Genomic DNA, 57671 nt, shown 5'->3' with positions numbered 1-57671 from the left:
GGGTTTCTCACCCTTTTAGCCCGGGATCGCCGGGTCGTTGGGGCTGTCAACCGGCTGCTTTTCGATACTGAGGAACTGATGCGCTGGCGAGCGGTTACAGCCATGGGCTGGGTGGCCCGGGAGGATCCTTTTTTGTTGGAGAAAGTTATTGCCCGGCTGATCTGGACGATCAATGACGATTCTGGCAGCATCGGCTGGTCCGCGCCCGAAGCCTTGGGCGAAATTTGCGTAAATGACCCGGACCTGGTGGAGGACTTTTTCCCGATCGTGATTTCAAAAATTGAGAAGGAAGTCTTCCGGAGAGGCTCACTCTGGGCCATCGCGCGGGTCACCCCGGTTCGTCCCGACCTGGTCGAGGAGGCCGGTGATTTGGTGCTTGATTGTCTGAACGATCCTGATTCTGGCGCGCGGGGCCTGGCCTGCTGGTGCCTGGGCCGCATGACGTGGGTTGAGGCTGAGGATGATCTTAAGGGCTTGGTCGAGGATCAGGGACGCTTCTTGCTTTATGAGGGTAAAAGGCTCGAGACCAGGATTGTCGGGGATCTGGCTCAAGCGGCCCTCGAAGCCCGGCAGGCCGATTGAAAGAGGCCGGTCCGGGCTGGGCTTGAAGGCCTTGCGTTTAAACAAGATGGCCCCCCGGAGCTTTTTTCGGGTTGACGTATTTAAAGGTATATGATATCAATGCCGCTGAGTGCGACCGCTGTTTATTCCCGGCCAGCGGGGAGTGCGCGGCTTGAAACAGATGAGTCGTGGGGCAGTGGTATCTTTTTTCAAACCCCATAGGAAATTTTTCACATGGACCTAGAAAACCTTTTAGCGGAAAAACGGTCTGGCATAATTAAAAAGTGGTTTGCCTTGATCGCGGATACGTATTCGGTTGAGATGTCCAAATTCATGAAAAAGAAGAAAAACCGCTTTGCCGACCCGGTAGGGTATACGGCTTCGACGCAAATAGAAGCCATATTTGACGCGCTTCACAGGCAGGCCGAGCCTGATGAGCTCTCCGCCTGTCTTGACAAGATTATTAGGATCAGGGCTGTTCAGGACTTTTCACCTTCTGCGGCCCTTGACTTCATCTTCCTGCTCAAACAGGTAATCAGGGCGGAGCTGGATGAAGAGGTCCAGGATAAGCGGATCTCTGAGGAGTTGCTTGAACTTGAATCCCGAATTGACGATTTAGCCCTGCTCGCCTTTGACGTGTATATGTCCTGTCGTGAGAAAGTTCACAAGATCAAGATAAAAGAGCTTCAAATGAACAGGCTAGACTTGATCACGGGGCATGGCCCGAGGCGCGGGACAATGTCAAAAAAGCCGGGAGCTGGCGGGAGTTAGCCTGAAAGCCTTACATAATAATGAGGTAACAAAGTATGAACGTCGCTTTTTCACTTTTCGCGGTTGTTGTCATCGGTTTGATTCCCTGGATCGGAACGACGGCGGTGAACCTCAAATATCTTTTTGGGATTATCATCCCGTACGCTGCTGTCATTATTTTTATCTTAGGTATCGTTTACCGGATGGTAATATGGGGCAAGTCTGCCGTGCCGTTTCGCATCCCCACTACCAGCGGCCAGCAGAAGTCTCTTCCCTGGATCAAGCGGAACAGAATTGAAAATCCCAGCAATCTCTTGGAAGTAATCATCCGCATGGCGCTGGAGGTTTTAGTTTTCCGGTCGCTGTTCAAGCTGACCAGGTCTGAATTGAAAGAGGGCCCGAGGCTTGCTTATGGTGGGTTTCCATGGCTCTGGCTAGCGGGCCTGGTTTTTCATTATGCTTTTTTGACCGTGATTATAAGGCACTTAAGGTTTTTCTTAGATCCGGTGCCTTTTTTTATTCCCTGGCTCGAGACCGTGGACGGGCTTATGGAAGTGGGGCTGCCCGTATGGATGATGAGCGGTGTTGCCTTGATTGCAGCCATAAGCTATCTCTTTGTGCGCCGGGTCGTGGTGCCGCAGCTCAGGTACATCTCTCTCGCCTCAGATTATTTTCCTCTCTTTCTGATCTTTTGCATCGCGGGTAGCGGCATTCTGATGAGGTATTTCTTCAAGGTAGATGTCATCAGCGTCAGAGAGCTGGCCGTCAGCCTGGCCGGCCTGCATCCCAAGCTGCCTGAAAACGGTATCAGCGGGGTGAGCTATCTATTTTACATCCACCTGTTTTATGTCAGTGTTTTAATTGCCTATTTCCCATTCAGTAAGCTGATGCACAGCGGAGGGATTTTCTTGAGTCCCACCAGGAACCTGGCAAATACTAACCGGGCCATCAGGCATATCAATCCCTGGAATTACCCGGTTAAGGTCCATACCTACCAGGAGTATGAGGACGATTTTAGAGAGCTAATGAAAGAGGCTGACATACCAGTAGAAAAGGATTGAACAAAATGGCAGATGAAATTCCTGCACCAGAAGAACTAGCCAAGATAGACTATACACCTCCACGCACGGGATGGATGGATACGCCTGCGGAATTCAAAACAGGCAGTTTTTGCTATCCTACCAAGCCCCAGTCCCTGGAAATCCTTGATCTCCCGAATCCAAGGGAATGGTCGCCCACCGATGAGGACTGGAAGCTTCCGGACAACTGGAAAGAGATCATCCTCGACGGTTTTGAAGACCGATTGGGTAAATTTCGGACCCTAAGGCTTTTTATGGATATTTGCGTCAGGTGCGGCGCCTGCGCGGACAAATGCCAGTTCTTTCTCGGCTCCGGCGATCCTAAAAATATGCCTGTCCTCAGGGGTGAGCTTCTCAGGTCGGTCTATAAATACCATTTCACCAAATCGGGCAAAGTACTAGGGAAGCTGGTCGGCGCCAGGGAGCTCACCATGGACGTGGTCAAGGAGTGGTTCGATTACTTCTACCAGTGCACCGAATGCCGGCGTTGTTCGGTCTTCTGCCCCTATGGCATTGATACGGCGGAAATCACCATCCTGGGCCGGGAACTCCTGACCGAGGTCGGCTGCAATATCAACTGGATCCTCGAACCGGTTGCGAACTGCTTTTTGACCGGGAATCACCTCGGGCTCAAGCCGCACACCTTCAAAGACAATATCATGTATATGGTTGAGGATATCGAAGAGGTCACCGGCCTCAAGATTGAGCCGACCTTCAATCGCAAAGGCGCTGAGATTCTTTTCATCACGCCCTCCGGAGATGTCTTCGCAGATCCGGGCATCTACACCCTTATGGGTTACATCATGCTCTTCGAGTATCTCGGGCTTGATTACACCTGGAGCACCTATGCCTCGGAAGGCGGAAACTTCGGCCTGTTCACCTCGCATGAGGCCATGAAAAGGTTAAACGCCAAGATGTATGCTGAAGCCGAGAGACTGGGGGTCAAATGGATTCTCGGCGGTGAATGCGGCCACATGTGGCGCGTCGTCAACCAGTACATGGATACCATGAACGGCCCGGCAGATTTCTTAGAGGTGCCGGTTTCCCCGATTACTGGAACGAGGTTCGACAACACCGCTTCAACCAAGATGGTTCATATCACTGAATTTACAGCCGATCTGATCAAGCACAACCGGCTGGAACTGGACCCGAGCCGCAATGACCACCTGAAGGTCACCTTCCATGACTCCTGCAATCCTGCCAGGGCCATGGGGCTTCTTGAGGAGCCGCGATACATAATCAAAAATATCTGCAATAATTTTTATGAAATGCCAGAAAACACCATCAAGGAGCAGACATTCTGCTGTGGAGGCGGGGCCGGTCTGAATACAGAGGAATACATGGAGATGAGATTGCGGGCCGGTTTCCCCAGGGCCAATGCCGTGGACTATGTCCATCAAAAATACGGCGTGAATATGCTAGCCTGCATTTGCGCCATTGACAGAGTGACTCTCCCACCCTTGATGGAATACTGGGTTCCTGAGGTCGGTGTCTGCGGCATTCACGAACTGTTGGGCAACGCGCTCATAATGAAGGGCGAAAAGAAGAGAGAACTTGATCTCAGGCGCGAACCCCTTGGAGAGATGGAGGATGAAGAGGATGTATGATGGAGGCAAGATTACGGCCGGGCTCGTTATCTTTCTCATCCTGATAACGTTTCCGTTCTGGTATAACCGGGGGAAGGCCTCGACTACACCGGAGCGCCCCTACCCCAAGGACCAGAAAGCGTGCGTGGAGGCGACGAATTATATGAAGGCTTCCCACATGCAGCTTTTGAATAATTGGAGAGACAACGTCGTCCGTGTTGCCAACCGAATCTATACCAATAAAAATGGCAAGACGTTTAAAATGAGTCTGACCGATACCTGTTTGGACTGCCATACCAGCAAGGCTGATTTTTGTGACAAGTGTCACAACTATCTGGGGGTCTTACCTTATTGCTGGGATTGCCATTTGACGGAAAAGGGGAAAACGTGATGGAAAGCAGCAGAAGAAAATTCCTGAAAATAGCCGGGCTGTCCGTGCTGGGAGTGGGTGCCAAGCCTGTTTTAGATTCACTCGTCCAGGCAGGTGAGCCAACCTACGCCACGGATCAGGAGGCCCTGGAAGGGACACACTGGGCCATGGTCGTTGATATGAAGAAGTGCAGAGACGACTGTCGTGACTGCATTACTGCCTGCCACCGCGGTCACAATGTCCCGGAAATAAATAATGCTAAGCATGAGATAAAATGGATCTGGAACGAAGACTTCAAACATGCCTTCCCGACCCAGGAGCATGAACATTTGGCCGAGCGTTTAGAGCGCCAGCCTTTTATGGTGCTCTGCAACCACTGCGACAATCCTCCTTGTGTCAGGGTTTGCCCGACACAGGCGACATTTAAGCGGAAAGAGGACGGGGTTGTCATGATGGACTTCCATCGCTGCATTGGATGCCGTTTTTGTATGGCCGCCTGTCCCTATGGTTCAAGGAGCTTCAACTGGTTTAATCCGCGGAACTATCTGGATGATACTAATCCAGATTTCCCGACCAGGGCCAAGGGTGTGGTGGAGAAATGCAATTTCTGCGCCGAAAGACTTGCTATCGGTAAGATTCCATTATGTGTGGAGGCATGTAAGGAGAAGGCCCTGGTCTTTGGTGACCTGGACGACCCCAACTCCGAGGTCAGAAAAATCCTGAGGGAGCGGTTCTCGATTCGGCGCAAACCAGGTCTTGGAACCGGACCAAATATTTTTTATGTAATATGAGGTCGCTATGCTAGAAAAACCTTTGTTCGGAAGCAAAAAATATTACGGGTGGATGACCGCTTTAATAGCCTTAATCGGAGTGGGAGTTATCTGCTTTCTCTACCAGCTTTATGTTGGCTTAGGTACTACTGGCATGAGCCGGGACGTTTCCTGGGGGATTTACATCGCCCAGCTCATCTTCCTGGTGGGCGTGGCCGCCTCGGCGGTCATGGTCGTCCTGCCTTACTACCTGCATAATTACAAGGAGTTCGGCCGCATAACCATCCTGGGCGAATTCCTGGCTGTCTCCGCGATCTTGATGTGCATGCTGTTCGTCTTCGTGGACCTGGGCCGGCCTTTCAGGCTTTTAAATATCTTCCTCTATCCCACGCTCAATTCTATCATGTTCTGGGATGTCATGGTCCTGAATGGATATCTCCTGCTCAATATCGTAATCGGCTGGATTACACTATCCGCTGAGCGGAAAGGGATTCGGCCCCCGCGCTGGATTAAACCGCTTATTTATCTCTCAATTCCCTGGGCCATCAGCATCCATACTGTAACCGCTTTTCTCTTCGCCGGCCTCCCCGGGCGAGGTTACTGGCTCACAGCCATCATGGCGCCCCGCTTTCTAGCCTCCGCCTTTGCCGGCGGGCCGGCCCTTCTCATCATCCTGTCACTTATCATCAGAAGGTTTACCAAGTTCGACCCAGGCACCAAAGCCATTCAAATGCTGGCCAGGATCGTGACCTACGCCGCCATTGTAAACGTCTTTTTCTTTTTCCTTGAAGTTTTTACCGTGTTCTACAGCCAGATACCGGAGCACATGGACCATTTTAAATACCTCTTCTTCGGCCTCGAGGGCCACGGTATCCTCAGGCCGTACATGTGGGCCTCCATGTCGCTCGCCTTCGTGGCCATCCTGCTCCTCATTCTTCAGCAGGTGCGCCATAATGAAAGGTTATTAGGCCTGGCCTGCGTAATGATCTTTATCTCCATCTGGATTGATAAGGGACTCGGGATTATCTCGGGCGGTTTTGTTCCCAATCCCATGCACCAAGTGACCGAGTACTCTCCCACGGTTCCTGAGCTTTTCATCACCCTGGGAGTGTATGCCATTGGTTTTACGGTTTTAACCGTGCTTTACAAGATAGCCGTGGCAGTCAAGGAGGAGGTCAGGGCCTAGGGTTCAGCTTCTCAACGATCACTCCAAAGGGCTTGTTTCACCGGAGACAAGCTCTTTTTCCTGTTAAAATATTTATAATATCAACCAGATGAGTTATTTAATCGAGGAACTTTTTTGTCCTTGACAATCTCAATTCTCCTGTTGTAAAAGTCATGAGTCAACTTTGACCTGCATTCAGGCTTGGAAGTCTTGAGAATTCTCGGTCTGAATGAAGCTTGAAGTTGATACCCGGCTGAATTGTCAGATGATAGGGCCAAGGTTTGAGTTCAAGTCAATTAGACCAATGCCTTAAAGGATTTGCGAGTTCACCTGCAAGGAGGCTGTCGAAAGGATCCTGGTCTGGCTAGTACATTTATTAACTTGTAAGGAGGTAAATTGAATATGGCTTGGCAAGTAGAAGTGGATAAAGAAAAATGTGTCGGATGTGAGGAATGTGTGGAAGTATGCCCGGTGGACGTCCTTGAATTGGTAGATGGAAAGGCTGAGCCGGTCAACGTGGACGAGTGTTTAGGGTGTGATTCCTGTGTGGAGGTCTGTGAGGAAGACGCCATTACGGTGACTGAAACCTAATCCGCTCATCATATACCCCAAATCCTCAGGGCGCCAATCTGAATCGGGTTAGCGCCTTTTTTTTGTTTTTCCGGCGCCTTGATCGCCATCACAGGCCTTTGGCCTTTGCCTCCTCCCATATCTGGTCCATCTCGGCCAGGGTTGCCTCTTCAAGCCTTTGTTTTCGGGCGGCCAGCTTCTCTTCTATGTAATCAAAACGTTTTTGAAAACGGTTGTTGGCAGCCTGCAGGGCCTGCTCGGCGTTAACTTTCAGGTGACGGGTCAGATTGGTCAGTGTGAAGAGAACGTCTCCCAGTTCCGCTGACACCCGGCTCTGATCCTGTGCGCTGACTGCCTCTTTCAGCTCGACAATTTCCTTTTCCAGGGTCTCAAGGACCTGAGCAGGTTGGCTCCAGTCGAAACCGACCCGGCCGGCCCGTTCACTCAAGCGATGGGCCCGCATTAGGGCTGGGAGGTTTTGAGGGACGCTGGACAAGTACGGGCCAGGCCGTTTTTGTGCCTGTTTCAGTTCATGCCATTTTCTCTTGACTTCACTCGCCCGGTTCAGGGTCTCGGCTTCGCCAAAAACATGCGGGTGACGCTGAACGATCTTATCGGCCGCCGCATTCAGGACCTCCTCCAGATCAAACTGTTCCGCGGCCTCATAAAGACGGCTCATAAAAGCAAGCAGAAAGAGACAGTCTCCCAGTTCCTCTTTGATAGCCGGAATGTCTCCTTGCTCAATCGCGGCCAGGAGCTCATAAGTTTCTTCGAGCAGGTACGATTTCAGTGTAGCTGGTGTTTGTTCCCTGTCCCAGGGACACCCCTGCTTCGGATCGAGAAGGCTCTCAAGGATCCTGCTGATCCGTTTCAGGGGAGGCATGGCGCTAGTCATGTTTCTCTGGTTCAATTCTTTAAGGACGCCGGGCTGGTACCTTTTTTGGTAATTTCAGGCCGCCTTTCGATTTGGTAAGATCAATAAGATCGCCTTCCAGCTTCTGAGGCAGCTTCTTTTTCTCAAGATCCAAATACTTTTCCAGGTCGGCTGGAATCAGTTTTAGCATGCTAGTCGTAACGAAGCGAAGGTAGGGCCGTGTCAGAGATTCGCGCAGGATGGTTGAATTTGATTCGATAAAGCCGGATACAACGAGTAATAAAAGAGAGGCCAGGATGATGCCTTTGGCAAAGCCCACCACTCCGCCGAGCAGGATGTTGATGGGTTTTGCCATTGTGACTTTGACGAACCTGTCCAGGATTAAAGCCAGGACTATAATGATAATATAAACGGCCAGGAAGAGGGAAAGGAAGCTTAAGACCAGGAGGTTCCGGTAAGAGAGGTTTTGGAAAAATTGTTCGAGCAAGTCGGCTGTCTGAGGATAATACAGGATAGCCAGAAAAAAGGCGATCAGAAGGCCCACGATGGTAAAAATTTCTTTAATAAACCCTCGAATGAGACCTTTGAGAAAAAAGAAACAAAGGATGACCAGAATGGCGATGTCAATGCCGTTCATTTTTATCTGCCTGCCGAGGAGAGGTTATTTGATAATAACCAGATCCAGACGGCCCGTCAAGATGTTTCGACCCGGGCCTGGCAAACTCGAAACATAGGTCCAGAGCGCTTTTTTGGCGGTGAAAGAATGGGCTTGCACTTGGACAGAAGAATGTGCTAAAGAGACCGCCTATAGAGGTGGTTGGCGAAGATGCAGGCCAAAAGTTATGAACTGCTTTTAAAAACCTCAGCCCGGACCGACATTATTGATTTGACCGGTCAGGTTCAGGAGAAACTGGCCGAAAGTGAGATAACCAGCGGGATTCTGGTGGTCTTTGTTCCGGGTTCGACAGCTTCTGTAACGACCATTGAGTACGAAAGCGGCGTTCTCAACGACCTGGCCCGGACCATTGAGCGGCTGGCTCCTGAAGGCATGGATTACGAGCATGACCTGCGCTGGGGTGATGGGAACGGGTATTCCCATGTTCGGGCCGCCTTGCTCAAGCCTTCATTATCCATCCCCGTGACTGAAGGAAGTTTGGCCCTCGGTACCTGGCAGCAGATCGTGCTGCTTGATTTTGATAACCGCCCGCGAGAACGGCGCGTCTTGATCCAGATCCTGGGCGAAGGTGTTTAACGTTGAATTTACACATGAGTGAAGGCCCCACCGATCCTCCCGATAAACTTACTTTCCCGGATACGCTTCTGGCCAGGGCTTTATTTGGTGAACATGAAAAGCACCTCAAGTTTATAGAGGCTGAGGTCGGCCTTAAGATTCACACCCGGGGAAGCACGGTGTACCTGGAGGGCGACCCGATTGAGGTCGGCCTGGCGCGCAGAATTCTAAGTGAACTCTACGAACTGCTCAAGGACGGCTACCCGCTCTACCCTCAGGACGTGGATTACGCTGTCCGCATCCTGATGAGCGGGGAGAAAGTCAGCCTGAAGGAGATATTTCTGGACACCGTCTTTATCGCGGTCAACAAAAGCGTCATCACCCCCAAGAGCCTGACTCAAAAACATTACACCGAGGCTATTCGGAAGCAGGACATCGTCTTCGGTATCGGCCCGGCCGGCACAGGTAAGACCTACCTTGCCATGGCCATGGCTGTGGCGGAGCTGACCGCGGGCTCTATTCACCGCATCATCCTGGCCAGGCCCGCGGTGGAGGCGGGCGAAAAGCTGGGCTTCCTGCCAGGTGACCTTTACGAGAAGGTTAATCCCTACCTGAGACCGCTTTACGATGCCCTGCACGACATGATGGACTTTGAACAGGCCTCGCGCCTTATTTCCAAAGGAGCGATCGAGGTGGCGCCGCTGGCCTTCATGCGAGGCCGCACCTTGAACGATTCATTTGTCATCCTCGACGAGGCGCAGAATACGACCAGTGAACAGATGAAGATGTTCCTGACCCGCCTCGGTTTTACCTCAAAAGCGGTCATTACCGGAGATATAACCCAGATAGACCTGCCCGAAGGCAAGGCCTCCGGACTCATCGAGGCCGCTCAGATTCTATCTGGTATCGGAGGTATCGCCTTTATATATTTTTCCGAAAAGGACGTGGTCAGGCATCGCCTCGTTAGAGATATAATCAAGGCTTATGATAACTTTGAATAAAACAGCCCCCAGACCGTCAGGAAAGGACAGGCTGAAAAAGAATAATCACGCAGCGGTTGAGAGGGAGGGAAAGGTGAGCCGTCTCCTGCTGCATGTCCCGGGCCTCCAGATCAAGGGAACCGCCCGGCGGAACAAAGCTAAGCAAGGGCCTCTGGTCAACCCGGTCCTGCTGCGCCTCTGCCTCATGCTTTTACTGGCGCTGTTTTTAGCCCTCCTGGCCTTCCCGGGGCTTTCTCCGCGAGAGATAGAGATGCAAGTCGGAGACGTCGCCGACCGGGACATCAAGGCCGATCAGGACCTGATGATTCTGGATCAGGCCTCGACCGTGGCCAAAAGAGCGGCGGTCAGTCGTAATTCCTTACCGATCTTCGATTTGGATGATCAGGCCGCTTCCCGTGCTCGTGAACTGGTAAGCAGCGTCTTTACCCAGGGTCGTTACCTCTACCAGTCCTTTTCTGCGGATGCCCCTCCGGCGCCCGGTGACATTACGGCCAAGCCTGATGCCCAGACATTGAGTCTGTTTAAAAAGCGATTCAATGCCGCCTTTGGCTTGGACCCTAAAAGTAAAGCCTTTAACTCCTTTTCCCAGATAAAATTCTCTCTTCAGTCTGAAAAGGCTGTTATCCAATTGGTGACTGAACTTCTGGAGCGAGGCATTGTGGCTGACCAGGACCTGCTTGCGGCCCCGGAAGATAAAGGGGTCATCGTCCGTCATATTTTCTCGAAGCGGGAAAAGACGTATTCAAGTCTGAGTTCCTTCCTGAGCTTAAGACAGGCTCAGCAAATGGTTATGGCCCGGGCTCTTCTGTACCGGGATGATTTCAAGCCCGGCCAGATCAAGGCCATGGTTGCCTTAGCCCGCTCGATTCTCCAGCCCAATATGAGGCCGAACCAGGCGGAAACAGCGAAACGCCGACTGGAAGCGGTTCGTGAGGCCGCGCCGGTCTTTTTCCAGGTCAAGCGCGGCGAGATGATCATCCGCGAAGGAGAGAGGGTTGATTTACTGGCCAGACAGAAGCTTAAGGCCCTTTCCCGCGCCAGCGCCGAGTTTGACGGGTTTTTCCGCCTTGGCGGTGTTTTCCTTCTAGCCCTGATCTTTTTAGCTGTGATCTATACTGCCAGCTTCAAGAGCTTCACCGGGACACGCCTGAAGGACAAAGACCTTATTTTTCTGACCTTCCTTCTGGCGGTCAGTCTGGTCCTGGCCGAAGCGGCTTCCATGGTTGGTACGGCTCTGGTCAGGGGAGGTGTCGGACTCGGAGAGAATACGCTCCTTTACCTGATGCCGCTGGCGGCCGGAGGAATGGTGGCGGCCATTTTTCTGCGGCCGTTTTTAGCCGTTCTTTATGCCATTGCCATCTCCACATTAACCGGGCTTTTATCAGGCAGCTTTGTTCTGTCCTTTTATTATCTTGTCGGGGCAATCGTGGGGCTGGCCTCGGTGGGCCGCGTTCATGAACGCGGGGCGATTGTCCAGTCAGGAATCCTGGTCGGCCTGGTTAACGCCGGGATCCTGCTCGGTCTGAGTTTATATAATGAAACTTCTCTATCATCCCAAATGCTGATTGATATGGGGGCAGGGCTGCTGAATGGGCTTTTAGCCGGCATTATCGTCACCGGCCTGACCCCCCTTATTGAGATGATTTTCCGTTACACCACGGACATCAAGCTCATGGAACTGGCTAATCTGGACCGCCCTATCCTCAGAGACTTGATGGTTCAGGCTCCGGGGACATACCATCACTCTATTATCGTTGGGGTCATGGTCGAAGCGGCGGCGGAGACTATCGGGGCCAATCCTCTTCTGGCCAAAGCCAGCGCCCATTACCATGACATCGGGAAGTTGAAAAAACCCCTTTATTTCGTGGAAAACCAGGTTTCCGGGCATAATAAACATGAGAAACTGGCGCCATCCATGTCCAGCCTGATCCTTATTTCTCACATCAAGGACGGGGTGGAGCTGGCCAGGCGGAACAGGCTCGGCCAGGATATCATTGACATTATCCAGCAGCACCATGGCACCAGCCTCATCACCTACTTCTACCAGAAGGCCCGGGACGGTCAGAGTGAGGCTCACCCTCAAATCGAGGTCGAGGACTACCGTTATCCCGGACCCAAACCTCAAACAAAGGAAGCTGGCCTGGTTCTTTTGGCAGATAACGTGGAGGCTGCCTGCCGAACTCTGGTAGAGCCTGCGCCGGCTCGTATTCAAGGCATGGTCCAAAAGATCATCAACAACGTCTTTTCTGACGGTCAGCTTGATGAGTGCGAGCTGACGCTCAAGGATTTACATCTTATCGCCAACATCTTCAACAAGATCCTGACAGGTATTTTCCACCGCCGGATCGAGTACCCCGAACTAGCGGCTCAAGAGATGCCTCAACAGCCCAGGGCGGCCAATGGCTATAGATATAAGCAATCGCCAAAAGATTCTCCCGATAAAGATCAAACGATTAACGGCGCAGGCCAGGAAGATCTTAGACGCCTTGGGATATTCTGAGGCTGAGCTTTCCCTTGTCCTGGTGGATGACGCCGAGATCAGCCGGCTCAATAAAGAATATCTCAACCGTGAAGGCCCGACGAATGTCATCTCCTTTGCCATGAAAGAAGGATCTTTCAGCCAGATTAATCCCGAGCTCCTCGGGGATGTGGTCATGTCCGTGGAAACAGCCGCCGCTGAGGCGGAGAAGGGAAGATTGACTCTGGAAGAGATGTTGGATTTCTACCTGATTCATGGTATTCTGCATCTAGTCGGCTATGATCATGAGGGGTCGCCAAAGGAGGCCGCTCGGATGGAGGCCAAGAGCAAAGAAATGTGGCGGACATTAGGCTACTAGAGCGGTTGCCTTCGGCCCGCTTATTATCCCGAAGCACTTGGCCTTTCAAGGCACCAGGTGCATTTTTTTGGAAAGAGAGGAAAAAGCAGTGGCTTTATTATCGGTAAATGTGGATCATGTGGCTACCCTTCGACAGGCCAGAGGGATTGATGAACCCGACCCTGTCGCCGCCGCCGCTCTGGCCGAGCTGGCCGGGGCTGACGGGATTATCGTTCATCTGCGGGAAGACCGGCGGCACATTCAGGATCGTGATGTCAATCTGCTCCGGCAGACCGTCAAGACAAAACTCAACCTGGAGATGGCTGCCACTGAAGAGATGATCAGGATCGCCGCGGAGATTAAGCCGGAGATGTCCACCCTGGTTCCGGAAAAGAGAGAAGAACTGACAACTGAAGGCGGCCTCGATGTAGCGGGCCGTGAAAAAGAGATGGCCCGGGCCGTGACGGCCTTGCAGGAGGCGGGCATTCTGGTCAGCCTTTTCATTGACGCCGATTCGAAGCAGGTCGAAGCAGCCAAGGCCGCGGGCGCCAATTTCGTAGAGATCCACACCGGTCATTACGCCGACGCCAGGAACGAGGCAGAGGCGACTCGTTTTTTTTCCAGCGTCGCCGAGGCAATCAAGCTGTCCGTTGCCTTGGGTCTGAGGGTTAACACCGGTCATGGTCTTAATTACACTAATATAAAAAGGTTTGTTGGCCTGGAAACCAAGGCTGAGGAGTACTCCATCGGTCATAGCATCATCTCGCGGGCCGTTCTGGTTGGCATTGAACGGGCGGTCCGTGAAATGGTGGAGCTGGTTCGGCCTCTCTAGACTCAGCAGGAGAAATGCAAAATTAAGAGACCATTGAAAAGGACATGCCCCGGGTTCACCTTTGAACGGAGCTTAATTTCAGCTGCTTTTTTTCGGGTTTAAAATGATTTATGGAATTGGAGTGGATTTAATCGAAATCGAAAGGATTGCTCGGGCCTGGGGGCGCTGGGGGGTGCGTTTTGAGAAGCGGCTCTTTACTCCGGCCGAAATTGAGGCCTGCCGTTCGCGTCCCCGCTCGGCTGCATGTCTGGCCATGCGCTTTGCAGCCAAGGAAGCCTTTTCCAAGGCCGTGGGCCTGGGCTTAAGGAGCAGTGAACTCCTGTGGCGCGATATCGAGGTTCAGCATAACGCCCGAGGCAAACCTTTTCTGGCCCTGTCCGGCACCGCCGCTCAGGTCGCCCGCAAGGTCAAACTCAAAGCCAGCCATCTTTCCCTGACTGATGAGGCAGGCCTGGCCCAGGCTTTCGTGGTAATCGAGGTTTGAGATGCAGTTTGTCACCGCCGCAGAGATGAGACGTATTGATGAAAAGACGATCAAGGAGTGCGGTTTGCCTGGCGCGGTGTTGATGGAGAACGCCGGACGGGGCGCGGCCGTTCTGGCGCAGGAGCATTTTGGCCGGCTGGCGGGACGCGAGGTGGCCGTGATCTCCGGGAGAGGCAATAACGGCGGAGATGGATTCGTTATGGCCCGCGTCTTCCACGGCTGGGGGGCCCGGGTTCGAGTTTACCTTCTCGGCCGTCGAGATCAGGTCACAGGTGAGGCGCAGACAAACCTGGAGATCGTCTTCAGGATGAACCTGGAGGTCATTGAAGTCCAGGAGGAGTCTGACCTGGATCGTATTGATTTATCAGGCGTTGATTTAATCGTGGACGCTATTTTGGGAACCGGGTTGAATGCGGAAGTCAGGGGTATTTACCGGGAGGTCATTCATCGCATCAACGGCGCCGGTCGGACCGTGGTGGCGGTGGACGTGCCTTCGGGTTTGGATTCGGATACAGGCGGCATCTGGGGCGCAGGGGTGCGGGCCGATCTGACCGTGACCTTCGGCCTGCCCAAGGCTGGCCTTTTTTTACCTCCAGGCGAAGAATTCGTCGGGCAGTTAGAAGTGGTAGATATCGGAATTCCGCCGCATGTCCTGGCTGAGATCGGCCCGGCCTCAGAGCTTCTGCTTGAGGATACTCTGAAAGGGCTGCTTAAGCCCAGGGCCCGGGATGGACATAAGGGGCATTACGGTCATGTCCTGATCGTGGCCGGTTCCACCGGCAAGACCGGGGCCGCGGCCATGGCTGGCCTGGCGGCGGCTCGCAGCGGAGCCGGTTTGACTACCCTGGCCGTGCCTCAGAGCCTCAACGCTATTCTGGAACAAAAGGTGACAGAGGTGATGACCGAACCGCTGCCCGAGGCTGAACCGGGATTCCTGGCCCCCCAGGCCCTGGATCGTGTTCTGGAATTAGCCGAAGGCAAGTCTGCCTTAGCGCTGGGGCCGGGGTTGTCCGCGCGGCCCGGCGCGATTGAAGTGGTCAGAGGCCTGGTCGAACATTGTGAGCTACCGCTGGTTATAGACGCTGATGGGCTGAACGCTTTAACCGGGGCCGTGAATCTGTTGAAAAAGGCCAGACGTGAAGTCACGCTCACGCCGCACCCCGGTGAGATGTCTCGTTTGGCAGGGCTGTCCGTGAGCCAAATCCAGGCCAGCCGCCTCAAAACAGCCGTGGATTTTAGTAAAACCCACGGGGTCATCCTGGTACTAAAGGGCTACCGCACCGTTATCGGGGCGCCTGACGGCCGGGTCTTCCTGAATACCACCGGCGGGCCGCATATGGCCTCCGGAGGCATGGGAGATATCCTGACCGGTATAGTGGTCGGCCTGATTTCCCAGGGGTTGTCCGTGCTGGATGCTTCACGCCTGGGTGTCTTTGTTCACGGCCTGGCTGCAGATGAGGCCGCGGCCGCCAAAGGCTCGGTCGGACTGCTGGCCTCGGACCTGCTGGCCTGGCTGCCCGGGTTATGGAGCAGGTTTATCGCTTGACCTGAACATAAACTTGCAGAGATTCTGTCACCCGGCTGGGCTTGAAAGTGGAAGCAACATTTTTCTTGGCCTCACCAGAAGAGACCCGACGTCTGGGTTATCTTCTGGGAAGGCGCCTCGGTCCAGATTCAGTCGTGGCGCTGGTAGGTGACCTCGGGGCTGGCAAAACCTGCCTGATCCAGGGTCTGGCTCAGGGCCTGGAAGTGCCTGAGGATTACGTGGTGGCCAGCCCCAGTTTTACCCTGGCCCATGAGTATCCCGGGCGTGTGCCTTTTTACCACCTGGATGTCTACCGGCTGGAAGGCTTTGATTTTTATGAGACCGGGCTTGATGAATATTTCACGCGCCAGGGGGTGGTCGCGGTAGAATGGGCGGATAAAATAAAAAACACACTCCCTCGGCCTTACCTGGAGGTAGAGCTTCACCTTGTCGAATCTGGAGGCAGGCGGGCCGTTTTGCGCGGTCAGGGCGAAGATTACAGGCAAATCATCAAGAAGATCAAGGAACAGTGGAACTAAGAAACCAAGGATAAGATCATGGCCTTAATTGTTCAGAAATTTGGCGGAACTTCGGTGGCGGACCTTGATTTGATTCGCAAGGTGGCTCAGCGGGTTATTCATACCAAAAAAAATGAAGGCCACCAGGTCGTCGTTGTTCTTTCCGCCATGGCCGGAGAAACCGACCGTCTGCTGGATATGGCCGGCGATATTTCCACAAAGCCTGATGCCCGGGAGGTGGATGTTCTTATCTCCACGGGCGAGCAGGTCTCGGTGTCTCTTTTTTGCATGGCCGTCCGCGACCTGGGCTATAAGGCCCGGTCGCTCTTGGGTTTCCAGGCCAGGATCATGACCAATGACCTGTACGGCCAGGCTAGAATTCAGGACATTGATGTCAGCCGCATACGCGATCTGCTGGACCGAGGCTATATCGTGGCGGTGGCTGGCTTTCAGGGACTCGATGAACGCGGCAACATTACCACCCTGGGCCGGGGAGGCTCGGACACCACAGCCGTGGCCCTGGCGGCAGCGCTTAAGGCTGATATCTGTGAAATCTTCACCGATGTGAACGGAGTGTACACCACCGATCCCAATATCTGCGCGGAGGCGCGCAAGCTGGACCGCGTATCTTACGAGGAGATGCTGGAGATGTCCAGCCTCGGGGCCAAAGTCATTGAAATTCGCTCCGTCGAGTTTGCAATGAAGTTCTGCGTGCCCCTCCACATCCGACACTCCCAGATAGACGAGCCAGGAACTCTAATCGTCAAGGAGGATGAGACCATGGAAAAAATAACCATTTCGGGCGTGGTTTATAATCGCAATGAGGCTCGGATTACCGTAACTAGGGTTCCTGACAAGCCCGGTATGGCGGCCGCCCTTCTAACCCCTGTCTCTGACGCGGGTATCGTGGTTGACATGATCATCCAGAACACCAGCATCGAAGCCGAAGGCGCCACAGATTTTTCTTTTTCCGTCCCTAAAAACGATTTTGAGCGGTCAATGAGCCTGGTGCGGGACGTGGCCAAAGAAATAGGAGCTGAAAAAGTCCTGGGGGACGATTCCATCGCCAAGATATCCCTGGTCGGCGTCGGTATGCGGAATCACACCGGCGTGGCGACAAAGATGTTCGAGGCCCTGGCCAGGGAAGGCATCAATATCCTGATGATCAACACGTCTGAGATAAAGATCTCCTGCGTTATTTCCGAGAAGTACATCGAGTTGGCAGTGCGGGCGGTTCATGCCGCCTTTGGATTGGATAAAGAATAAATGAAAAGAATAGAGATATACGACACGACCCTCCGGGACGGCGCGCAGGCAGAGACCGTAACCTTTACCCTGGAAGACAAGGTCCGCATCACCGAGCGCCTGGATCACTTCGGCGTGGACTATGTGGAAGGCGGCTGGCCGGGCTCCAACCCCAAAGACATGGCTTTCTTCAAAGAAATGAAGAAGCGGACTTTAAAACATACCAAGGTTGTAGCCTTTGGGAGCACACACAACCCTAAAGGCAGCCCGGAAAAAGACACCAATTTAAAGGCATTGATCAGGGCCGGGACCGAGGTGATGACCATTGTCGGTAAGTCCTGGGATGTGCACGTTAAGGACGCCCTGCGCATCAACCTCAAGCGCAATCTCGAAATCATCGAACATTCCCTGAGTTTTCTCCGTCCCAAGGCCGGGCTTCTTTTTTTTGACGCCGAGCATTTTTTTGACGGCTGCAAGTACAATCAGGAGTATGCTTTCAAGACCCTCGAAGCCGCCCGGGCCGGCGGAGCCGACTACTTTATTTTGTGCGACACCAACGGCGGGGCCTTGCCCGGTGAGATAGAAGGCATAGTCAAGGAAGCGCGGCGAAAATACCCCGGGATTCCGCTGGGGATCCATGCACATAACGACGCCGAACTGGCCGTGGCCAATTCACTGGCCGCGATCGAGGCCGGGGCGATTCAAGTTCAAGGAACGATTAACGGATTAGGAGAACGCTGCGGCAATGCCAACCTGTGCTCCATCATCCCGGCCCTGACCCTCAAGATGGGCTTGAACTGCCTGGTTGAAGGCGGTCTGCCTCAACTCCATGATGTCAGTCGTTTGGTCAGCGAACTGGCGAACATCCAGCCTAACTCTTTTCAGCCGTATGTCGGCCGGAGCGCCTTTGCCCATAAGGGAGGCATTCATATCAGCGCCGTGAAGCGCAACCCGGAGACCTATGAACATATATCCCCGAATGCGGTTGGAAATGTCCAGCGCATTCTGGTCTCCGATCTGTCGGGCAAGAGCACCATCTTGCACAAGGCCATGCAGTACGGACTGGATATAAATTCAAAAGACCCCGTGGTTCTTCAAATTCTTAAAGAGCTTAAAGAATTGGAAGCCCAGGGATTCCAGTTCGAAGGGGCCGAAGGATCGTTCGAGCTGCTCATGAACCGGGCCCTGGGCGCCCACAAAAAATATTTCGAACTGCTGGGATTCAGAGTCATTATCCAGAAAATAAAAGAAGAGGAGCCCACCCAGGCCGAAGCGACCATTATGGTCAAAGTCGGGGGTAAGATCGAACATACCGCAGCAGTGGGCAACGGCCCGGTGAACGCCCTGGACAACGCCATCCGCAAAGCGCTGGAAACATTCTATCCTGAGTTGTCCCGCATGAGTCTCGAAGACTACAAGGTTCGGGTTCTGCCAGCATTGGGACGAGGCACAGGAGCCAAAGTCCGGGTCCTGATCGAATCCGGAGACCGGCACGAAAAATGGGGAACAGTTGGGGTCTCCCACGACATTATTGAAGCCAGTTGGCAGGCCCTGGTTGACAGTGTCAACTACAAACTCCACCGCGATGAAAAAAGGGGAAAGTAGTTTCCCTCGCCAGGAAATGAACTATAACCAGGTTCGGGCGTTAATGCTGTTGGCCCTTGGGCTCATTATCTTGGGTTGGGCCTTTGACTGGTGGGGGCAGCCGCAAATAGGCGCGCTTCCCTTTGAAAAAGATTCCGTCTGGATAGAGGTGGTCGGCCCGCAAACGAACTCCCGGGTTCTGGGTTTCCCGGCCTCCCCTTCTTTGGGTCAGGTGCTTGAAGCGGCCGGACTTCCATCCGGCCCGGATATCCCGAATCCAACGCTTGAGAACAAGACCAAGGTCTTGATAGTCAGGCAGGGTCCAGACGATTTCAAGATTGTCTTGCAGCCCATGTCCTCCGCAACTCTTCTGGGCCTGGGCCAGAAGCTGAACATTAACCAGGCTGCCTGGCGCGACCTGACCTTACTGCCCGGGATCGGAAAGGTCGCAGCCGCTCGCATTCACGCCGCGCGTCAAAAACACGGCTCCTTAACCGGGTTTGATGATCTCATGCACATCAAAGGCATTGGGCCTGAAACGGTCAGGAAACTCAGGTTATATGTCGCCTTTGAGGATTAGGCCTTGGAATTAGGCCTTGGAAATCTGTTTTTTATTCGGCGGCCGGAGTATGATTGTTCAAACTTTTTTCTAAATGAAGAGGTGAGGATATGCCTAATAGAGGAATAACCGTGACTCAGCATCTCCTGCTGACTCAAACCGAGGTATCAGGCGCAACCGGAGCTTTTACCCGTCTGCTCAACGAACTGATCGTGGCGGCGAAATTGATCTCGCGGGAGGTGAATAAGGCCGGGCTGGTTGATATCCTGGGCTTTACCGGCCGGGAGAATGTCCAGGGCGAAGCCGTTCGCAAGCTGGATGACTTTTCCAACGAAACCATTATTCGCCGCCTCGAATCCACGGGCATTCTTTGCGCCATGTCTTCGGAGGAGGTGGCTGACATCATCGAGATCCCGCGCCACTTTCCCATGGGCAATTATGTGCTCATCTTCGATCCCCTGGACGGGAGTTCCAATATTGACGTGAATATCAGCGTCGGAACGATTTTTTCCATCCTGCACCGGGTGACAGACAAAGATGATCAACCCACGCTGGAAGACGTTCTTCAACCGGGATTCAAACAGGTTGCAGCCGGTTATTTCGTTTACGGCTCTTCAACCATCATGGTTTACTGCGCCGGTAACGGGGTTCACGGCTTCACCCTCGATCCTTCGGTCGGTGAGTTCCTCCTGTCACACGAAAATATAAGCATCCCTGAAAAAGGCAACACCTTTTCCGTCAATGAAGGAAATTATCATTACTGGAGCGCAGAAGTTCAGCAGTATATTGATTATCTGAAGAACCCCGCAGCCGACCATCATGGGTACACCTCCCGGTACATTGGTTCGCTCGTGGCAGACTTCCACCGGAACCTGCTTCACGGCGGCATCTTTCTCTATCCGGCGGACAGTAAAGATCCGCGCAAACCGCATGGCAAGTTAAGATTGATGTGCGAGGCCAATCCCCTGGCGTTCGTGGTGGAACATGCCGGCGGCGCAGCCAGCACAGGCACACAGAGGATCATGGATCTCGAGCCCGAAGAACTGCACCAGCGGGTGCCTCTGATCATCGGGAGCAAGGAGGAGGTCCGCGTCGCTGAGGAGTTCATTCAGGGGAAGAGATGATATTTCCGGCCTGAAACTTAAAACATAACTGATTCCTCGCGATCTCTTTGGATGGCGGGGATTTTATATTTCAAACACTGTATGAAAATTTTAGGCATCGAAACATCCTGTGACGAAACAGCAGCAGCCGTGGTCGAGGATGGGCGGCTGATTCGGTCAAACGTCGTCCGCACCCAGTTTGATCTCCATGGACGATACGGGGGAGTGGTTCCGGAGCTGGCGTCGCGGCGTCATGTGGAAGTGATCCTGCCCGTGATTGAAGAGGCCCTGAGCCAGGCCGGACTCAGGCTGGACCAGCTTGACGGGCTGGCCGTAACTCAGGGCCCGGGACTGGTAGGCTCGTTATTGGTCGGCCTTAACCTGGCCAAGGCCCTGGCCCTGGTGACCGGTCTTCCCCTGGTCGGAGTCAATCATCTTGAAGGGCACATTGCCGCGGGATTTTTAATGGGAAATCTGCCAGGTTTTCCTCTGGCCGCCCTGGTCGTCTCCGGCGGCCACACCAACCTTTACCTGGTTCAGGGACGCATGAAGTTTGAACTTTACGGTCAGACCAGGGATGACGCGGCCGGGGAGGCCTTTGACAAGGTGGCCAAGCTCCTCGGTTTGGGTTATCCAGGCGGGGTGGCTATCCAAGCACGTGCTGCCAAAGGCGACGGGCGGCGTTTTAATCTTCCGCGCCCGATGCAGGGACTGGGTTTGGATTTTTCCTTTGCCGGTCTGAAGACAGCGGTTTTGAGTCTGGTTAATCGCCAGTTCAAGGGAGCCGAGATCGGGTCAAGGGACCTGGCTGACCTGGCCGCCTCGTTTCAAGCCGCGGTGGTGGATGTTTTGACCGCTAAGGTTTCAGCCCTTTTGAATCAGGTCAAGGTTAAGGGTTTGATTTTGGCTGGAGGAGTGGCGGCGAACCAGAGCCTCAGGAGGGAAATGGCTGAGGTGGCGGCAAGGCACGGTGTCCCGTTCATCCTGCCGCCCATCGAATTGTGCACCGATAACGCCGCCATGATTGCGGCCATGGGCTATCACCTTCTGACTGCGGGCAGCACTTTGAGTCTTTCGGCCGACGCCTTTTCCAGATGGTCGGCTGAAAAGGATGCCTCTAAAGAAAAAGGATGACCTCTCCACGTAAACTCCTGGCCGCGCGTAAGCTCATGGCCAAGAAGGGCCGGGGCCAGCATTTCCTCATGGACCCCGGGGTCGTCCGGGCCATTCTGGACAGGGCCGGCCTGAACCCGGAGATACCGGTCCTGGAAATCGGTCCCGGCCTGGGCGCTCTAACCAGGCCTCTCCTGGAAAAGGGTTTCCACGTCGTGGCCGTCGAGGTGGACCAGGGGCTGGTCCGCTTCCTGGAGGATGAGGTCCGGCCCCTGGCGCCGGAAAGACTGACGATCATCTTCGGAGATATCCTGAAGCTGGACCTGGGTGATGTGGCGGCTAAGTTTGGCGGGCCGCTCTTGGTGCTGGGAAACCTGCCTTACCAGATATCCTCACCGCTTCTCTTTAAGCTGCTTGAGTTCCGTTCAGCCGTGACACAGGCGGTATTGATGTTCCAGCGGGAGGTGGCGGATCGGCTCACGGCAAAGCCGGGAGGCAGGAATTACGGACGGCTAAGCGTTATCTATGCCTATTTTGCGCAGGTGGTTCGCCTGCTGGACGTGGGGCCGGACGTCTTCTACCCCCGGCCAAAGGTCGGCTCGACCATGCTCAAAATCACCTTCAAGAGCTTAACGGAGCCTCCGCTTCATTCCGAGCACCTCTTCAGCCGGGTGGTTAAAGCAGGTTTTGCCCAACGGCGCAAGACCCTGAGGAACGCCCTCCTTTCAGCGTTTGAACCGGAGAAAGTCGAAGCTGCCTTGAAACTGGCTGAGATTGAACCGGGCCGACGGGCCGAGACCTTGAGCCCGTTCGAGTTTGCCGCTCTAGCTAACGCCATGTCCGCTCTAGCTTGAGCGCATTGCAGCACTTGACAAAATCACCTATAATGTTTAAGACATCTTTGGCGTGAGACACCGGCCTGGTATGCATGGGTTCGGCAAATCAGGACGTGAGTGACGGCCTGGAGCGTATCATGGAGTTGATTAAAGAAACAAAAAAAATGCAGGTTTGGTCTCGCGAGAAGCGGGCCAAAGGCGCCAAATTAGGTTTCGTCCCCACCATGGGCTTTCTTCATCAGGGGCATCTGAGCCTGATGGAATACGCCCGATCCCACTGCGACCTGCTTATCGTCAGCATCTTTGTCAATCCCACGCAGTTCGGTCCGGCCGAAGACTTCAAGACATATCCACAGGATTTTAATCGCGACCTCGAATTGATGCGGTCCATCCCGGTGGACACGGTCTTTCATCCGGCGCCGGAGGAGATATATGCAGCCGGCTTTCAGACGTACGTTGAAGTCACGGAACTAACCCAGGGGCTGTGCGGAGTCAACCGGCCGACGCACTTTAAGGGAGTGACCACCGTCGTGGCCAAGCTGTTTAATATCGTGCAGCCGCATCTGGCTGTCTTTGGCCAAAAAGACTACCAGCAGCTGATCGTTATCCAGCGCATGGTTAAAGACCTTCATTTGGAGGTGGAGGTCGTCGGCTGTCCGACCGTCAGGGAGGAAGACGGCCTGGCCATGAGTTCGCGCAACGTTCACCTTTCGCCTGAAGAGCGGAAGAGCGCCCGGGCCTTGTCCGAATCGCTGAAACTGGCACAGGAGATGGCCGATCAGGGAAAGCGAGCCGCGGCGGAGATTCTTGCTGCGGTTCGAAAACACATCGAAGACCAGCCTCACGCCCGGCTTCACTATGCCGTCCTGGTTGATCCTGAGACCCTGGAGGACGTCGAAAGCATCGAGGGTCAGGCCCTCCTGGCTCTGGCCGCGGTCGTGGGTAAGCCCCGGCTGATTGACAACGCCATCATCACGGCCGATTGAAGGCTGAAAATATCTATAACGTAAAGACCGATGCTCAAATCAAAGGTTCACCGCGCCAGGATGACCGAGGCAAACCTCGATTACCAAGGCAGCCTAACCCTGGATAAGGAACTCATGGACGCAGCCAACCTGCTCCCTTTCGAGAATATGCAGATCTTAAACGTGACCAACGGCGAGCGCTTCAAGACTTATGTCATTAAAGGCCAGCCCCGAGTCAAGTGTACCAAAGCGGGGATTCCTGTCAAGTCACAGCTGATCTTCTCATGATACGCCCAGTACCAGGAGTGTACCAAAGCGGGATTCCTGTCAAGTCACAGCAACTTATAGCCCACCATTATCCATATTTACCTTGACAGTTTCTAGCCTGGTGGAGTTATATTTATAAAGTTGCATGGTTCGATTTAAAAAGAGGAGGAAGTGACTTTATGAGTCCGAGTTATCTATTCACATCAGAATCAGTTACCGAAGGTCACCCGGACAAGGTGGCCGATCAAATATCGGACGCTATTTTAGATTCGATCCTGGCCCAGGATAAAAAAGGCCGTGTGGCCTGTGAGACCCTGGTGACCACGGGCATGGCCGTTATCGCCGGCGAGATCACCACGGAGTGCTGGGTGAACATGCCGGCCGTGGTCCGGGAAACGATCAAGGAAATTGGATATACTGACGGCTCCATGGGGTTCAACTGGGAGACCTGCGCCGTAATTACATCTATTGACAAGCAGTCTCCAGACATCGCCCAGGGCGTCAATGGCGCGGAACAGGGCGCCGGTGACCAGGGGCTCATGTTCGGGTATGCCTGTGATGAGACTGAATCATTGATGCCCATGCCCATTTATTACGCCCATAAGCTGACTCAAAGGCTGGCCCAGGTCCGCAAGCACGGGGTCCTGGACTTCCTGCGGCCCGATGGCAAATCGCAGGTGACCATCGAGTATGATCATGGCAAACCCAAGCGGGTCGAGGCAATCGTCATCGCAGCTCAGCACTCGCCAGAGGCAGCCGAAAGCGATGTCAGGGAAGCGGTTACTAAAGAGGTCATCAAGCGGGTCATCCCGGCCGAATTACTTGATGGGGACACTAAAATCTTTATAAACGCTACGGGCAAGTTCGTGCTGGGCGGACCCATGGCCGACTGCGGCTTGACCGGCCGCAAGATCATCGTGGACACTTACGGCGGTCAGGGCAGTCATGGCGGCGGCTGCTTTTCTGGCAAGGACCCCTCCAAGGTTGACCGCAGCGCCTCATACATGGCGCGACACGTGGCCAAGAATATCGTGGCCGCCGATCTAGCCCGGCGGTGCGAGGTGCAGCTGGCTTATGCCATTGGGGTTGCCGAGCCGGTATCTTTAATGGTGGATACCTTTGGCACCGGTAAAGTCAAAGATGAGAAAATCGCTCAGGCCTTGCCTCGGGTCTTCCCCTTTAAGCCGGCTGACATGATCGCTTACCTTGATCTCTTGAGGCCCATTTACAAAAAAACCGCCTGCTACGGCCATTACGGACGGGAAGAGCCTGAATTCACCTGGGAAAAGACAGACAGAATCGAAGATATACTCGATATGGTCCGTTAGGCCATTTCCCTATCAATAAATACCTGGTCAAGATATAACTCAGCACTCAGCCCCCGGCTGGGGCCTGAAATAAAACAAACAGGAGTGAAAAACGAAGTGAGTTACGATATTAAAGATCTGAGCCTGGCTCAAAAAGGCCAACTGCGCATCGAGTGGGCTAACCAGAACATGCCCGTCCTGAACCTCATCAAGCGGCGGTTCGCGCGCCAGAAACCCTTCAAGGGCGTTCGAATCGGGGCATGTCTGCATGTGACCACAGAGACAGCCAGTCTGGCCCGGACCCTTAAGGCCGGTGGGGCCGAAGTCTTTCTTTGCGCCTCCAATCCCCTGAGCACCCAGGACGATGCGGCTGCGGCCCTGGTCAAAAAGGACGGAATCGCCACCTTTGCCATCAAGGGCGAGGACAATGAGACCTATTACCAGCACATCAACGCCGTGCTCGACGCAGCGCCCGCGGTCACCCTGGATGACGGGGCGGACCTGGTTTCGACCCTCCATTCAGAGCGCAAACCATTGATCAAGAACGTTATCGCCGGAACCGAGGAGACGACCACCGGCGTCATTCGGCTGACCAGCATGGCGGCGGATAAAGCCCTTAAGTACCCGATCATCGCGGTTAACAACGCCAAGACCAAATACTTTTTCGACAACCGCTATGGCACCGGGCAGAGCACCCTCGACGGAATCATCCGGGCCACAAACCGGCTGGTGGCCGGCGCCAACTTCGTGGTCTGCGGCTATGGGTGGTGCGGCCGCGGCGTGGCCATGCGAGCCCAGGGCCTGGGAGGTCACGTCATTGTAACCGAGGTTGATCCCCTCAGGGCCATCGAGGCGATCATGGACGGATACCGGGTCATGCCCATTGCTGAGGCGGCCGAGATCGGCGATTTCTTCTGCACCCTCACCGGAGACATTAATGTCATTCGCAAGGAGCACTTCCTTAAGATGAAGTCTGGGGCGATCGTGGCCAACTCCGGGCACTTCAACGTTGAATTGGACCTTGGCGAACTGGCCAAGATCACCACCAAACGCCGCATCGTCAGGGAGTATGTTGAGGAATACACCCTGGAAAACGGCAAGCGTGTCTATATCCTGGGTGAAGGCCGGCTCATCAATCTGGCCGCGGCCGAAGGACATCCCTCCAGTGTTATGGATATGAGCTTTGCCAATCAGGCTTTGTCCGTGGAGTACATCGTGAAGCACAAAGGCAAAATTCCCTTGGGCGTGCTGCCGGTGCCTGAAGAAATAGACAATGAAATCGCCGAGCTGAAGCTTAAATCCATGGACGTAAAGATAGACACATTGACCGCGGAGCAAAAAAAATATCTTGCCTCCTGGGAAATGGGAACCTGATTGATCTTTTTAACGAGCAGGCCCGGGAGCTGCTCTCTGGCAAGGAAAAAAAGGCGCGGGAGAGATGAGGGGTTTGGATTTCAGATCTGACATCTCAGCGCATCAAAGGCCTTGACCTCAACCGTCTCTCCCCTGACCTTGCCTTTCCTTCAATTCATTGATGAATCGTAAGTGCCGCTTACTTTCGCATACACCCCGGGACAAAGGCCTTACCGGCTTTCCCCTCTTTTTTTTATCTCCCTGCCTGAGCCTCATATTCATTTTAACGGCGTTTTTAATCTCCCCCGAACCTTCACTGGCCGAGCGTCCCACAGATTCGACGGTCGAACTGGCTGCCCTCAAGGTTGAGTTTGTGAAGGAGATGAGCCAGGAGGATGATCCAGAGGAAATCATGGCCCTGGCTGCTTTTTACGCGGGCCGAAGCTGGGAGATCGCGGTGCGGCAAATAGCAGAGCGATATCAGACTCCTGAAGCAAGGAATTACATTCAGCGGATTGATAAAGGACTATATGAGCCGGCAGTGAAAAAGGCAGATTCAGATCCGGTGCGCCGTCAGATTTTAGGCCTGGACCTCATGTATCGGTCGGTTAACGCCGTGGCTGGCATCATGGCCCTTCAACGCGGAGACAGGTTGACCCTCAAGCAGATCCAGGAGATTGAAAATCGTTTGAATCCCTCGATTGATTCCAATGAGGATACAATGAAGGCCATGGTTTCTCTGACCAAAGGTATTATGACCATGCTGACCCTCACCCTGCGCTCGGTTGACGCGGATCATAGATTCCTGAGACGGATTAACAAGGAACTTGAGTTCAGGGTTCAGGAGGCCGAGGCCATTAAGGCGCGGCGGGACATCCACTACTACGCCAAACTCCTTCTCTGGACGGTCAATAACATAAGCGGTTGCTTTCAGTTCGTTTACCTTTTGAACCTCGCTGTGGATGAAAGACTGGCGGCTGAGGTGGGGCCCATTCGGCGCGCCTGGGAAAGGCATCTCTCCCGGGATGATTCACCCATCAGGGCCATGGCCCTCGGCCTGACCGCCGTGGCTGAAGCCAGCTTCCCTCTGGCGACCGTCCTTGCTGAGCGGTGACCACAGGAAGTCTTTGGGATAAAACAAAAGGTAAAAATACATTCCGGTTAAAAAGATCGGGAATTGCTTCGTCGCTGACACTCCTCGCGAAGCTAATCCCCCCAAAAACGGTTCTATCGGAAACTTATTTTGCCAGTCGTTATTGAGCGTTTAAGGCGGAGAGGGTTGAATCAGCCGGACCGCGGCATCAATCTAAAATACGCTTTGTCTGTAAATGGCTTGCGAGCCAGCTTTTAATCGCTTCCGCCACGCCGCTGCTGTTGTTGGACGCGACTTCAGGAAACCGCTCTTTCAGTTCAGGCGGTGAATTGGAGACAACGTAGCTTGTTTCGGCCCACTCGAGAATATCCAGATCGTTGTAATCATTGCCCACGAAAAGCGTGTCCTGCCGCGAAATTCCGAGTTCCTGCGCGAGCCACTCGGCGGTGAGGGCTTTGGAAACGTTTTGGGGAAAGATCTCAATCCAGATGGAACGATGGTCCAGCGGAGAAGTGGTTCTGATAACGGTGAACCCTGACAGCTTCTCCTTGATCTCGTTATAAATGGAAACACCCTCTGAACCCGGGACGATGGCAACCAGGTGAGCGGCCGGGCCGAAATCCTCGTTCCGGCCTTGAAGCGGCCAGGAGTGGTCAGTGGAAAAGCTCAGACGCCATTCAAAGTCCGTATCCGAAACGTCGGCGAAATGGTAGGCAAAAATATGGCTGTCCGGGACCGGCTTGTGAATCATGAAACTATGACCGGCTTCCATCAGCAGGCCGGTTATCATCTTAACATCCCCGGGGCGGTGGCTGGTCTTCCGGATAAGATCCCATCCTTCGATTTTGACAACACCCGCGCCTGAAGAAAAGATCACATAATCAATCGGGAACTGGTTCTGGACCTCCCTTTGGAAGGACGCGAGCGAACGTCCGGTGGCAATGGCCCTGACCACACCGGCCGCACCCAATTCTTCCAGGGCTTCAAGGTTATCAGAAGTGAATCCGCCGTCAGTGCATCGAAGGGTGCCATCGAGATCGGTGACAAACAGCCCTCGAGGTTTGGATTTACCAGACCGCCCTGGGCCCGGTATGTTATTTGAAACGATCATGGTCGAGTTTTTTCTGTCTGCCGTGACTTCAACAATCGGGTTGTATTATTTCTTTTTATTAGAAACCTTGTTTTAGGCGTGGTAACAAGTTTTTTGTTAATCTAACATAAGATAAAGAGATCATTATGGCAAAGGAAAAATGCCGCCTGACATAATTCCCGGGTTCCAGCTTATACCGTGGTTGTTTTTTTAAGTTGGCCCGGCAGGATTTAAATGTCCTGGATGCCGCAGCTTGAACTTTTCCCCTGACAATGGCAATATACCGCCACTGCAAAAAAATCGGTTCATGGTGAAACAATGATTCGGCAGGTAATTATTATTGGATCGCTCCTTCTGGTGCTCGCCTTTTCAGGATGCGACCTACCCTGGTTTCGCTACCCTGAAGAAGAAACCGTGATGGTCCGCGTCAAACCTGGCAAGTGGCCGGAGCTGACGGACGACCTGGACCGTGCTTCTCTGAGCCAGGCCCTGAAACAGTCGCGGGTTTATCTCCGGCGCCTGCCTCCGGACCGGGCCTTCAAGTACGGCCCGGACACCTATTCGGCCGGGCATTTGCTGGCTTCTTTGGACGCCTTCGAGAGGCTCTATCTGTCGTTAAAGCCGGGGCAGCCCCTGACCGAGGCGCTGGCGCAGGATTTTATTCTCTATCAAAGCGTTGGTCGGGAGGGTAAGGGTGAGGTGATATGCACCGGATACTATGAACCCTTGCTCCACGGCTCCCTCAATCCTGGCGGGCGCTTCCGGTGGCCTCTTTACCGGAAACCGGATGATTTGATCGAGGTAAATCTGGGTGATTTTTCAGCGGGGCTGGCCGGAGAGCAGATCAAGGGACGCCTGCAAGGGCGGCGGCTGGTACCCTACTATACCCGGAGCGACATTGACCGCCAAGGCGCACTGGCGGGGCGTAATCTGGAGCTGATCTGGGTGGATGACCCCATAGCCCTATTATTTTTACACATTCAGGGTTCAGGCCGCATCCAGCTTCCCGACGGCCAGGTCATACTGGTGGGGTATGCCGGGCAAAACGGGAGGCCTTTCCGGAGTATCGGGCGGCGTATGCTGGACCTGGACCTGCTCAGTCCGGAGGAAATGTCCATGCAGGCCATTCGGGATTGGCTGGCGGCTCACCCGGAAAAGGCTTTAACCTTCATGGATTATAATGAAAGCTACATCTTCTTCCGGCGCCTGGAAGACGGACCGATGGGGAACATCAATGTTCCTTTGACGCCGAACCGTTCCGTGGCCCTGGACCGCCGTATCTTTCCTAAAGGGGCCCTGGCCTGGCTCGAAGCTCGTAAGCCGGTGGTTGACTCGGGTCAAATCACGGAGTGGCAGAAGTTTTCGCGTCTGGTCCTGGTCCAGGATACCGGCGGGGCTATCCGCGGACCCGGCCGTCTGGATCTCTTCTTTGGGCATGGGTTTGAGGCTGAAATCGGGGCCGGACATATGAAAGAACCGGGCCGCCTCTTCTTCCTGGTCATGAAGACCAGTCCGCCGCAGAAATAGAAACGCTTGGCCTTTTGAAGGCCGCAGGTGTCAAGTTGAGTCGAAATGGGGGTGAAATATAATTACTTTGGACTGGACATGCGATTGTTTGATCTTGATTCAACCTGGAGCCTTGTTTCGCTCCATCGCCATTTCAGCTTTCTCCACCACATGCTCTGCCGTCAGCCCAAATTTTTCATAGATCACCTTATAAGGCGCTGAGGCGCCGAAACGATTGATACCGATCACCTCGCCCTGCCCGCCAACATAACGATGCCAGCCGTGAGGAACTCCGGCTTCGATAGCGATGCGGGTCTTTATTTCGGATGGAAGGACCTGGCGGCGGTAATCTTCCGGCTGCCGGTCAAACAACTCCCATGAAGGCATGCTGACCACCCGCACGGAGACACCCTTTTGCCCGAGCTTTTGAGCGGCTGCAATCGCTACATGGACCTCAGAGCCGCTGGCCATGAGGATGACTTCCGGCTTCTGGTCATCGGCGTCACTGAGGATATATGCGCCGCGGTGCAGGCCGCTGGAGGCAAAGGCTTCCTCCTCCAGGGTGGGCACGCTTTGCCGCGTTAAGGCCAGAGCCACGGGACCATTTTTATGATTAAGAGCAAACCGCCAGGCCTCAGCGGTCTCATTGGCGTCACACGGCCGAATAACCGTCAGATTCGGGATGACCCTGAGCGCGCCGAGTTGTTCGATCGGCTGATGAGTGGGCCCGTCCTCGCCCAGGCCGATACTGTCGTGGGTGAAGACGTAAATGACCCTGAGACCCATGAGCGCCGCCAGGCGGATGGACGGCCGCATGTAATCGCTGAACACGAGAAAGGTGCCTCCATAAGGAATCAAGCCGCCGTGCAAGGCCATGCCGTTGAGGATGGATCCCATGCCATGCTCACGGACCCCAAAACGGAGGTTCCGTCCCTGCCACAGGCCGCGCTGGAAGTCATCTTCTCCTTTGATAAGCGTCTTGTTCGAGGGAGCGAGGTCAGCGGAACCGCCGACGAGGTTTGGAACGAGTGAGGCAATCCCATTCAGGACCGTGCCTGACGCGACGCGGGTGGCCATACCTTTCGGGTCGCCCGGGAAAGCAGGGATACCCTTTTCCCAGTCATCTGGCAATTCGTCTTTCATTATTCTTTTCCAGGTTGCGGTCGGTTCAGGAAAAGCCTCCTCATAAGAACGGAAAAGCGTTTCCCACTGGCCCTGGCTCTCTTTACCTTTATCAACCGCCTGGCGGAAGTGATTCAGGGCTTCATCCGGGATGAGAAATAGAGGATCGAGAGGCCATCCCAGGTTCTCCTTGGTCAACCTGATCTCCTCGCTACCCAGGGGTTCTCCGTGAGCCGAGGCGGTGTCCTGCTTATGGGGGCTCCCAAAGCCAAGGTGCGTCCGGACGGCGATTAAAGAGGGCCGCTCCTTTTCTTGTTGGGCCTTGGCGATCGCTGCTGCGACGGCTTTAAGGTCGTTTCCGTCCTCAACCTGCTGCACATGCCAGCCGTATGCCTCGAAGCGGGCGATCCGGTTTTCGGTGAAGGTGAGGTCCGTGCTCCCTTCGATGGAAATGCGGTTGTCGTCGTAAAGGTAAATCAGCTTGCCCAGCCCCAGGTGTCCGGCCAGGGAGGCTGCCTCGTGGGAGACGCCTTCCATGAGGTCGCCATCGCTGACGATACCATATGTGTAGTGATCAATAATCTCGTAGCCGGGGCGGTTGAAAAGTGCGGCCAGGTAGCGTTCGGCCATGGCCATGCCTACGCCGTTGGCAAACCCCTGGCCCAGCGGGCCTGTCGTTGTCTCCACGCCCGGGGTCAGAGGGTATTCCGGATGGCCCGGTGTTTTACTGTCCCACTGGCGGAAGTTTTTTAGCTCTTCCAGAGGCAGGTTATAACCAGTCAGGTGGAGAAGGCTATAGAGCAGCATGGACCCATGTCCGGCTGAAAGAACGAACCGGTCCCGGTTGGGCCATTTGGGATCAAGGGGGTTATGCCGTAAAAAGCGGGTCCATAAAACATAGGCCATAGCCGCGGCCCCCATGGGCATGCCCGGATGTCCGGAATTGGCGTTTTCAACACCATCCGCGGAAAGCATACGTATCGTGTTCACACAGAGATCGTCCAGGTCTTTCATTACTTCTTCTCCGCTCCTTTTTTTAGATTTCTCTAGCCATTGGCACTTAGGCTCGATCTTTTTTATCATTTTGGGAATGAAAAAGGAAAAAATTATTAACCCGCGCCATTTTCCAGCGCAGTATTTATAAAAATAAGATGATCAGCCAAGGTCATTTAACTTACTTGGCTTCAACTCCTGAAAAGCCCTTGGCCCCCAGGTCCCGGCCGCATACGGCTGAAGCATCTCCGCCCGGTCACCGCACGTTTCGCATTCCCTCAAAATGGGAGTTAGAAAGGACCAGCAACGCTCGACCCCATCCTGCCTCCAAAAGAGCATCTGATCTCCGAGCATACAGTCAATGAGCACTTTTTCATAAGCCTCCATGACCGGCCCGGTATAATTCTGAAGATAATTAAAATCCATAGTCACGGACCTGAGGCAGACCTTGGCACCGGGGTTCTTGGTCTGAAATGTCAGCAATATCTTTTCATCCGGATAGATACCCAGAATCAATTTGTTGGCGGCGATGTGTTCTTCCAGGGCCTGGCGAAACATGGAATGAGGAACCTCCTTGAATTGAATGACAATCTCAGTCAGCTTCCTTGCCAGTCTTTTACCAGAGGTGAGAAAGAAAGGCACGCCCTGCCATCGCCAGTTGTCCAAAAAAACCTTTATCATGGCAAAGGTGGGTATGAGGGAATCCGGGCTGACACCAGGCTCCTCCCGATAGCCAGGCGCCTTTTGACCGTCAATACTCCCTGGCCCATACTGTCCCAGGATCAAATAATCATTCAGACGCTCCACCGGAAAGGGTCTCAGGGAACGAAAGACCCTTACCTTTTCATCCCTGACCTGATCCGCCTCAAACAGCGAAGGAGGGTCCATGGCGGTCATGGCCAGAAGCTGCATCATATGATTTTGAAACATGTCTCTTAAAACGCCCGCCTGCTCATAGTATCCGGCCCGATGTTCCACACCGACGGCCTCTGCGGCCGTGATGCTGACATACTCGATATACCTTCTATTCCAGATCGGCTCGAAAATTGAATTGGCAAAACGGAACATCAATACGTTTTGAACGGTTTCCTTGGCCAGGTAATGATCTATCCTGAATATCTGATGCTCTTGAAAATTCTCATGAATACTTCGGTCGAGCTCGACAGCGGTTTCCAGGTCCCGGCCAAAAGGCTTTTCGACAACGAGGCGCGACCAGCCATGACTGTTTTCCTGTTCCACGGCCAGACCCGACCGCCCGATCATCTGAGCCACTGTCTGGTAAAGAGCCGGTGGGATGGCTAGATAAAAGATCCTGTTTCCGCCGGTTTTATACTTTTTATCCAGGTCTTGCAGAAATTCAGCCAGGCCGGTAAAAGACGGTAAGTCATGGTAGTCAATGGAGCGGTAAAAAAGGCATCTGGCAAAGGACTGCCATTTTGATTGATCCAGATTGCCGGCCTTGGTTACCGCCTTCATCATCTTTTCCCTGAACGCATCATGGCTCAGCTCGGTACGACCGCAGCCGATAACGAGAAAGAGATCTGGAAGTCCGCCACTTAGATACAGGTTAAAAAGGGCTGGCAATATTTTTCTGGCGGTCAAATCTCCTGAAGCGCCCACAATGACGATGGCGCACGGATTCAGTTGCTTTTCCAGGAGGCCTTTTGGGGCGGTAACACCAGGATCAACGGCCCTGCCTTCCGTTACCACCGCGTCCTGACGGCTGTCCAGCTCTTGTTTTTCAGTATTCATGGTATTTGATCCTTACTCCGGCTGTAATCCATCGCCACTAGCCGTTCTAATTCAAGCCCTTAGTTTCAGGTTTTGTCAGATTTTTTATCGGCCCGCACCACGGCGTGGCCCCCGAACTCCCGACGAAGGGCGGCCAGAACCTTATCGGAAAAAGACTCCTCTTTTCGGGAGCGAAACCGCTGCATAAGAGAGAGGGTGATCACCGGGGCCGGCACACCGGCCTCGATGGCCTGCGCCGCTGTCCAACGTCCCTCCCCCGAATCTTCCACGTAGCCTATGATTTCCGAAAGCCTTGCGTCTCTGGCAAAGGCGGTTTCGGCGAGTTCCAGCAGCCATGACCGGACAACGCTTCCCTGATTCCAAAGATGAGCGACCTCGGCATAATTCAGGGACTTGGAATAAGGAGAGGCTTCCAGGATCTCAAAGCCCTCACCATAGGCCTGCATCATGCCATATTCGATGCCGTTATGAACCATCTTTACAAAATGCCCGGCCCCATGGGGTCCGCAGTAAAGGAAGCCGTCCTCTGGAGCCAGGGTCTGAAAAACAGGCTCGAGGTGCTGGTAGGTCTCTTTAGGCCCACCGATCATGAGACAGTACCCAATCTCAAGACCCCAGATGCCACCGCTGACACCCACGTCCAGAAATTGAATCTCCTGTGCGGCCAGCAGGTCGGCTCTGCGGAGATCGTCTTTATAGTATGTGTTTCCGCCATCAATGACGATGTCTCCAGGAGAAAGGATCTCCTTAAGCTGGATAATGTGATCATCCACGGCTGACCCGGCGGGCAGCATCAGCCAGGCGACCCTGGGGATGGGGAGGTTCTCCGCCAGCTCAGAAAGGGAGTAGGCCCCCATGGCCCCTTCTTTAACAAGCTCGTCCGTTTTGCTTGAGGTTCGGTTATAAGCAACCACCTCGTGCCCGCCCTGAAGCAGCCTTCGAGCCATATTCATACCCATGCGGCCCAGGCCTATGATCGCGATTTTCATGATCTGGTCCCCCCATGATCATCATTTTATATTAATTTAAACCAGGCTGCACATGATGCAAGTTATGAAGGCATATCAGCCCCTTTTATTGATCCTGGAGAATGCTCACAGTTCTACAGTACAACAACCTTTCGCTCTGATGGTTTGATCGCTTCGGCTTTGCTTCAGGACAGGGTCAAGCGCGGGTAGGCCGTGCGATCGAACCGCAGGGCGTTATTTCTGATGGAGAGGTTGGTCACCAGTGTCCCTACAGGTTTATGCCTGTGCCACAAGCTGCCAAAAATACGGCTGGCAATGTGCGGGTAGGAGTAAAAAGTTCGGCAGCAGGCGTCCATTTCGCGATGCATATCGGTCTGGGACAGGTGCTTGTATCTGGCAACCGGGTAGTTCAGGGTGTAGTATTTCCAGTCTTCTGGAAAGTTGTTGGCGGCGATACGGCCTTCCTGTTCCATCTTGTCCCAGAGGCGGGTGCCAGGGAGCGGTGTCAGGAAAAGAACGTTAATAGCGTCCACGCCGTAGCGATTCGCCGTATCGGCAATCTTCAGCCCGATGCCTTGCTTATCAATATCCAGGCCCATAATGAACGAGCCAATGACCATAATGCCATGCCGCTGTATCTTTTGAACAGAAGCCTTGAAGTCGCGGTCTTTCTGAATATTAAATTCCTTATGGATCTCCCTCAAACCTTCTACACTCGGCGATTCAAAACCGATAAAGACTAAATAGCAGCCAGCCTGGGCTGCGAGTCTAAGCAGTTCGTCGTCGTCGGCCATGTTAATCGTTACCTGGGTACCCCATTTTTTACGAATACCTGCCCGGTTCATAGCCCGGAACAGCTCTTTGGCGCGCTCAATATGTTCTTTACGGGTGCCAATGAGGTTGTCATCCACGACCAGGACATATTTCTCCTGAATCAATTTAAACTCTTCTAGGACGTTTTCGATTGGCCGCTGCCTGAAGCGGCTTCCGTTGAATGCGGTGACACTGCAGAAGGTGCAATTGAGCGGGCAGCCGCGGGTGGTTTGAATCGAACCACAGCGGTAGCCGTTTGGCAGAAGATCATGCCGGGCCAGGGGGACCTTCTCCATTCCCAGGCGAGTTCCGGCGTAAACCTGATTCAAGCTATCCTGGCGTGCGTCTTCTAAAACCTGGGTCCAGATACTCTCCGCCTCACCCGTCACCACAGTGTCCACGTATTTTAAGGCTTCCGCCTGGCACATGCTGGCATGAATGCCGCCCATGGCCACCGGCACGCCCCGGCGACGAAATTCAGCAGCTATTTTATAAGCGCGGTCGGCCTGTGCTGTGAAGGCGGTGATCCCCACCAGATCGGGACGCGGCATGGCTGTGTAGTCGGGTATACCCAGATCCTCATCAATCACCGTGACGTCCCACTCGGGCGGGGTCAAGCCGGCCACTACCAGGAGGCCAAGCGGCTTCCAGATGCGGTACTTGTTCCAGCGATTCTTGCTGACCCTGATGGTGATCACCAGTGGGTTGAATGGGTTTATCAGGTAGAGGCGCATCTAGTACCACCATTTGAAAAATGTTCGGCTCAGCCAGCCAGCTCTCAGGATTCGTTCACATTTTGCCTTATCTCTTTTCAAATTTAAAAAGCCGTTTTATAGAATCGTTTATTTCCGAATCGAACTCGGGTTTGGTGCGCTCTTCCTGCTCAGAAGCCTGGAGATTTTGCGACCATTAACACTCTGGAAAAGGTTACCTTATAAAATGAATACCACAACCAGCTATTTTTGTCTCCACTTGAATTTAACTTAGTTCTATAATTTTTTAATGAATTAAACGCAGGACTCAGTCGTCCCTTTTTGGAGGTCCTGACAGGGACCGCTCGGAAATTATTTTAAATCTAGTTGAGCAATTAACTGAAATCTGGTCAGGGCCTCTTGAGGCCCAAGTCCTGAGTTGGAACCACTCCCTTAAATACTCTAAAGATATCAATCCCGCTTTGGCGAAACACCAGCGCACATCTGTCCGCATCGAAAAAACGGCCTGGGGTCAGTAGAAGGCAAAGGCAGGCCTTTCATTTACCAGGCCTTGCTCTGAATGATTTTTTTAATCTTATCCGTGGTCTGTTTTTCCACCAGGATCAGTTTCTGGGCCTGGGCCTTTTTGATTTTTTCCATCAGGTCTTTCAGGTCAGCCGGTTTTTCAATGAAGTCCATGGCCCCGAGTTTCATGGCCTCGATGCCTTTTTCTACGGTGGCGTGGCCGGTGAGCAGGATGATCTGCAACTCGGGGTTCCTATTCTTGATGGTTTTAAGGACCTCGAGGCCATCCATTTCAGGCATCATAAGGTCCAGGACAATGGCATCGTATGATTCCTGCTCCGTCATTTTAAGGGCGTCCCTGGCGGAAGTGGTTGTTGAGACCTCCATGCCTCTGGCCTGCATCCTCTCGGCCAGGGCTTCCAGGAAATCCTCTTCGTCATCCACAAGCAATACTTTTTCAGGCATGATTCTACTCCCTAATTTTTAGGAGACAGAGTAATTACCCCACTTAAACGGTCGGCCGGTATTCACGGGCTGATATCTCTGGACAAAGCAAGGACAAGCTCCCCGGCCTCGGCATCCACTCTCAGTTCAGCCTTAAGCGCATCAAGCAGGTCCTTTTCCCCTTGGGCCGGAAACGTGCCCGCCGGCGCTTCAGCCAGACCTTCGAGCCGCGTGAATCTGATCCGCGGGCCGTTTTCCGTTTCTTCGGTCAAAAGGCCGACGGTCTTTCCCTGCCCGGCGGCGTTCATGGCGAAGTCCACGCACCTCCAAAGAAGGTGGTTCAAGAAAAAAGGATCGGTCGTGATGGCCACCGGACTGGAGGGAGGATTCATTTCCAGCGTTATACCCCGCATGGAAGCGAACCTTTCTGAAAGAGCGGCCATCAGCTTCAGAACTTCGCCCAGTTCAACGCTTTTTACCGAGTCATCAATGCTGTGGGCGAACCGGTTCATGTTTTTGACGATTTCATCGGCACGTCGTACCTGCTTCATGATTCTTCCAGACAGGGTCTTGAGACGTTCCGAATCCAGAGGCTTCCCTTTCTCTGCCAGAAAGGTCAGGTCTTCTAGAAGTCCGGCCGTTTCGTTGATAGTAGCCAGGGCGTTCTTTATCTCGTGAGAGATAGAAGCAGACATCTTCCCGAAGAACTGGAGTCCAGACCAGCCGCTCGTCTCATGATGCCAATCCAAGACATACCTCCTTACTTCTCGAGAACTTCATTCATTTTCTGGACAAGGACCTCGATATTGACCGGTTTCGCCAGATAGTATTGTGCACCAGCTTCGGCTGATCCAACCTTGAAATCGTTTTCTGAACCATGCCCCGTGAAAAAGATGAATTTCAGCTCAGGATTTTTTTCTTGTAAAAGCTTTTTCAGCTTGAGCCCGCTCATCCTGGGGAGTTTCACGTCCAATAAGGCCAGGTCGTAAGTTTCGCTTTGAATGCGCTTCAGCGCGTCCTCTCCAGAGGTTACCCAGTCTGCCTTAATACCCCTGATGGACAGCCGCTCTGCCAAGGCAGAGACCAGCTCTTCCTCGTCGTCCACTAGTAATACCCGCATTTTTTTCACCTCTCATTTTCAGGCGGTTTAAGAGGTAAAGTGATGTTGAAACTCGTTCCTTTTCCCAGTTCGCTTTGCACGTTGATTCTGCCTCCGATTTCCTGGATGAGGCCGTATGTAATGGACAGGCCGAGGCCGGTCCCGCCTTTTGTCGTTCTGGTGGAAAAGAAGGGCTCGAAGATACGATCGAGGTCTTCCGCGGGGATGCCGCATCCGTCATCGGTAAAGGTGATGGAAACGAGGTCTTTGTTCTCCTGCCTGGCGGTAATGCTTAAATGTCCGCCGTCGCTCAAGGCGGCGAAGGCATTGTTGAGCAGGTTGATGAAAACCTGCTGCAGTTTGCCTCGGTCGCTTTCGAACCGGGGGATGTCGTCAGGCACATCCACGGAGACCTCGATGGACCTGTATTCAGCCTCCTTGCCTTGAAAATCAATGGCTTCGTGGATGACTTCCTTCAGGTTGATAGCCTGAATACTGACGTCAATATGCCGCGCAAAACCCAATAACCGGCCGGTGATGGCCGCGCAGCGCTCGACCGAGGCCAGGATCGAGTCCGCAAAGCTGATTAGTTTTTGGGACTCGACCTGTTCCTTTTTGATAGTGAGCAGGTCCTTTATCAGTCCGGTTTTTTCGTTGATGATGGCCAGGGGGTTGTTGATCTCGTGGGCCACGCCCGCGGCCAGGCGTCCGATAGAGGCTAACTTGTTGGAGTATTCCACCTCGTGCAGGCTAATGATGCGCCTATAATCCGCTTCCTGTATCTTGGTCACCAGATAGGTGGATACGCCCACGATCACGATCAGGATGATGATAACGCTGGCCGCCAGAAATCCAATAAGCTGGAAGCGAGTTTTATACCAGGGCTTCATGAGTATGTCCTTCTGCTTGACGATCATCAGGATGAAGGGGGTCTCGGCAATATAGGCGTAACCGATGAGAAGCGCTTTGCCATCCGTATTTTTGCCTTCGAGCACCTGGGTTCGGCGTGAGTATTTCGGGACAGGCAAGGAGATTGTTTCAAGGACCTTGCCATGGTAGCGGGACGGGGTCTGGAGCTTTCCCTGGTGGTTGATAATGAAAGCGTCGCCTTCCCCGCTCACCTCAAGCTGTGAAAGCAGTTGGTCGAACTGGCTGGTATCCACTGTGGCCCGAAGCACGTAAAACGAGCCGTCTGGCTTGGTGTGTTTGACCGCGATGATCAAATGCGGCACCTGTCGGAGGCCCATGAAGACATCGCTGATAAAAACGTCGCGGTACAGGACTTCCTTGAACCACCACTGGTCGGTGTAGTCCTTGCCTTTAAGCTGGTAAGGACCCGTGTAGGCCTTCTGAATGCCTAAGGGGTTGATTATCCCGAGGTCCGTGAATCCGCCAAAGGCCTTTTGCAGATTTTTCAGAATTAAGGCGAGTCGGTCCGGGTCGTTCAATTCCTCGCGAGTATAGTCCTGGGCCATGAAATTCAAGACGGATCTGCGTTCAGTCAGGAAGAAGGAGACCGTTCGTCGAGTATTGGAAACGAGTCGGGACGAGCGCAGGAGGATTTCGGACTCAATGGAGTTTTGCGTTACTTTGTAATCAATCAGGATTATGGAAATCAGCGGCACCAGGGTGACCACCGTGGTGAGCAGGACCGCCAGCATCCAGATGCGGCGGAAGTTAAACAGGCGCTTGAACGGGCCCGCCGCGACGTCCTGATAATCCCAGAATTTCGGCTTTAGCCTTCCCAGCATTGATATTCCCAAGCCCATCCCGGGGGTTTGATTCTAAGCCCCACGAAGAACTTAACACCGGCAATGGCTACTTCTTTGAGGGTCTTTTCCGCCGGGCCTGTCTGTCGTTTTTTCAACGCATCCCTCATCACTTTGACATTTACTGTCTTTTAAATTGACTCTTAACGGTCTTCAGTGTCCCACGGCCAGGATTCCACTGGCTGCAAGGGAAAGGATCACGGCCTCCAGCAGGGCCAAAACTGCATAAATCCTATCATTGTTTTTAAAAAGGACCGGCACAATGGCTAGATAACAGATGATGGTTACGCCGGCCAGGATCGCAATCCCGATAAAATTGATGAAGTCTCCATAGCGGAGCATCCCGAGCCAGCCCCAGCCATTCTTGATATCGGTCTGAAGAAGATAATCATGGACATTCAGGCCCCAGTACCGGGAAATTTCATCGGTGGGGATGTAAGGCTTAATGATACCCAAGGCATAAATGGCAAAGGTAAACAATAGAATCCCCAGACCAAGGTACATCCCTTTTTCTAAAATACCGGCATAACGGACCTGCTCCGGTCTCACGGCTAATTCAGTTTCAAGGTTGTCGGCCATGACCTTATCCTCCTGTCTCTCCCCGGACTTAAATGCCAAATCCTTTGAGCAGGGCCCTGATCCCGGCAAAGGCAAGTATGGTAATCACTATCCAGCGGATGACGGTGGGTTTGGTAATCACCAGCAGGCGAACCCCCACAAAGGACCCCAGCATGATCCCGACCAGGGAAGGAACCACCATCATGGGGATGACGCACCCCTTGTTTATGTAAATCCAGGCAGCAGAGGTGTCGGTGATGGAAAGGAGAAACTTGCTCGTGGCCACGCTGATCTTTAAAGGCGCCCCTAAGACCAGGTTGAGCACCGGCACGTTGGCCCAGCCGGCCCCCAGCCCAAACATACCGGCCATGATCCCGATGACGGTGAATAAGCACAGACCCAGGGGCGTGCGGTGAATCTTCCAGTCAATGACCTGGCCGGTGCTGATTTCCTGATAAACCCCGTAAATACGCAAGGCCGAAGAAAGCCGGTCGGACCGAGGCACATCCGGCTGTTCGGACTTCTTGGCCAGGAGCATGAGGACACAGATGCCGATGATGGTGGCCCCAAGGCAGACCTGGACGATGTTGGTCGGAAGCGCCAGGCCAATTATGGCCCCGATAATGGCAAAGGTGGAGGCGATGAGGGCCACAGGAATGGCCAGCCTCAGACTGGCCAGGTTCATCTTGAGCAGACCAGGGCCGGCGGCCAGCGCGCCGGACAGGGCCACCAGAAGCCCGGTACCCCTGACAAAGTCTAAATGAAACGGGAAAAAACCGCTGATAATGGGAACAAAAAGGACACCTCCCCCAACCCCTCCCAGGACAGCAAAAATACCCATGGCAAAAGTGGCCACAAAAAGGATAAGAGGCCAAAACCACCAGGCATGCCCCTGGGATGCTTCCGTAGAAACATGGGTCGCACCTTCAACACATACTGGATAAACGAAGAAAATGATCAAAAAAACACACAGAACACCGAAGACCCAATATTTCTTGCTGACTTTCATTCTTTGTCCTCGTGTTACACTAGAGTAATGACCCGCGCCAAGCAGTCGTTCCGGTGATCTATTAGGCCCATAACTCAAAATACCGACCCTGACCCTGTTTTTCGATGAACATGGCAAACAATAGTCTAACTATGCTTAAAGGATGATTCACCTTATCAAAACCATTAATGTAAAGCAAATTTTTTCCGTTGAAAGTATAAGCAGCTCAAGCGTTTTTGGGAATGGTCAAATTCAGCCGACCTTGATTCACCTTGGGCCGGAGGCGGCAGAATAGCGCTCTACCGGGCCAGAGCGCTACCTGAGCATTCCTTATGGGCTCACTGGCGATCATTCATGACCCGGCCCGTTTGATTGTTAATTTAGTGTAATTATATCAACATCTGATATCGAAAGGACGGCCTTATTTGAACCATATCCGGGATTATAGGGACCCTGGTCTAAATTTTTCTTGACAGCAAGAAAAGCCTAGGTTAGATTGTCCAAAATTGCACAAGGGGTAATCCCTTGCAAGGGTGAGGCAAAAAGGACCATTTTAACACAGGCCAAATGTAAGCCTACTCCCGACTTTTAGTCTTCTTAAGTCTGGTTACTCTTTCGTTTGAAAGTCCCCTCTGGGGCAAATTAATAAATAAGGAGTATTCATAATTAAAAGGTCAACCCTTGAATGGATCAACCTTCGGTTGATAGAAATTACTAATTATCAAGGAGGTGTTAGGAGAAGAGAAGGAAGGTGCAAGAGCTTTGAGGATGTTCGTGGCTCATCAAATGAGTTGAATACTAAGAATTAGGAGGAAAGAGATGCCAAGTTTTGTCATAACAGAAAAATGCGATGGTTGTAAAGGGCTGGACAGAACCGCTTGTTTGTATATCTGCCCCAATGACTTGATGGTTTTGGATAAGGAGAAAATGAAGGCCTATAACCAGGAGCCTTCCATGTGTTGGGAGTGTTATAATTGCGTTAAAATCTGCCCCCAGCAAGCCATTGATGTAAGAGGTTATGCCGACTTTATGCCCATGGGCGCCAGTGTCGTGCCTCTGCGCGGTTCTGAGGACATTATGTGGACAGTGAAATTTCGTGATGGATCGCTTAAACGATTCAAGTTCCCCATTAGAACGACTCCTGAAGGAACTGCGCCCCCAGATGGCGGATTTGATTTTGGTCCTGGAACTTTAGATGATCAATTACTGGCCACGGAGCCGGCCTCATTAAAAGCCGATAAGCTATGGACACTTGAGTAATAAGAAAAGGAGATAAATTATGCAGGAATTTCCTACCAAAGAAGTTACCACAGATCTCTTGATCATAGGGGGTGGAATGGCAGCGACCGGAGCGGCCGTTGAGGCAGCATACTGGGCCAAGAAGCATGGCCAAAAAGTTGTCTTGGTTGATAAGGCCGCTTTCGATCGAAGCGGAGCCGTGGCAATGGGGCTTTCCGCCATTAACCAGTATGTAGGGGATAATTCACCCATTGATTATCTGAGCTATGTCCAGCAGGACCTTATGGGCCTCTGCCGTCAGGACCTGGTAATGGACATTGCCCGCCATGTCAACGGCTCAGTGAATATGTTTGAAGGATTCGGCCTTCCGATATGGAAGGACGCCGAGGGAAATTATGTTCATGAAGGGCGATGGCAGCTCATGATCAATGGCGAGTCCTATAAGCTGATTTTGGCCGAGGCGGCTAAAAACTCCATGGCCACCTTGGAAGATGACGGTGAAATCGTAGAAAGGGTGTTTGTAACTCACCTCCTTCTTGATAAGAATGACAAGAACCGCATAGCCGGCGCCGTGGGAATGAACGTCAGGGAACCCTATGAATTTTATGTCTTCAAATGTAAGACAGCCTTAGTAGCGGCCGGTGGCGCGGTTCACGTCTTTAGACCTCGTTCCACAGGTGAAGGCTTAGGCCGAGCCTGGTACCCGCCTTGGCAATCCGGGTCAAGTTCCTCATTGATGCAGATGGCTGGTGCGGAAATGAGTTCGCAGGAGGTAATCTTTATCCCAACCCGGTTTAAGGACGCGTATGGGCCCGTTGGCGCGTGGTTCTTGCTGTTTAAAGCAACAGCTACCTCGGCCAGCGGCACCAACTATATGGCCGAAGGGTTCAAGGAAGGTGGGGAACTACACAACTGGCTTCCGTACGGGGCGGTAAAACCCATTCCCACCTGTCTCAGGAACCACCTCATGATGAAGGAGATGTATGAGAAGGGTGACTCGCCTATCTTGATGCATACCGATAAGGCTATTGAAAAAATCGCTTCTGAAGCCCCAGATGAGAAAATGAAAAAGAGAAAATTAAAAGAACTTGAGGCTGAGGCCTGGGAAGACTTCCTGGATATGACTATCAGCCAGGCCATGCTGTGGGCCTCTAGAAACATCTATCCTGAGCAAGGACCGTCAGAAATTGCACCATCTGAGCCTTACTTCATTGGTTCCCACTCTGGAGCTTCAGGCGCATGGTGCAGTGGTCCTGAAGATCTTCAGACGGATGAGTCTAAGAGCGAATACTTCTGGGGCTATAATCGTATGAGCACAATCACAGGGCTCTTCGCAGCGGGAGATGGTGTGGGCGACTCCAGTCACAAGTTCACATCAGGGTCCTTTACTGAAGGAAGGATTGCGGCCAAGGCAGCCATCAAGTTCTGTGTGGAGAATCCGGATATGCCAGAGGTAGACGAGGCAAAAGTCAATGAGCTCAAGGAAAAGACTTATGCCCCGCTCAAGGTCTACGAGGATAACAAGGACTATGCCGTCAGAGACGAACATGTCGGCTATACTTACTCGGAAGAGGTCAATCCCAATTACATTGATCCCAAGATGCTCATGTTCCGTATCCAGAAGATTATGGACGAGTATGCAGCTGGCTGGGGTTCCCAGTATAACTGTAGCGCCACGACCCTCAACATTGCTTTAGATTACCTTAAGTTTTGCAAAGAGGACCTGGATAAGGTGGCTGCACGAGATATCCATGAACTAATGAGGTACTGGGAAAATGTCCACCGACTCAACATTGCAGAAGCGCACGTGAGGCATAAGCTTTACCGCGAGGAGACCAGGTGGCCTGGTTATTACTATCGTGCTGATTTTCCGAAGATTGATGAGGAAAACTGGGGAGATGTGTTTGTAAATTCCAAGTACGATTCCGAAAAGGATGAGTGGGAGATGATCAAGCGGCCTCTCATTCGCTATATAAAGATTGAGAAGGTGGTTGGTATGTAGTCACGAATGGACAGGATGCCCCGGGCGCTACCAGGCGCCCGGGGTTTTTTTATAGCCTGATCATTTCGTAAACTGCCTGGGAAATGGTAAAACGGCGGCTTAAGAACACTCTGGGGCGGCGCCCGTGAGATCGAATTGGGAGGAAAATATGTCCAAGAACATTGAAAAACCAAGGTGTCCATATTGCGGGAAGCCCATGAGCAAATGTACTGCCCCGCAAACGCCGTTTGGTGGCAGCACTACCTGGACCAGTGAATTCTTGTATATATGCTTCAACGATGAATGCCCGTATTTTGTTGATGGCTGGGATTGGATGTGGAATAACTATCATCGCCATGTCTCATATCGCCATATGTTAGACCCAGCTACCGGAAGGACGAATCCCATACCCGTTTCATCTTACGATAGCCTCAAAGACATGATAATTGAGGAATAAACTCCGTTAGAAGTACAGGGTCCGTCCTATTGAATCTCCAAGGGGTTCGCCGGAGCACAATTGAACAGATACCGTCCACAGATCTGGATTTCTCACAAGGTAAACCCCCATAGGAATTTCTGAGTGGGACTGAAGATGACAGAGGATGGTCCCTATGAAAATAACCCTGGCATTAAGCCCATGAAATTGATTCAATACTAATAATGAGGCCATAATGAAAAAAATAGGCAGGAATGAACCATGCCCATGTGGCAGCGGAAAAAAGTTCAAAAACTGTCATATGGGACGGGAGGAGGAGCTCTGGGTTATCCAAACCGAAAAGATGAAGAAAGAGATTGTCCAAAAAATTACTGCCCTCCCCGAAGTCAATTATGGCCGCTCAAAGGAGATTGCAGAGGCCTTGGACATCAGGGAGCTGACCGGTAGCACTGAGTTCTTGGGAATTAAGTTTATAGATTTTGACGCATATGTTGAGTTGGAGTCCTTTGACAAAGGAAATCTCGGAGATGTTCACCATAAATGCGGGGCTCTTATTGTCAATCCCAAAAAGACAGAAGATAGTGATGCCGAGAATATTTACGTGGCGATTACATCGGATATTGATAATTCAAGTCTTATCCATGAACTGGCCCATGTGCTGGATTTTCTTGGAGGGTCCGGTCTGTTGCCTGGCAGTGCATTTCAAATAAGCATGGCAATGGGAATTCCCGTGGATCAACTGGACCACCTGAAGGAATATGGAGACTGGCTGGATTACCTTACAGATCGGTTTCATATAGAGCTTAACGCGGAAGACAGAATCATTTCTTTTCTCCATGAACATGATATGCTGGTAGAAGCATCGCTTCTAAAGAACAAAGACATCCATGCTCTGCTTAGCCGCTCTAAAAAAATGACAGAATTTATGGTAAAATATAAAGATGAAATTAATGAATTAATCAGGGGTCGTATTGGCTATCTGGGAAATGTCTCTTCATCATAATATCGCCGCGCTCCCTGACTAGATACCGAGAAAACCTGCCTTTAGGCTGATTCAGATCTTCAAGGTTCGGACATTTTATCCGAATACCGATCATTCAGCTAAAATTCATAAAATTGCTCCTTCACTTACACTTTTCGCCATTAATGCATATCTAAGTCACGCTTCCTTGCTGTTCTTGAGCATATCTTTCTTTAACCTTCATCAAGTAAATGACCACCGGGCGGTAGGCCAGGTGGGCCCACTTGGCAAACGGAACCTCCAGAACGAGCATGGGAACGGCCACGGACAGGTGAATCGCATACAGGATGTAGGTCGTCATGGCCAGATCCAGGAGCCGGGTGGCATGGATCATGATGCCGGTCAGGGTCGTGAGCTGCAGCAGAATAAGGAACATCCAGTCGGTTCCATGGGAGCTTTTATAAGGCGTTTTTGATTTTTTGAGGCGTCCGATAATGGCGTAGGTGGTGCCATAGAGGATGGCGAAGGTTGCATAGTAGCCCAGCAAGCGTATGGGATGGTAGATCGAATAGATCTCATCCCGCTGGAATCGAATCTTTTCCCATGAGAGCCCGATGACATCAATACCGCCGGCCAGAAAGACCACTACCAGAAGGAAGACAATGCTGTAACCGGTCATGATCAGAAGGTGGACCACCCACAGCATTTTGTCCGTACATTCAAGGAATTGTTTTTGAGTAAGCGTATGGATAACAAGTTCCTTGGCCTCGATGACATAATGTTTAAGAGGAATTTTAAATTTTTGATCACCCATTATAAAATGGAAGCAGCGATAGGTGTTGCTCAAAAGCAGGGCGCTCAGGAGGAAGAACATAATGAGGTCGGCGATCTCTATAGCCTCGCAAGGCCAGACTGAATTTAGATAGGCGTGCTCCATATTTGGGTTGCTGCCATGGAAAAGCCATAAGGCCAGACCGATAATGAGGCCGACGACGGCCACGGCTATGATCTCAAATTTTTCAGAGGTATAAAACTTGCGCGAGAAACCTGTCCAGTCGTAGCGGGAGGTCAGGTAGCGCCGCATGACCATCATCATCTCGCCCGGGTCGGCGCCCCGGGGGCATGTGTCAGAACAGTCCCCGCAGTAGTAACAGAGCCAGGGTTCAGGACTGTGCAGGATCTTGTCCTTAAGGCCCATCTGGGCCCACTTCAGCAGTTTCCTGGGGAAAGGATTTTCCGGCGTGGAAAGGGGGCAGATCGCGGTACAGTTTCCACAGTGAAAGCATTTATTGGCGTCTTTCAAACCAAATTTCTCGAGCTCCTTCATCAAGCTGGGATCAACCTTGACACTCATCCTCCTACCTCCAGAGAGAGTTGTTTATCATTGGGCTGTTATGGCTCTTGTGATCAGGCCGAAAGCCGGACTCCTCCTTTTTCTTGGAGCATCCTTACGCCCGGCTTTCCTCTTTTTCCTCTTATCGCAGAAAAGGCGATCGGCTTACCATCCCTTGTAAGGGTTAGGACCCACCCTTTCCACTGTTTCCATGAATTCTTCTAAGATGGCCTGGACGCGCTCCCAGTCGGTTATGGCAACCTCCTCAACTCGAACGCGTTCGGACTCGAGGACCAGCCGGTCCAATGTTTCGGCGATCTTACCGGCCCTGTATTCCGCCAGTTCGCTGCCTTTAATGAAATGGCACTGATAGTCGTCGCCGGGACGGCAGCCGAAGAAGAGAATGCCGTCAATGCCTTTGGATAAGGCGTCGGCGATCCAGACCAGGTTAATCGAGCCCAGGCATCTGAGCGGGATAACCCGGAGATACGGGTTATACTGCATTCTCTTGATCCCGACCATATCCAGGGCCGGGTAGGCGTCGTTCTCGCAGACAAGCGCCAGGACCCGCGGTTTTTCTTCGTCCTCTTCCGGGACTTCGATGGCCTTGATCATGGACCCGATCATGTCCACCGAGTAATTCTTGAAGGAAATGATCCGCTCGGGGCAGGACCCCATGCAGATACCGCACCGCCGGCAGCGGGTCGGGTTGGGCAGGGGGTTGGCTTTCTCATCCTCATTATAAACCCCAAAGGGACACTCTATGGTACAGCGCTTGCACTGGGTGCAGCGCTGCATGAAAAGTTCGGGATATGACAGGTCTCCGGCCCGGGGATGGACAGAAGCACCGCCAGCCGTGAGTTCGACGCACTGGATGGCTTTCATGACCGCTCCGGCCGCATCCTCGCTGGTCGTGGCCGTACTCATGGGCCGGCGCACACAACCGGCGGCGTAAATTCCGGTTCGTCTTGTTTCATAAGGGAAACAGATGAAGTTGGAATCAGGGAAATCGTTCCTCAGAGCCGGAAGTTCAGGGCCCTGACGATAATCCAGATTCAGAAGCTCGGAGCATCGAATAATGTCAGGGGAAACTTCCTCCTCTTCCTTCTCTGCTTTTTTCTCCTCTTCCCCCTCCTTTGTTTCCTGCATGGAAAATTCCGGCCCAAAGGCGGTCACCGGAACCATGCCCGTAGCTAAGACCACCATGTCCAGGTCTTCCAGCAGAACCTTCTCGCCCAGGAGTTCATCATCCGCCTCCACGGCGAGCTGATCACCGCTGGCCTTGACCTCAGGGTCCTGGCAGCGGAGAAAAATCACTCCATCCTCCTGTGCCTTGCGATAAAAATCCTCGGCCTGCCCGGGTGTACGCAGCTCTTTATAAACGACGTACACATTGGCATCCGGTTCCTGAGCCTTTATCTGGCAGGCCTGTCTTAAGGCCGTGAGGCAGCAAATAGAGGAACAATAGGGAAGATAATCCGGATCCCTTTGACCGGCGCACTGCAGGAAGGCTACGTTCTTTAGACCCTGCTTATCGCTGGGTCGTGCGAATTTTTCCTCCTTGAACATCTCTTCGAACATGGCGTTGGTGATGACGTTCGGAGAGGCCCCAAACCCCAATTTCGGGCCCAGTTTGCTGGGGTCATAAGGCTGCCAGCCGGCCGCAAGCACAATGGCCCCGACTCTGTGTTCAGCCACAGAACCGTTTGATTTGATGGAGACCTCAAAAAGGCCGGGCGCGCCTTCGGTTTTTTCCACTGCCGCGTCGGTATAGACCTTAATTTTTTCATGCTCGGTGACAGCCTTGATCAGCTCACCGATATCGTTGTCCTGAAAGTCTTTGTATGGAAATGTAACCTTCTGCCTGACTTTGTTCTGAAACCCTCCCAGCTGGGGCTCTTTCTCAACGAGTACTATCGAATAACCGGCTTTGGCGCCTTCCAGGGCCGATGTCATACCGGCCAAACCGCCTCCCACGACAAGGATATCTCTGGAAATTTCCTGTTCCGGCTCAAAAGGCTCAGGAAGCTCCATTTTTTCTACTTTGGCCAGGCTCATGCGCAGGTAATCCTCGGCCATCATCTGGGTATCCTCATCATTAGGCTTCTGACACCAGACGACCTGTTCTCTGAGGTTGACCCGATCCACGATGCACTGGTCGAAGTTAAACACATCATACATGACCCTGAGCGAACAGGCGGCAATGACCAGAGTATTGGCGCCCTCGCCGGCGATGTCATTCTTGATCAGGTCCACCCCTTCCGGGCTGCACAGGTTTGGATGGGTTTTACAAAGAGGGACCTTTTTTTCGTCGGTCGCCACCTTACTAAGTTCTTCTATTTCAAGGGCATCTCCGATACCGCATCCTGTACAAACATAAACTGCAACCTTCTGTTCCATCAGGCTACCTCCTCGCTATGGATTGAATGGCTTTAAGGGCCGCGGCTGTTCCGTCCTGAACCACTTCGGAAACGTTATTCGGGGTCCTCACACAGCCCGCGGCATAAACCCCTGGTCCGGCGTCCTGGGAGGCCACGAAACCATAATCATCGTAAGGAACCTGGATGGGAATGGGAGTTTCAGCCGTATTGGGCTGTATCCCGGTGGCTAATACCGCCATGTCCACGGAGACTTCATGCAACTCCTCGGAGGTGGTGTCTTCGACCCTCAAAATAAGGCCCTTGGTGGTTTCATCCTCAGTTATTTTAGCCACTTTCCCTTTAAAGAACTGGATGTTTTCATCCTGTTTGACCTTGTAATAAAATTCCTCCAGCCGATCCGTGGCTCGAATATCAATAAAAAAGATATAGACCTTTGAATCCGGATACTGCTCCCGGACGTAAGTGGCCTGCTTCATGGACGCCAGGCAGCAGATGCCAGAGCAGTAAGGCAGGTGGTTTTCATCTCGAGAACCGGCGCACTGGACGAACCCGATGGTTTCCGGGGGCTGGCCATCTGAAGGGCGTACGATTTTACCCTGGGTTGGCCCGTTCAGCGCGGCCAGCCTTTCCATCATTACATTGGTGATCACGTTTGGAAACTGCCCGAAGCCGTAGGTATCCAGTTTGGCCGCATCATAAGGCTGCCATCCTGTGGCCCAAACCACGGCGCCGACCTTCAGCTCTATGGTCTTTGGCTCCATATCCAGGTCAATGGCGTCATACGGGCACGCTTCTTTTACTTTTTGCCCTTCATCGCTTTTTGCCAGACTCGGATCCAGGACGTACCGCATGGGAAAGGCCATATCATGAGGCAGGTAGGCGGCCTTGATTTTATCCATGCCATAGTTGAAAGAGTTGTCAATTTCCATGGTGCAGGCTTCGGCGCACTTGCCGCAGCCGGTGCATTTTTCATTGACATAGCGAGGATTCAACCGGACGGTGACATCGAAATTTCCTTCCTCGCCGGAAATACTCTCCACTTCGGCCATTGTGAAGAAACGTATCCTGGGGTTCTGCTTGATGCGGCGAAAGTTGATTTCCAGGCCGCAATACGGCGGGCATAACTTGGGGAAGTAGTTATGAAGCTGGGCCACCCTGCCTCCAAGGTAGGGGTTTTTTTCGATTATATACGTGTCATAGCCCGCTTCAGCGGCTTCAATGGCCGTTGTAAGCCCGCTCATGCCGCTACCGACCACCAGGATACTTTGGGTTTCTGTGTTTGCCATGCTCATCCTCCTGAGGTAATTGGATATACCATAAACCCCTCCCTCGTCTGGGTGGAGTTTCCACACAGTGTTTCTGCTCGCTGCTTTATTCCGCTGAGTTTCCTGAACTCTCCTTGCGTTGGTGCGGAGTTCTCACGTCTTAGGCTCAATTTTACTTTTAATTTGGCTGTATTCACCCTGTTTGAGGGTTTCCGAACAATCAGGCCTTTATACAAAAGTTAAATAGGGAATGCAAACAAAAAATCGGAAACCCCTCAAAAAGGCCCATTTAAACCATGGTGTACTTTGGCCCTCCTCCTCCTTCCGGCGCCGTCCAGGTGATGAGTTCATATGGATCTTTGATATCACAGGTTTTACAGTGGACGCAGTTGGAGAAATTGAGTTTCATGGTGCGTTCACCCGTGTCCTCGTCGGTCTCTATTTCATAAACATTGGCGGGACAGAATCTGAGGCACGGGTTTTGATATTCTTCAGTGCACTTGGTAAAGCAAATATTGAGGTCCGCTATCTTGAGGTGAGCCGGCTGCTGTTCTTCATGGGTTGCCCCTGAATAGTAGACATCGGTTTCCTTGTCAAAGGTACGCTCGCCATCGAACTTTATAGCGCCCTTCTGCTCATCGGAAGGCGTTTGGGTGCTGTAAACATCCATGACCTTTTTAAGATGGATATAATCGGGCTCTGTGGTCACGCGGTTTTTGATAATTCTGCCACCGAGGACATACTGGAACCCTGCCTTGATGAGGGCGATGTAGAGTCCCGATTGAAAGGCCTGATGGAAATTCCGTACCTTTTTAAGTTCTTTTCCGATGAAGCTGTTATACAGGGATGTCTTATATTCCTTCAGGCCGGCTTCGGAAAAATCGCTTTTTACCAGGGCTTCCAGGATTGTTTCAGCAGCCAGCATCCCTGATTTCATGGCCATGTGTATGCCTTTGATCTTTTGGCTGATGAAGAGATTTGCTGAATCTCCGACAATAAGGCCGCCGTTAAAGAAGAGCTTGGGAACGGCGAAGAACCCGCCGACAGGCGCTGTTTTGGCCCCGTACTGGACTAGTTTACCATCTTTGATGATTTCAGCCATCAGGGGATGGAGCTTGAATTTTTGAAATTCCATATGAGGGTCCAGGTGCGGGTCCTGGTAATCCAATCCTGTTAAAAGACCAACGGACACCTGGTTGTTCTTCATGCCATAAATGAACCCGCCGCCGTAAGTATTTCTTTTAAGCGGGTAACCCAGGGTATGATAGACCATGCCGGGTTCAATTCTTCCTTCCGGGACTTCCCAGACCTCCTTAACGCCAAGGACGTAATTCACGGCATTCGTGCCTGCGTCCAGGTTGAACTTTTTTATCAGGGTTTTAGTGAGGCTGCCTCGCGACCCTTCTCCAAAAACGGTGACCTTGGCCTGCAAGTCAATGCCCGGCTCATAATTTTCTTTTTTATTGCCATCAGCGTCAATGCCTTTATCGCCCGTTCTGACTCCAATGACTCGATTCCCGTCATATAAAACTTCGGTGCCAGCGAAACCGGGAAAGATATCAATCCCGCTCTCTTCAACCATCTGACCGAGCCATTCGGTGAACCGCGAAAGAGAGACGATATAATTCCCGTGATTATTGAGAGGGGGAGGTGTGATCGGGGATGCGATCTTGCCTTTTTTAGTGAGCAGACAGACCTTTTCTTTTTTTATTTCAGCCTCCAGAGGAGCGCCTTTTTCCAAAAAGTCCGGAATAAGCTCTTTTAGGGCTACCGGATCCATGACAGCGCCGGATATAGAATGAGAACCTATATAGGCGCCCTTCTCCAGAATGGCGATCATGATCTCATCCAGTTTCTCGCCTTCTTCCCCCTTTTCCACCTTTTCATTATGTTCTTTAATCAAATTTGCGAGATGCAACGCCCCACTAAGACAGGCAACGCCACCCCCCACAAATAGAACATCAACTTCCATAACATCTCTTTCTTCTTCCACAGATCAGTCCTCCTTTAAATAAGAGTCATGAAATCCTTTATTGCAAAATCGCCCTTTACATAGCATATATTTTCCCGGCCCTGCAAGTATTTTTGTGAAATATCTAACAATCTCTAGCCAATAAAAAACCACGCCAGGGTTACTAAAATAGGAACAGCTGCGTGTTATGGCATGACGTAAAAAAGAGTGACAAAAATTTCTCTTCAGCCCTCCAAACATGAGAAGCATAGGGCCAGTGATGTTCATCAATGTTTTATTACTAAAACCGAATCAATGAGGCATCCCCGAATCCAGTCCTGACCGGCTTGAGGGTTATACATTAGCCAAGAAAAGACTCGTAAGCATTAAAAACCGGCGGGGGAAATAAAATTCCTTGGCTGTAACACCCGGCACTTGACACCCTTGAACCTTTTCATGTTTACTCAGGGAAATCAGCGTTTCCCGGGGGACGGAAGCATGAGCCTCTTCACCATCGTCTCGATCCTGATCACATTAGCGGCCTTACTCAGCTACATCAATCATCGCTGCCTGAAGATGCCCACCACCATTGGCCTGATGTTCATGACTATTCTGCTTTCCTTGAGCCTGATCATTGCCGGCCGGTTTGGCCTTGCAATCGAGGACCAGGCCCGGGCCTTTGTTCAAGGCATTGACTTTAATAAGACCTTGATGGGAGGCCTGCTCAGTTTTCTTCTGTTTGCCGGATCACTCCATGTCAACATCAATGACCTGCTCGAAAAGAAATGGGAGATAGGCATTTTCGCCACGCTAGGCACTGTCAGCTCCACTTTTATCGTGGGAGTCATCACCTTCCTGCTTTTGCAGGCTCTGGGATTAAACCTGGCCTTTATTTACTGCTTGGTCTTTGGGGCATTGATTTCCCCGACCGACCCCATTTGCGTCCTGGGCATCCTCAGAAAGGCCAAGGCCCCGAAAGGCCTGGAAGCAAAGATCACTGGAGAGTCTTTATTCAATGACGGTATCGGCGTGGTTCTCTTCATTGTCTTGCTGGGGATTGCCACGGGCGAGCATGAGGTAAATTTCAGCGAGCTCTCTCTCTTTTTCCTTGAAGAAGGTGTCGGCGGAATCGTGTACGGTTTTTTACTGGGTCTTCTGGCTTACTATGTTCTCAAGAGCGTTGACAACTACCAGTTGGAAATACTGATCACCCTGGCTGTGGTCACGGGTGGATATGCCTTGGCTCTGACCATGCACACCTCCGGGCCGCTGGCCATCGTGGTGGCGGGCCTGTTCGTGGGCAATCGCGGCCGCAGGTTCGCCATGTCGGCTAAAACCAGGGAACATCTCGATACATTCTGGGAAATGGTAGATGAAATCTTGAATGCCATGCTTTTTGTCCTGATCGGTTTAGAAATACTGATCCTGACCCTGTCCGGTTGGTACCTTGTGGCAGGATGTCTCGCGATATTGGTTGTGCTTCTGGCGAGGTTCGTTTCAATCGGGGTTCCGATCAGCCTGATGAGGCTGGGCCGTGAGTTCAGCCCCCATGCGGTCAAGATCATGACCTGGGGGGGACTGCGTGGAGGAATTTCCGTGGCGCTGGCCCTGAGTCTGCCAGCCGGGCGCGAGCGTGAGATCGTTCTGGCCATGACTTACGCTGTGGTGGTCTTCTCAATTCTCGTTCAGGGATTGACCATCAAGTATTTACTTAAAATTCCAGAAGAAGCCTAACCGGCCCTGTCCAGCCGACCGCGGTTGCGACAGGTTTTCAGACGATTCGTCCCGATCCATGGGTCTTGCGAAAGCGCCTGCTTGAGCGCAATGGGCTGTTTCTCATTGAAATTATTTTCGTTCCTTATTAAACTAACTTACATAAGAGAGTACTTGATTTTTTCCTCAGGTCCGGGAGCCGCCTGGAGACTTTTGAAATCCAGGGCCGCTTCTATCTCTGATCTTTCGAAACACAAGAGCCATGTTTCTTACGCGGATATGGTTGAGATGGTCAAAAGATAAAAACGTCTAGACCCAAATCCCGGGTTTAGAATTATGAGCGTTTCATTATAAAAACCGGCCGAGGATTTCCTAAGAAAAGCCCAGGAGGTGCGGTATGACAGCGATCAAGGTCAAAGATATTATGGTTCCGCTGGCCGAGTACGCCACTGTTTCTGAGGATGCGTCGCTCGCTGAAGCGGTCCTGGCCCTGGAAAGGGCCCAGGAACAGTTTAAACACGCCCACTACAAACATAGAGCCATTCTGGTGTACGATAAAGACGACAATGTCGTGGGCAAGGTCAGCCAGCTGGACGCAATTAAAGGAGTAGAGGCGGGGTATACAAAAATAGGAGACCTCAAAGCTGTATCGCACAGCGGTTTCCGTCCGGCTTTCATTAAATCGCTCATGGGGAAATACAGCCTCTGGCAAGCGCCCCTTGAAGATATCGTTAAAAAAGCGACCCAGATCAAGGTCAAGGAAATCATGCATACCCCCACCGAGGGGGAGTACATCCCTGACGAGGCCTTGCTCGAAGAAGCGATTCATCTGCTGGTCATGGGCCAGCATCAATCGCTCCTGGTCACCAGGGACAGGGAGATCGTAGGTATCTTACGGCTGACCGACGTCTTTATGGCGCTCCGCGACATGATCCCCGCAGATCAGTAAAAAAGGTGAATGAAAATGGATAAGGCCTATGACTGCGTTATAAAAGGTGGAAAGGTCTTCGATGGGAGCCTAACTGAGCCGAGCGTGACGGATGTGGGGATACGCGGCGATAAAGTCGCAGAAATAGGGCCGCTCACAGGACAGGCGGCCAGAACCATTGACGCCACAGGCCTGATCGTCACGCCGGGATTCATTGACGTTCACACCCATTGCGACGCCACCTTCAAGCGAAGCGGCAGCATGGCGGAGCGGGCCGCATCGAACCCTTCCTGGAAAGGAAACTGGAATTACCTCTATCAGGGCGTGACGACTGTTATCACTGGGAATTGCGGAGAAGGTTATGCAGATGTGAACCACTGGTTTGACCTAATCAACTCCCTGGGGTTTGGAACGAACGTCTTTCATCTCGCGCCCCACGGGGAGATCAGAAATGAGGTCTTTGGGGATGATCAGCCTGTAGTACCGAGCAAGAAACAACTCGACGCGCTCAAAGGGAAGGTGGCTGAGGTCATGGAGATGGGCGCCATCGGGCTGTCCACAGGACTTATCTATGCCCCCGGCTTTTTAGCTCAAACCGAGGAGCTCATCGAAGTGGCAAGGGTTGCCAGAAAGTACGGCGGATTGTATGTGAGTCATATTCGCGATGAATCCGGGCTTCTTCTTGAAGATGGCCAGAGAAGCGTATGCCGGGCCATCAAGGAAGCGATCGAGATTGGGAGACAGGCAGAGGCGCGGGTGAACATTTCCCACCTGAAGATATCAGCCCCTGTTAACGGGATGAAGGCCCGGGATATTCTCGATATCATCGAACAAGCCAGGCTTGAAGGCCTGGATGTGACTGCTGACCAGTACCCCTATGACGCGGGTTCCTCGCATTTGACCCTTTTAGTTCCTTCGGAATTTTTAGAGGCCGGCGGAGTCAAAGAACAGTATAAGAACAAAGCAGGTCAAAAGGAGATCAAAAAGGCTATTGAGGGAACATTCAACAACCTCAAGCCGGAGAAGATCCTGATCAGTGAATGCACAATGAACAGGGATTACGAAGGAAAAACCTTGAAGGAGATCGCTGAGATAGAAAAACGAAAGCCCTCAGAATCCTTCGTGGATATGGTCTTGAGCGAACGGCCGCCCCTTGCTGTCTTTTTTTCTCAGGATATCAGCATCGTGCGTGATATCATGCCTTATGACTACATCATGACCGGGTCAGACGGCTGGACCACACCCAAGGATATCCTGAAACCCCACCCCCGCTGTTACGGCACCTTCCCCAGAAAAATAAGAACATTTGTGCTCGAGGAAAAGCAGCTCACCCTGACCGCGGCTGTCCGGTCCATGACCTCACTTCCAGCAGAAACGTTCAATCTGAAGGGCCGAGGCAAACTGGAAAAGGGATGCTACGCGGACATAGCGGTCATAGACCTGGATAATTATACAGACCGAGCCACCTACCTTGATCCGCATCAGTATGCAGAAGGCCTGCGGTATCTGTTTGTAAATGGCGTGCTTTCCATTGACCAGGGTAAAGCGACCGGCGTTGAGGGCGGAAGAGCGCTCAAGCGGGATTGATTTTTTTAGGAGGGGGTTTG

51 protein-coding genes (1 of these 51 running past the window's edge) are annotated in these 57671 nt (G+C 52.6%); 34 read left to right on the top strand and 17 right to left on the bottom strand.

Annotated elements, in window-relative coordinates; translation table 11 throughout:
* From JRI95_02750 to JRI95_02715, 8 genes are all read left to right on the top strand, one after another.
* A protein-coding gene (locus JRI95_02750; protein MBW2060463.1) for a HEAT repeat domain-containing protein crosses the window boundary here: on the top strand, window positions 1-582 show its 3' portion. 51 nt of this gene lie to the left of the window's left edge; only the last 582 of its 633 coding nucleotides appear in the window; its start codon lies beyond the left edge, outside the window; its stop codon occupies window positions 580-582.
* 213 nt (window positions 583-795) lie between these two features.
* Window positions 796-1332: an RsbRD N-terminal domain-containing protein gene (locus tag JRI95_02745; GenBank protein MBW2060462.1), complete on the top strand. Its 537-nt coding sequence runs from the start codon at window positions 796-798 to the stop codon at window positions 1330-1332.
* Window positions 1333-1367: 35 nt separating this feature from the next.
* On the top strand, window positions 1368-2372 hold the full coding sequence (gene dsrM, locus JRI95_02740; protein ID MBW2060461.1) for a sulfate reduction electron transfer complex DsrMKJOP subunit DsrM: 1005 nt from the start codon (window positions 1368-1370) through the stop codon (window positions 2370-2372).
* Window positions 2373-2377: 5 nt separating this feature from the next.
* Window positions 2378-3997 carry a (Fe-S)-binding protein gene (locus JRI95_02735; protein MBW2060460.1) on the top strand — a complete coding sequence of 540 codons (1620 nt, stop codon included), beginning with the start codon at window positions 2378-2380 and terminating at the stop codon, window positions 3995-3997.
* Window positions 3990-4367 (top strand): sulfate reduction electron transfer complex DsrMKJOP subunit DsrJ, encoded by a 378-nt coding sequence (gene dsrJ / locus JRI95_02730; protein MBW2060459.1) that lies wholly within the window; start codon window positions 3990-3992, stop codon window positions 4365-4367. The genes JRI95_02735 and dsrJ overlap by 8 nt, the downstream gene beginning before the upstream one ends.
* Window positions 4367-5137 (top strand): 4Fe-4S dicluster domain-containing protein, encoded by a 771-nt coding sequence (locus JRI95_02725; protein ID MBW2060458.1) that lies wholly within the window; start codon window positions 4367-4369, stop codon window positions 5135-5137. Before dsrJ ends, JRI95_02725 begins: the two co-directional genes overlap by 1 nt.
* A gap of 7 nt (window positions 5138-5144) precedes the next feature.
* Complete coding sequence (nrfD, locus tag JRI95_02720) at window positions 5145-6302, top strand: polysulfide reductase NrfD (GenBank protein ID MBW2060457.1); 1158 nt, start codon at window positions 5145-5147, stop codon at window positions 6300-6302.
* A 381-nt stretch (window positions 6303-6683) separates the two neighbouring features.
* Window positions 6684-6872, top strand: a complete 189-nt coding sequence (locus JRI95_02715) for a 4Fe-4S binding protein (protein MBW2060456.1) — start codon at window positions 6684-6686, stop codon at window positions 6870-6872.
* A gap of 88 nt (window positions 6873-6960) precedes the next feature.
* Here JRI95_02715 and mazG read toward each other — a convergent pair whose 3' ends face one another.
* Entirely contained in the window at window positions 6961-7761 is an 801-nt protein-coding gene (gene mazG / locus JRI95_02710) for a nucleoside triphosphate pyrophosphohydrolase (protein MBW2060455.1), read from the bottom strand.
* Between the two features lie 4 nt (window positions 7762-7765).
* On the bottom strand, window positions 7766-8362 hold the full coding sequence (locus JRI95_02705; GenBank protein MBW2060454.1) for a CvpA family protein: 597 nt from the start codon (window positions 8360-8362) through the stop codon (window positions 7766-7768).
* Between the two features lie 189 nt (window positions 8363-8551).
* On the opposite strand from JRI95_02705, the gene JRI95_02700 reads away from it, so the two are divergent.
* From JRI95_02700 to JRI95_02610, 19 genes are all read left to right on the top strand, one after another.
* On the top strand, window positions 8552-8977 hold the full coding sequence (locus JRI95_02700) for a YjbQ family protein (GenBank protein MBW2060453.1): 426 nt from the start codon (window positions 8552-8554) through the stop codon (window positions 8975-8977).
* 14 nt (window positions 8978-8991) lie between these two features.
* On the top strand, window positions 8992-9957 hold the full coding sequence (locus tag JRI95_02695; GenBank protein ID MBW2060452.1) for a PhoH family protein: 966 nt from the start codon (window positions 8992-8994) through the stop codon (window positions 9955-9957).
* Window positions 9958-10030: 73 nt separating this feature from the next.
* Complete coding sequence (locus JRI95_02690; protein MBW2060451.1) at window positions 10031-12457, top strand: HDIG domain-containing protein; 2427 nt, start codon at window positions 10031-10033, stop codon at window positions 12455-12457.
* The gene (gene ybeY, locus JRI95_02685; protein ID MBW2060450.1) at window positions 12357-12794 is read left to right on the top strand and encodes an rRNA maturation RNase YbeY; all 438 of its coding nucleotides are present in this window, start codon (window positions 12357-12359) and stop codon (window positions 12792-12794) included. Before JRI95_02690 ends, ybeY begins: the two co-directional genes overlap by 101 nt.
* 88 nt (window positions 12795-12882) lie before the next feature.
* Window positions 12883-13605 carry a pyridoxine 5'-phosphate synthase gene (locus JRI95_02680; GenBank protein MBW2060449.1) on the top strand — a complete coding sequence of 241 codons (723 nt, stop codon included), beginning with the start codon at window positions 12883-12885 and terminating at the stop codon, window positions 13603-13605.
* 103 nt (window positions 13606-13708) lie between these two features.
* The gene (gene acpS, locus JRI95_02675; protein ID MBW2060448.1) at window positions 13709-14089 is read left to right on the top strand and encodes a holo-ACP synthase; all 381 of its coding nucleotides are present in this window, start codon (window positions 13709-13711) and stop codon (window positions 14087-14089) included.
* Between the two features lies 1 nt (window position 14090).
* Complete coding sequence (locus tag JRI95_02670; protein ID MBW2060447.1) at window positions 14091-15635, top strand: NAD(P)H-hydrate dehydratase; 1545 nt, start codon at window positions 14091-14093, stop codon at window positions 15633-15635.
* A 65-nt stretch (window positions 15636-15700) separates the two neighbouring features.
* The gene (gene tsaE / locus JRI95_02665; GenBank protein MBW2060446.1) at window positions 15701-16153 is read left to right on the top strand and encodes a tRNA (adenosine(37)-N6)-threonylcarbamoyltransferase complex ATPase subunit type 1 TsaE; all 453 of its coding nucleotides are present in this window, start codon (window positions 15701-15703) and stop codon (window positions 16151-16153) included.
* Between the two features lie 18 nt (window positions 16154-16171).
* Window positions 16172-17398: an aspartate kinase gene (locus JRI95_02660; protein MBW2060445.1), complete on the top strand. Its 1227-nt coding sequence runs from the start codon at window positions 16172-16174 to the stop codon at window positions 17396-17398.
* Entirely contained in the window at window positions 17399-18982 is a 1584-nt protein-coding gene (locus JRI95_02655) for a citramalate synthase (GenBank protein MBW2060444.1), read from the top strand. It begins immediately after the preceding gene.
* The gene (locus JRI95_02650; GenBank protein MBW2060443.1) at window positions 18939-19541 is read left to right on the top strand and encodes a helix-hairpin-helix domain-containing protein; all 603 of its coding nucleotides are present in this window, start codon (window positions 18939-18941) and stop codon (window positions 19539-19541) included. Before JRI95_02655 ends, JRI95_02650 begins: the two co-directional genes overlap by 44 nt.
* Before the next feature lie 89 nt (window positions 19542-19630).
* On the top strand, window positions 19631-20644 hold the full coding sequence (fbp, locus tag JRI95_02645) for a class 1 fructose-bisphosphatase (protein ID MBW2060442.1): 1014 nt from the start codon (window positions 19631-19633) through the stop codon (window positions 20642-20644).
* Window positions 20645-20725: 81 nt separating this feature from the next.
* Window positions 20726-21757, top strand: a complete 1032-nt coding sequence (gene tsaD, locus JRI95_02640; GenBank protein ID MBW2060441.1) for a tRNA (adenosine(37)-N6)-threonylcarbamoyltransferase complex transferase subunit TsaD — start codon at window positions 20726-20728, stop codon at window positions 21755-21757.
* On the top strand, window positions 21754-22590 hold the full coding sequence (gene rsmA / locus JRI95_02635; GenBank protein ID MBW2060440.1) for a 16S rRNA (adenine(1518)-N(6)/adenine(1519)-N(6))-dimethyltransferase RsmA: 837 nt from the start codon (window positions 21754-21756) through the stop codon (window positions 22588-22590). Before tsaD ends, rsmA begins: the two co-directional genes overlap by 4 nt.
* 119 nt (window positions 22591-22709) lie before the next feature.
* Window positions 22710-23558, top strand: coding sequence for a pantoate--beta-alanine ligase (locus JRI95_02630; protein MBW2060439.1), 849 nt, complete (start codon window positions 22710-22712; stop codon window positions 23556-23558).
* 30 nt (window positions 23559-23588) lie between these two features.
* Entirely contained in the window at window positions 23589-23825 is a 237-nt protein-coding gene (locus JRI95_02625; protein MBW2060438.1) for an aspartate 1-decarboxylase, read from the top strand.
* A 158-nt stretch (window positions 23826-23983) separates the two neighbouring features.
* Entirely contained in the window at window positions 23984-25132 is a 1149-nt protein-coding gene (locus JRI95_02620) for a methionine adenosyltransferase (GenBank protein ID MBW2060437.1), read from the top strand.
* A 96-nt stretch (window positions 25133-25228) separates the two neighbouring features.
* Window positions 25229-26485: an adenosylhomocysteinase gene (locus JRI95_02615; GenBank protein ID MBW2060436.1), complete on the top strand. Its 1257-nt coding sequence runs from the start codon at window positions 25229-25231 to the stop codon at window positions 26483-26485.
* Window positions 26486-26645: 160 nt separating this feature from the next.
* Complete coding sequence (locus JRI95_02610; protein ID MBW2060435.1) at window positions 26646-27578, top strand: hypothetical protein; 933 nt, start codon at window positions 26646-26648, stop codon at window positions 27576-27578.
* Between the two features lie 187 nt (window positions 27579-27765).
* Here JRI95_02610 and JRI95_02605 read toward each other — a convergent pair whose 3' ends face one another.
* Window positions 27766-28668, bottom strand: a complete 903-nt coding sequence (locus JRI95_02605) for an HAD family phosphatase (GenBank protein ID MBW2060434.1) — start codon at window positions 28666-28668, stop codon at window positions 27766-27768.
* Between the two features lie 297 nt (window positions 28669-28965).
* On the opposite strand from JRI95_02605, the gene JRI95_02600 reads away from it, so the two are divergent.
* A complete protein-coding gene (locus JRI95_02600; GenBank protein ID MBW2060433.1) occupies window positions 28966-30174 on the top strand; it encodes an MltA domain-containing protein in 1209 nt (402 codons plus the stop codon).
* Between the two features lie 99 nt (window positions 30175-30273).
* Here JRI95_02600 and tkt read toward each other — a convergent pair whose 3' ends face one another.
* The 10 genes from tkt to JRI95_02550 form a co-directional block, all read right to left on the bottom strand.
* Window positions 30274-32289, bottom strand: coding sequence for a transketolase (tkt, locus tag JRI95_02595; protein ID MBW2060432.1), 2016 nt, complete (start codon window positions 32287-32289; stop codon window positions 30274-30276).
* Window positions 32290-32430: 141 nt separating this feature from the next.
* On the bottom strand, window positions 32431-34020 hold the full coding sequence (gene zwf, locus JRI95_02590; protein MBW2060431.1) for a glucose-6-phosphate dehydrogenase: 1590 nt from the start codon (window positions 34018-34020) through the stop codon (window positions 32431-32433).
* A gap of 65 nt (window positions 34021-34085) precedes the next feature.
* Entirely contained in the window at window positions 34086-35009 is a 924-nt protein-coding gene (gene gnd / locus JRI95_02585; protein MBW2060430.1) for a decarboxylating 6-phosphogluconate dehydrogenase, read from the bottom strand.
* 164 nt (window positions 35010-35173) lie between these two features.
* Window positions 35174-36535, bottom strand: a complete 1362-nt coding sequence (locus tag JRI95_02580) for a B12-binding domain-containing radical SAM protein (GenBank protein ID MBW2060429.1) — start codon at window positions 36533-36535, stop codon at window positions 35174-35176.
* Window positions 36536-37054: 519 nt separating this feature from the next.
* Entirely contained in the window at window positions 37055-37483 is a 429-nt protein-coding gene (locus JRI95_02575; GenBank protein MBW2060428.1) for a response regulator, read from the bottom strand.
* A gap of 62 nt (window positions 37484-37545) precedes the next feature.
* A complete protein-coding gene (locus JRI95_02570; protein ID MBW2060427.1) occupies window positions 37546-38211 on the bottom strand; it encodes a HAMP domain-containing histidine kinase in 666 nt (221 codons plus the stop codon).
* Window positions 38212-38222: 11 nt separating this feature from the next.
* Window positions 38223-38582, bottom strand: coding sequence for a response regulator (locus JRI95_02565; protein ID MBW2060426.1), 360 nt, complete (start codon window positions 38580-38582; stop codon window positions 38223-38225).
* A 5-nt stretch (window positions 38583-38587) separates the two neighbouring features.
* Window positions 38588-40330, bottom strand: coding sequence for a two-component sensor histidine kinase (locus tag JRI95_02560; protein MBW2060425.1), 1743 nt, complete (start codon window positions 40328-40330; stop codon window positions 38588-38590).
* A gap of 153 nt (window positions 40331-40483) precedes the next feature.
* Window positions 40484-40909, bottom strand: a complete 426-nt coding sequence (locus JRI95_02555; GenBank protein ID MBW2060424.1) for a DUF1634 domain-containing protein — start codon at window positions 40907-40909, stop codon at window positions 40484-40486.
* 28 nt (window positions 40910-40937) lie between these two features.
* Window positions 40938-41897, bottom strand: a complete 960-nt coding sequence (locus JRI95_02550) for a sulfite exporter TauE/SafE family protein (GenBank protein ID MBW2060423.1) — start codon at window positions 41895-41897, stop codon at window positions 40938-40940.
* 798 nt (window positions 41898-42695) lie between these two features.
* On the opposite strand from JRI95_02550, the gene aprB reads away from it, so the two are divergent.
* The 3 genes from aprB (at window position 42696) to JRI95_02535 (ending at window position 46535) form a co-directional block, all read left to right on the top strand.
* A complete protein-coding gene (gene aprB, locus JRI95_02545; protein ID MBW2060422.1) occupies window positions 42696-43136 on the top strand; it encodes an adenylyl-sulfate reductase subunit beta in 441 nt (146 codons plus the stop codon).
* A 19-nt stretch (window positions 43137-43155) separates the two neighbouring features.
* The gene (gene aprA / locus JRI95_02540) at window positions 43156-45117 is read left to right on the top strand and encodes an adenylyl-sulfate reductase subunit alpha (protein MBW2060421.1); all 1962 of its coding nucleotides are present in this window, start codon (window positions 43156-43158) and stop codon (window positions 45115-45117) included.
* Between the two features lie 650 nt (window positions 45118-45767).
* Window positions 45768-46535 (top strand): SEC-C domain-containing protein, encoded by a 768-nt coding sequence (locus JRI95_02535; protein ID MBW2060420.1) that lies wholly within the window; start codon window positions 45768-45770, stop codon window positions 46533-46535.
* Between the two features lie 151 nt (window positions 46536-46686).
* Here the strand turns inward: JRI95_02535 and JRI95_02530 are convergent, their stop codons facing one another.
* The 4 genes from JRI95_02530 to JRI95_02515 form a co-directional block, all read right to left on the bottom strand.
* Complete coding sequence (locus JRI95_02530) at window positions 46687-47847, bottom strand: 4Fe-4S dicluster domain-containing protein (GenBank protein MBW2060419.1); 1161 nt, start codon at window positions 47845-47847, stop codon at window positions 46687-46689.
* Window positions 47848-47991: 144 nt separating this feature from the next.
* Window positions 47992-50226 (bottom strand): hydrogenase iron-sulfur subunit, encoded by a 2235-nt coding sequence (locus tag JRI95_02525; GenBank protein ID MBW2060418.1) that lies wholly within the window; start codon window positions 50224-50226, stop codon window positions 47992-47994.
* 4 nt (window positions 50227-50230) lie between these two features.
* Entirely contained in the window at window positions 50231-51493 is a 1263-nt protein-coding gene (locus JRI95_02520; protein MBW2060417.1) for a CoB--CoM heterodisulfide reductase iron-sulfur subunit A family protein, read from the bottom strand.
* Between the two features lie 268 nt (window positions 51494-51761).
* Complete coding sequence (locus tag JRI95_02515) at window positions 51762-53465, bottom strand: electron transfer flavoprotein-ubiquinone oxidoreductase (GenBank protein MBW2060416.1); 1704 nt, start codon at window positions 53463-53465, stop codon at window positions 51762-51764.
* Between the two features lie 456 nt (window positions 53466-53921).
* Between JRI95_02515 and JRI95_02510 the strand changes: the two genes are divergently transcribed.
* The 3 genes from JRI95_02510 (at window position 53922) to JRI95_02500 (ending at window position 57651) form a co-directional block, all read left to right on the top strand.
* Window positions 53922-55157 (top strand): sodium:proton antiporter, encoded by a 1236-nt coding sequence (locus JRI95_02510; GenBank protein MBW2060415.1) that lies wholly within the window; start codon window positions 53922-53924, stop codon window positions 55155-55157.
* Between the two features lie 376 nt (window positions 55158-55533).
* Complete coding sequence (locus JRI95_02505; protein MBW2060414.1) at window positions 55534-56085, top strand: CBS domain-containing protein; 552 nt, start codon at window positions 55534-55536, stop codon at window positions 56083-56085.
* Window positions 56086-56100: 15 nt separating this feature from the next.
* On the top strand, window positions 56101-57651 hold the full coding sequence (locus tag JRI95_02500) for a D-aminoacylase (GenBank protein MBW2060413.1): 1551 nt from the start codon (window positions 56101-56103) through the stop codon (window positions 57649-57651).
* Window positions 57652-57671: the final 20 nt, after the last annotated feature.

The sequence above is a fragment of the Deltaproteobacteria bacterium genome (assembly GCA_019308995.1).
GTDB lineage: Bacteria > Desulfobacterota > Desulfarculia > Adiutricales > JAFDHD01 > JAFDHD01.
The sequence above is the reverse complement of the archived record's forward strand: the minus strand, read 5'-3'. Positions and strand labels throughout refer to the sequence as shown.

Coding starts and splice junctions, on each gene's coding strand:
- JRI95_02535 (MBW2060420.1), top strand. CDS start 45,768: ATGAAAAAAATAGGCAGGAATGAACCATGCCCATGTGGCAGCGGAAAA.
- JRI95_02605 (MBW2060434.1), bottom strand. CDS start 28,668: ATGATCGTTTCAAATAACATACCGGGCCCAGGGCGGTCTGGTAAATCC.
- JRI95_02625 (MBW2060438.1), top strand. CDS start 23,589: ATGCTCAAATCAAAGGTTCACCGCGCCAGGATGACCGAGGCAAACCTC.
- JRI95_02655 (MBW2060444.1), top strand. CDS start 17,399: ATGAAAAGAATAGAGATATACGACACGACCCTCCGGGACGGCGCGCAG.
- JRI95_02505 (MBW2060414.1), top strand. CDS start 55,534: ATGACAGCGATCAAGGTCAAAGATATTATGGTTCCGCTGGCCGAGTAC.
- dsrM (MBW2060461.1), top strand. CDS start 1,368: ATGAACGTCGCTTTTTCACTTTTCGCGGTTGTTGTCATCGGTTTGATT.
- JRI95_02600 (MBW2060433.1), top strand. CDS start 28,966: ATGATTCGGCAGGTAATTATTATTGGATCGCTCCTTCTGGTGCTCGCC.
- zwf (MBW2060431.1), bottom strand. CDS start 34,020: ATGAATACTGAAAAACAAGAGCTGGACAGCCGTCAGGACGCGGTGGTA.
- ybeY (MBW2060450.1), top strand. CDS start 12,357: ATGGCTATAGATATAAGCAATCGCCAAAAGATTCTCCCGATAAAGATC.
- fbp (MBW2060442.1), top strand. CDS start 19,631: ATGCCTAATAGAGGAATAACCGTGACTCAGCATCTCCTGCTGACTCAA.
- JRI95_02725 (MBW2060458.1), top strand. CDS start 4,367: ATGGAAAGCAGCAGAAGAAAATTCCTGAAAATAGCCGGGCTGTCCGTG.
- JRI95_02560 (MBW2060425.1), bottom strand. CDS start 40,330: ATGGGCTTGGGAATATCAATGCTGGGAAGGCTAAAGCCGAAATTCTGG.
- JRI95_02610 (MBW2060435.1), top strand. CDS start 26,646: ATGAATCGTAAGTGCCGCTTACTTTCGCATACACCCCGGGACAAAGGC.
- tkt (MBW2060432.1), bottom strand. CDS start 32,289: ATGAAAGACCTGGACGATCTCTGTGTGAACACGATACGTATGCTTTCC.
- nrfD (MBW2060457.1), top strand. CDS start 5,145: ATGCTAGAAAAACCTTTGTTCGGAAGCAAAAAATATTACGGGTGGATG.
- JRI95_02575 (MBW2060428.1), bottom strand. CDS start 37,483: ATGCCTGAAAAAGTATTGCTTGTGGATGACGAAGAGGATTTCCTGGAA.
- JRI95_02530 (MBW2060419.1), bottom strand. CDS start 47,847: ATGAGTGTCAAGGTTGATCCCAGCTTGATGAAGGAGCTCGAGAAATTT.
- JRI95_02510 (MBW2060415.1), top strand. CDS start 53,922: ATGAGCCTCTTCACCATCGTCTCGATCCTGATCACATTAGCGGCCTTA.
- aprB (MBW2060422.1), top strand. CDS start 42,696: ATGCCAAGTTTTGTCATAACAGAAAAATGCGATGGTTGTAAAGGGCTG.
- JRI95_02555 (MBW2060424.1), bottom strand. CDS start 40,909: ATGGCCGACAACCTTGAAACTGAATTAGCCGTGAGACCGGAGCAGGTC.
- JRI95_02700 (MBW2060453.1), top strand. CDS start 8,552: ATGCAGGCCAAAAGTTATGAACTGCTTTTAAAAACCTCAGCCCGGACC.
- tsaD (MBW2060441.1), top strand. CDS start 20,726: ATGAAAATTTTAGGCATCGAAACATCCTGTGACGAAACAGCAGCAGCC.
- aprA (MBW2060421.1), top strand. CDS start 43,156: ATGCAGGAATTTCCTACCAAAGAAGTTACCACAGATCTCTTGATCATA.
- JRI95_02715 (MBW2060456.1), top strand. CDS start 6,684: ATGGCTTGGCAAGTAGAAGTGGATAAAGAAAAATGTGTCGGATGTGAG.
- acpS (MBW2060448.1), top strand. CDS start 13,709: ATGATTTATGGAATTGGAGTGGATTTAATCGAAATCGAAAGGATTGCT.
- JRI95_02500 (MBW2060413.1), top strand. CDS start 56,101: ATGGATAAGGCCTATGACTGCGTTATAAAAGGTGGAAAGGTCTTCGAT.
- JRI95_02550 (MBW2060423.1), bottom strand. CDS start 41,897: ATGAAAGTCAGCAAGAAATATTGGGTCTTCGGTGTTCTGTGTGTTTTT.
- JRI95_02735 (MBW2060460.1), top strand. CDS start 2,378: ATGGCAGATGAAATTCCTGCACCAGAAGAACTAGCCAAGATAGACTAT.
- gnd (MBW2060430.1), bottom strand. CDS start 35,009: ATGAAAATCGCGATCATAGGCCTGGGCCGCATGGGTATGAATATGGCT.
- rsmA (MBW2060440.1), top strand. CDS start 21,754: ATGACCTCTCCACGTAAACTCCTGGCCGCGCGTAAGCTCATGGCCAAG.
- JRI95_02565 (MBW2060426.1), bottom strand. CDS start 38,582: ATGCGGGTATTACTAGTGGACGACGAGGAAGAGCTGGTCTCTGCCTTG.
- dsrJ (MBW2060459.1), top strand. CDS start 3,990: ATGTATGATGGAGGCAAGATTACGGCCGGGCTCGTTATCTTTCTCATC.
- JRI95_02520 (MBW2060417.1), bottom strand. CDS start 51,493: ATGGCAAACACAGAAACCCAAAGTATCCTGGTGGTCGGTAGCGGCATG.
- JRI95_02660 (MBW2060445.1), top strand. CDS start 16,172: ATGGCCTTAATTGTTCAGAAATTTGGCGGAACTTCGGTGGCGGACCTT.
- JRI95_02630 (MBW2060439.1), top strand. CDS start 22,710: ATGGAGTTGATTAAAGAAACAAAAAAAATGCAGGTTTGGTCTCGCGAG.
- JRI95_02670 (MBW2060447.1), top strand. CDS start 14,091: ATGCAGTTTGTCACCGCCGCAGAGATGAGACGTATTGATGAAAAGACG.
- JRI95_02745 (MBW2060462.1), top strand. CDS start 796: ATGGACCTAGAAAACCTTTTAGCGGAAAAACGGTCTGGCATAATTAAA.
- JRI95_02620 (MBW2060437.1), top strand. CDS start 23,984: ATGAGTCCGAGTTATCTATTCACATCAGAATCAGTTACCGAAGGTCAC.
- JRI95_02525 (MBW2060418.1), bottom strand. CDS start 50,226: ATGGAACAGAAGGTTGCAGTTTATGTTTGTACAGGATGCGGTATCGGA.
- JRI95_02580 (MBW2060429.1), bottom strand. CDS start 36,535: ATGCGCCTCTACCTGATAAACCCATTCAACCCACTGGTGATCACCATC.
- JRI95_02705 (MBW2060454.1), bottom strand. CDS start 8,362: ATGAACGGCATTGACATCGCCATTCTGGTCATCCTTTGTTTCTTTTTT.
- JRI95_02695 (MBW2060452.1), top strand. CDS start 8,992: ATGAGTGAAGGCCCCACCGATCCTCCCGATAAACTTACTTTCCCGGAT.